The organism is Halosolutus halophilus (assembly GCF_022869805.1).
In the GTDB taxonomy this organism is placed as follows: Archaea; Halobacteriota; Halobacteria; order Halobacteriales; family Natrialbaceae; genus Halosolutus; species Halosolutus halophilus.
In genome coordinates this window covers 1356276-1412311 of the sequence record NZ_CP094974.1, presented here as the reverse complement: position 1 = coordinate 1412311, position 56036 = coordinate 1356276, and the positions used below count along the sequence as shown (strand labels likewise).

Below are 56036 nucleotides of genomic sequence, written 5' to 3'. Positions count from 1 at the left end.
GCAGGTCGGCAACGTCGTCCAGGACGTCGCCGCGCTGAACGCCCTGAAGAAACTGGGCACCGAGTACCTCCCCGACGAGGTCGTCGTCACGACCGTCTTCCACGAGTGGATGGGGGGCTTCCCGCCGGACGAGGCCCGCGCCAACGGCGTCATCAGCCTCGGCGGCATGACCGCCGCGATCGCCCGACCGGACAAGGTCATCACCAAATCGCCACAGGAGTTCCAGGGAGTGCCGACCAAGGAGGCCAACGCCGCCGGCCTGCGCACGACGCGGCAGGTCATCGACATGGCGATCGAGCAGGAGATCGACATCGACGGCATCGCGGAGGAACAGGACCTCATCGAGCGCGAGACGCGGTGTCTGATGGACACCATCTTCGAGCACGGCGACGGCGACGTCGTCCGGGGGACGATCGAGGCGTTCGACTCGGGCGCGCTCGACGTGCCCTTCGCCCCCAGCGACAGCGCGAAGGGGGCCGTCCTGCCGGCCCGCGACGACGACGGTCGCGTCCGCATCTTCGAGTGGGCCGACCTCGAGATGGACGACGACATCAAGGAGATCCACAAGGCGCGCCTCTCCCGGCGTGCGGACACGGAGGGCCGCGAACAGTCGTTCCGGATGGTGGCTGACGACGTCGACGCGATCAGCGACGGAAAACTCATCGGTCGACCACAGGGTGACGTCTAATGAAGATCGACTCAGTTCACGCGACGCCCGGCTACTCCGGGTTCTTCTTCGACGACCAGCGCGCGATCAAGCGGGGAGCCGAGCAGGACGGGTTCACCTACGAGGGCGATCCCGTCACCGACGGCTTCGACGAAATACGCCAGGCCGGCGAGACGCTCATCGTGGACGTCGAACTCGCCGACGGCACCGTGGCGCGGGGCGACTGCGCGGCGGTCCAGTACTCCGGTGCCGGCGGGCGCGACCCGCTCTTCCAGGCCGAGGAGTACGAACCCGTCGTCGAGGGGCCGGTCGCCGAGGCACTCGTCGGTCGCGACGCGACCGAGTTTCTCGAGAACGCCGAACTGCTCGAGGACCTCGAGGTCGACGTTCGAGGAAGCGAAGTTTCCTCGAGTCAACCAGAAGCGGATGCTTCTGGTGCTGGTGATCGACTCCACACCGCGATCCGGTACGGCGTCTCGCAGGCGTTGCTGGCCGCGGCCGCGGAAGCCCAGAACACCACGCGCACGGACGTCGTGGTCGACGCGCTCGGAACCGACCCCGCGACGGAACCGGTGCCGGTCTTCGGCCAGTCCGGCGACGATCGGTACACCAACGCCGAGAAGATGTTCGTCAAGGGCGTGCCCGTCCTGCCCCACGCGCTGATCAACAGCGTCGAGAAGATCGGCGAGAACGGCGAGACCCTGCTGGAGTACGTGGAGTGGCTAGTCGACCGCTCCCGGGAACTCGGTCCCGAGGGGTACGAGCCGCGATTCCACATCGACGTCTACGGGATGGTCGGCGAGATCTTCGGCGCACCGTACGATCGCGACGAGGTCGTCGACTACTTTGCCGCGCTGGAGGCGGCGGCCGCCCCGTATCCGATCCAGATCGAGGGGCCGATGGACGTCGGCAACCGCGACGACCAGGTCGATGCGATGGTCGAACTCCGCGAGGGACTCGCCGAGGCGGGCGTCGGCGTCGACATCGTCGCCGACGAGTGGTGTAACACCTTCGAGGACGTGCAGGCGTTCGTCGACGCTGGCGCGGCCGACCTCGTGCAGGTCAAGACGCCCGATCTGGGCGGCATCCACCGTAGCGGACAGGCCGTCCGCTACTGCGAGGGGACCGACACCCGGGCCTACCTCGGCGGCACCTGCAACGAGACGGAAACCTCCGCACGCGCCTGCGCCCACGTCGCGCTCGCGACGGACGCCGCGCAGGTGCTCGCAAAGCCCGGCATGGGCTTCGACGAGGGCTACATGATCGTCGAAAACGAGATGCGACGGACGATCGCCCGCCGCGAGCGGGAACAGACGACCGAGACCGACGAAATTACCGCAGATGACTGATTGGACAGATCCCGACACGTTCGCACAGGCGCTCGAACAGGTCGAGACGAAGGAGAAGGGTAACTGCTTCGAGGACTTCGAAGAGGGCGACCTCATCGAACACGACCCCGGCCTCACGCTCACCCGCTGGGGTAACGAGTCGTGGATGAGCCAGACCCTGAACCACGACCCCGCCTACTGGCGCACCGACGCCGCCGAGGACCGCGGCTTCGAAGAACCGCCGATCCACCCCGACTACCTCACCGCCGCGACGCTGGGCATCACCGTCGAGGACTTAAGCGAGAAGGGGGGTTACTTCCTCGGCCGCACCGGCGTCCGGTTCCCCGGGACGCCGGTCTACGCGGGCACCGAACTCCACGTCGAGAGCGAGGTCGTCGACACGGCCACCTCGAGTTCCCGGCCGGAGTACGGCATCGTCTCCTGGCGCACCCGCGGGACGGACGCCGAGACCGGCGAGGTACTCTGTTCCTACGAGCGCACCAACATGATCCCGCGTCGCGAACCGGTCGCGACGGACGGCAGCGGCGCGACGGCTGCCGAAGGGGACGGTGACGGTCCAAACCTCCCCGACGAGTTCGTCACCCCCAACGGCGGCTACTTCGAGGATTTCGTCGACGCGCTCGACCAGGCGGCGGATCGCGACGCCGCCGTCGCCTACCGTCACGAGCGCGGCCGCACCCAGGACGACGTGACCGTCGCCTCCCTGCCGCTGGCGACGCTCAACACGGCCAAACAGCACCACAACGTCGACGTGATGGCCGACTCGCCGTCGGGCGACATCGTCACCTACGGCGACGTCACCCGATCGACCGCGCTCGGCCACGCCCGATCGGACGAGCGGACGTGGCGCGAGGTCGGCTTCGACGACGAGTCGTTCCACACGTTCGTCGCCGTCGGCGACACCGTCTACGCGTTCACGCGCGTCCTCTCCGCCGAAGAAGACGCCGAGAGCGACCAGGCGGGCACCGTCAGGTTCGAGCACATCGCGTTCAACCAGGACGACGAACCCGTCTATTCGGGCACGCGAACCGCGGAGATTCGAAAGCGTTCTAACTAACACTATCGAACGTTATGAACGACTGTCGACAACTACCGATCCAGACACTCCAGACATGACCGAAGACATCCGACTCTGCCGAACCTTCCAGACCGCACCGGCCGCCGTTCCGAAAGACGACTCGGCGAAGTACCTCCGCTCCGGCCTCGAGGCCGAGGGGTTCCAGGCACCCGACTGGCTCGTCCCCGACATGGAGGACGGCACCGCCCCGAACATGAAGGCCGAGGGCCTGGAGAACACGATCGACCTCGTTCCCGAGTACGAGTTCCCCGGCGAGATCTGGCCTCGTGTCGAGTGGAGCTACGAGGACGACTCCTTCCGCGATCGCGGCCGCGAACAGATCGACCGGCTCGTCGCCGAGATCGGCGACGACATCGAGGGCGTCGTCGTCCCGAAGGTCGGCCGCGTCGAGGACGTGAAACGCGCCGCCGAAGCGGTCGCCGAGGCCGAGGCCGAACACGGCTACGCCGACGGCTCGATCCGCCTCTCGATCATCGTCGAGACCGGCCGCGCTCGATCGGACCTCCGCGAAATCTCGAAATTCGGCGAGAACTCACGGCTCACCGCGCTCGTCTTCGGCCCCGTCGACTACGCCGCGGAACTCGGCGCGCGCGACCTCGGCGACGGTCGCCCCCGCTGGGACGCCCTCCTCGAAGAACTCTCGAACGAGGCCAGCGCCGCCGACCTGCTCGCGATCGGCGGTCCGTTCGACGACCTGTTCAAAGAGCGCGCCGGCCTGACCTACTACAACGCCGACGCCTACGCGGATCAGGTCGAACACGAGGCTCACCTCGGACTCGACGGCTCCTGGTCGCTGTACCCCAAGCAGACGATCCAGGCTAACACGATCCACATGCCGAGCCACGAGGAACTCGAACGTGACGTGGGCAAGATCGAACGGTTCAACGAGGCCAAGGCGGAGGGTACCGGCGCGGTCACCCTCGACGGCCAGATGGTCGACGAGGCCACGTTCAAGGTCTTCCGCAACACGGTCCAGCAGGTCCGCGCGATCGACGAGACTCGACCCGAACAGACCGAAGACTACTACGACGAGGACTTGCTCGATCGCACTCGCGATCTCGAACTGTCCTATACGTGACATCCTCCTCGCCGTAAACGGCGAGGCTTCCCGTACCGCAGGTGGGATATTTGCTGGTCTACGACACGACTTGTTCTCTCGTCTTGAACGTCCCGCTCTCGCGGTCGAACAGGTGTGTCGAGGGCTGTGTCGTTCGAAAGGCGCGAAGCGCCTTTCGTGATGACGAGAGACCTTCGGTCTCTCGAACCACCACACAGCCGTTACTCCTATCCTCGCCGTGAGGACTCGAAGTTATCTTCTGGCGCATATTCTCCGTCCCGTCACAGTCCGGGTTCCCGACCAACCCACACGACGAGCAGACGTACAAGCCCCGTTCCACGCGGTTTGACTTCGTGTCGTCGCCACACGCCGAACACGTCTTCGACGTATCCCACTCGTTTTCTTCAGCACCTCAACGCCACGTATCTCGCCTTTGTACGCGAGGTACTGGTAGATGCGGTCGAACGCCCACGTGTGTAACTTCTTGTTTCCGGTCTTGCCCCAGTCGGACTCACGGACGTTTTCAGGCCAACTCATCGCCAGTGTTTTGCGGTAGCCGGGCGGATTCGCCTCGTCGTCCTCGTGTCGCAGGTCGAACCACGACTGGAAAGCGTCGGAAAGTTCTTCGATGACTTTCTGACTGGATTGTGCGTTCAGGTCTTTCTAGCACGCTTGGTTCTTCATGTACGCTTTCAGCGTTCCTTCATCGGGAATCTCGCCGGTCGCATCCCAGATGCGGGCGGTTGTCCAGCGTGCGACGTTCCAGATTTTCGAGGCGGAGTCGCCGAGCGAGTCAAGGGCATCGCAGACCTGTTGCTGGTTCCGGATGGAACCGACGTAGGTGCGAGTGACCTGAATCGCCATACATAGCCAATGTAGATATTTCTACTTGATGGTGTGGATTGGCGTGGACTATCCAGTCAGCATTCGTCGGTAGTTGCGTAATCGAGTGACGCGATTCACGCCCGCCCTTCAGCCTCGTGTCTCTCGGCTTCAGGACGGGATTCTCTCGCTGTCTAAAGATAGCGCGAGCGGTCGCATTTCTCCGACCGGTGTTAGACGTGAGCAACAGGAGCGAATACCCCGCTGCGCCGACGACGAACGCCCAGGAGTAGCGGGTACGCGATCGATCGTCGGTTGCCGATCGTGCGGCGGCGGTGGGGATGGGATTCGACCCGCGCCCAGACGTGCTCACTACGCTACGCGCGACTGGTCTGATTCAAATCCCAACGTGTCGTTTTCCGCTCACGTGCTCCTCGCTACGCTCGTCGCAGTTGTTCGCGGGAAAACGGTGGGGATGGGATTTGAACCCATGAGGCTTGACAGCCACCTGCTCTCAAGGCAGGCGCGTTAGGCCGCTCTGCCACCCCACCTCACGTCTCCCTTTTCCTCGCGGTCCAAAATGGTTATCGGTCTACTGCCGATCGAGTCCACCCTCACGACCGACGACAAGTCCTAGATCCTCGAGAACTGCAGCCGTGGCCGCGCCGCTCGGCCGATCGGCCCGTGCCCGCGCGTCGAGCATCGCGACCGTCGCACACAGGCCAGGCTCGGACGTGATCGTCGGAAGCATCGGCGCGAAGCCGAGTCCGAGTCCCGCGTCGGCGGTTCGATCGGCAAGCGTCGACAGCGCGGGCGGTTCGTAGGCGTCCGAGAAGTCGATCGGTTCGGCGAACCCGGCGAAGTACGTCCGGCCGCCGGAGGAGGGACCGAGGACCACGTCGTGGCGTCGCAACGACATCGCCGCGCCGTCGAGTTCCGTGCGGGCGACGAGCGGGACGGTCGGCTCCAGAACGCCGACGGTCTGGACCGCCTCGCGTTCGAGCAGGTGCGTGACCGTGTTGCCGATTCTGGCGGCGCGCGTCGAACCGATCTGGCGCTCGAAGCGGACGTCGTCAGTGTCGTCGAGAGCGAACTCCGCCAGTTCCCGGATCTCGCCCTCTGGATCGCCGGCGGCGTCCTCGTCGGGCAGCGTCTCCGCGTCGCGGTAGTTGACCAGCAGATCGCCCCCGCTCCCGGTTGCGGCGCGGAGCACGTCGGTTACCGCCGCTTCGTAGAGGGTAACCGCTTCGGACGCCGTGAGCGGCGTCCGATCGACGAGCGCGGACAGGACGAGTCCTTCCCGGGGCGGATCGACCGGGACGACGATGAGCATACTCCACTCTCGGACGGCGCAGGCCTTGAACGCGGCGCTTCCGGACGGCACAGCCGGTTCGATTCCCGCCGGAAGCGCACGAATTATGATGGTGGGGTCTCCACTGGCGGATATGGATCGCCAAACCAGTTCCGGACTGCTCGCGACGCTCACGGTCGCCTGTCTCGCGATCGTCGGCGTCTGGGGATTCGTCAGTAACTACCTGCTCGGATCGCCCGGCCAGTGGCTCGTCCCGACGGTCGCGACGCTCCTCATCACTGCCGTATTCGTCGGCGCGCTGGCCGTGACCGGTGCCCGATCGAAGCGGTGGCGCGAGAACCCGTACTGGTAGGCAGTCGGACCGACGGCTCCGTTTTTCCGATCGTCCGCGAGATCCTTATCGCTCCCGTCGCCCCTTCGTCTGGCGGTAGTCCGCGGCCATCAGGTCGACGAAGTGCTCGAGCCACGCCTGGGTCTGCGCGTCGGTCTGTTCGTGCGGTTCGACCATCGGGACGAGTTCGAACCCGCGACCGCGGACCGTCGTCGCGTGGACGTCCGGCAGGGAGAGGTCGTCGGCCGGCGTCGTCGTGTACTCGGTGCCGATCTCTTCGAGGGCGCGGTCGCCGACCGGGACCAGGATCTCCGGGTTGATCATGCGGATCTCGGCGTTGAGGTACGGCTCGCAGTTCGCGATTTCTTCGTCGGTCGGTCGCCGATCGGGATCGCGACAGCGGGTGCAGTTCGTCAGGTAGACGTTCTCGACGGCGGGCCGATCGGCGGGCGAGGTGGCGTCACAGAGCCCGAGTCGTTCGAGCATCCGGCGGAGGGTCGTTCCGCCGGGTCGGTCCCCGTCGCCGTCTGCCTCCCCGGCGTCTCGAAGGAAGGGAACGCCGACCGCGTCCGCGCGGGCCGTGGGGCGCTCGCCGACGAACAGGAAGTCCGCGCCGACGTCGCCGTAGCCGTGGACGACCTGCGTGCGCGTCTCACAGAGCGCCGGACAGTTTCGGCACGCCTCGTCCATCCCGTACGGGTTCGTCCGAGTCTGCTGGTTCGCGTCCACAGTCGATTCTCGAGGTAGAGACCCAAAAACGACGCGACTGACTGGCGATTTTCACACGACTCACGAAAGATACCGCCGTCGATCGGGGTTCGAGAATCCCGACGTGGTGCTGCGATTACTCCTGGGACTGCGCCGCGTCGATCCACTGGGTGGCGTTCGCTTCCGAGATTTCCGCAGCCTCGGCGACGATGCTCGCCTGCGCGTCGGCGAGGTCGTTGATCGTCTCGATGCCCGCCTCGGCGAGACGATCCGCGTAGACCTGACCGACGCCTGCGATCGACTGCAGGTTCTCTTCGACGGCTTCGGTCCCGCCTTCGGCTGCGGTTTCGATGGCGTCAGCGGTCTCGGCTGTGACGTCTTCGGTCGCCTCGGCCGCTTCGCCGACGAGGTCCTGGGCGCTTTCCTGGGTCGTTTCGGTGACCGTCTCGGCCCCCTGCTGGGTCGTCTGGACCATCTCTTCGGTTTGCTGCTGGACGGTTTCGGCGGCCTCCTCGGCCTGCCGGACGCCTTCGACGGTCTGCTGTTCGGTCTCCTGTTGCGCTTCGAGGAGCGACTCGGTGGACTCCGCGAGCAGTTCTTTCTGCTGTTCGGTGAGTTCGTCGACCGCTTCGTGCATCCCGATCTCGAACTCGTCCCAGGTCTCTTCGTGGGTCCGTTCGAACTCGTCGAACTGTTGGTCGACGGCCGATCGGACGTCGAATCCGTCTCCGTCGAGCGCCGACTCGAGGGCGTCGAACTGTGCGTGCAGCAGGTGCTGGAACAGTTCGACGGACTGCTCGAACCCCTCGTTCATCAGTTGCTGGGTTTGCTTCGCCCCGTCCTCGAACTGTTTGTCGACGGTCGACCGGACGTCGTGCGCATCTTCGTCGAGGGCCGACTCGACCGCCTCGAGGTGCGCGTCGAAGACCTTTCGGGCGAGTTCGGTCCCCTGGCGCTGTGCGCTTCGCTGGGCCGCGAACCCGTTCTGGAGGAACGTTTCGGCGATGTTCTCCTGGAACTGGAGGCTCTGCTCGAAGAGTTGCTGGCTCTGTTTGATCGACTGGCGCTGCATTTCGAACGTCGTTTCGATCGGTGTAGTTGCGTTGGTCATGGATATCGTTGGATGCAGTGCGAGGCGAGTACCTCGCTGCGTTTCTGTTCGGATGGAGTGGACACAGAGACATAAGTGACACCCTTGCAAGGTACTGAAAGACACTGAATGCCATTAGAAGCCGTCATGGGGTGTGCAGTCCGAGCCGGGGAATTCGATTCGCCACGCCGGTTCGCGAACGGACGCCGCGATAGCCGTTCGAGTCGCCGACCGATCGGCGAAAACCCGGCGGGGTCCGCTCGCACTCCGTCGGGCGGTCGTGCCGGAGTCGTCGCTCGACTCGCTCTCCAATCGACCGAACTGGAGTCGACACTCCCGGTGCTTCGAGTGGCGTCGACGAATCGTCGAAAAACGAGTCAGTACGAGCGCTCAGCGCTCGAGGCCGCCGCGTTCTTTGACCTCGAGGATGAGTTTGACGTTGCGGACGATCTCTTCGGGCGTGGTCTCCTCGTCCGCGTCGTAGAGGTCGCTCGTCCGGTAGAGAATATTCGCGAGCTGTTTGCTCTCGCTGGTCTCCCCGCGGACCTCGTCGGCGATCGTTCGGAGGCGGTCGACTCGTTCCGGATCCGGCTCGAAAGCCTCCTCGCGGTCGGAATTGCCAGCGGCGGTCATCGATCGGGGGAGGCGGCTTCGCTGCGCCTGGTCTGGGAGATGCCACGCCGGTGGACGATCCCGGTGTTGTTGGCGACGTTCTCGGTGATCGTCCGGAACGCGTCACCCGTTGCGGTCTCGTCGTCGAGGACGGTCGGTTTCCCGCCGTCGCCGCCCTCGCGAACGACCGGATCGAGCGGGATCGAGCCGAGGAACGGCAACTCGTGCTCGTCGGCGAACGCCTCCCCGCCGCCGGAGCCGAAGATGTCGTGCTCGCCGCCGCAGTCGGGGCAGACGAACGTCGACATGTTCTCGGCGATGCCGAGCACGACGGTATCGTGTTTGGCGAACATCTCCAGCCCCTTCCGGGCGTCGTCGAGCGCGACGTCCTGTGGCGTCGTGACGATCACCGCGCCGGTGACGGGCATCGTCTGGAGCATCGTCAGCTGTGTGTCGCCGGTTCCCGGCGGGAGGTCGACGACGAGGTAGTCGAGGTGGCCCCACTCGACGTCCTCGGTGAGTTGCGTGATGACCTTGTGGACCATCGGGCCGCGCCAGATGACCGGGTCGTCCTCGCCGGTGAGGAAGGCCATGCTCATCAGCTTCACGCCGTACTTCTCGGGCGGGACGAGCGTCTCGTCCTCGGTCGCCATCGGCGGTTCGTCGGCGTCGACCATCCGCGGGACGTTCGGTCCGTAGACGTCCGCGTCGAAGAGCCCGACGCGCGCGCCCAGTTGCGAGAGGCCCGCCGCGAGGTTCACCGAGACGGTCGACTTGCCGACGCCCCCTTTCCCGGAGGCGACGGCGATCACGTTCTTGACGTTCGGCAGTACCTGTTCCTCGCTTGCGAGGTCGTCCCGATCGGGGATGCTCGCGGAGAGGTCGACCTCGAGGCCCTCTTCGGCGAGCACTTCGCGGACCTCGCCGGCGAGATTCGTCTCCGTGGGCGAGTAGGGTGCCCCGAGCGCGAGGTCGACGTCGACCCGGTCGCCGTCGACGGTAACGTCGTTGACCAGCCCGAGCGAAACGATGTCGTCGCCGAGTTCCGGATCCTCGACCGAGCGGAGGCGGTCGCGAACGGCGGCTTCGTCCATACCGATAGCAGCGTCCCCCCATCGAAAAGGATTGTGTTCGCTCCGGGTTGCACTACGCGTCGAAGTCGAACCGCGGGCCGCCGTAGGTCGGCGGGTTCGGATCGAGTTCGACCCCCTGCTCGTAACGGACGAAGTTCAGGTAGAACGGCCGCCCACAGCCCTCGATCGGCTCCCCGTCGAGATCGGTGACGGGATCCTCGCCGCAGACGAACGAGATTCCGTCGGCCGACTCGAGGTCGGCGTCGTCCGGCCTCGCGTACTCCCAGCCCGGCTGGGAGACCTTCGTGACCGATCGGTCCGCGAGGTCTGGCGCGCGCTCGACGCTGACGACGGCCCCGCAGTGCGGACAGGTGTACCGGACAGTGACGGTCATCGGCGGCTCTAGGGTCGTCGTGGATGTAAGCCTGCGGGCTTCGGCTGCTTCGGCTTCGTCAATCGAGGCCGCGGGCGATCGGAACCCTGCGACGCTCGAACCGCCGCGTCGCTCGAAAAGCCACGGCGTGCACGGCGAGACGTGCCGAGCCGTTTACCCGTCGGCGCACCAACGAACCCTCATGACCGAGTTCGATCCCGAGACGTTCGAGGAGAAGTACGTCCATTACTTCGAGGAACTCGAAGAAGCCTACTCGAACGCCTACGACCAGCTACACGGCAGGTACGACTCGGAGGTGCTCCGCGCGATCGATCGACGGGTGTTGAGCGAGAGCGAACCCTATTACGAGGGAGACGGCGAGTTCCGGGTCGAACTCCCCGACGACCCCGCCGATCGCGTCCCGGCGATCGCCGATCACGATCAGTTCGACGTCGTTCTGGACGAGTTCGTCGATCGGATCGAACGCGAGTTGCAACGGATCTTCGGGTTCGAACGGTAAGGATCGGCCCGTTCGTTGGCGACGGGATTCCAGCGACGCTACCAGTCGGATTCCCGACGACATCGTTTTGATCGTCGCTCACTGAACGTCCGTATGGATACGGACGGCCTTCTCGAACTCGCCGGTCACTACCTCGTGGTGTTGATACTCGTGATGGTCACGCTCACGCTCCTGGACGTGGTCGTTGCCGACCCGAGTTTCTGGATCGAACTGGGTCTCGTCGTCGTCGTCGCGTTCGCGTATCGTCCGATCGTGCTCCGGCTCGGCGTCGCACCCGATCGGTGGGAACGCCAGCAGCGCCAGTAGCACCGCGTCACCCCTCGGCTGACACTACCCGGAACACCTTTGCCGCTGACGGGAATTCGTGCAGGTATGATCGACGAGACGGTCGAGGAGATCCAGGACATGCAGACCCACAGCTCCTCGGTAGTTGCGATCAACGCGACGCGCGCCCTCGAGGAACTGGTCGACCGCGAGTTCGCCACCGTCGAGGAGTTCGAGCGGGCGCTCGAGCGCAACGGCTCCGTACTCCGGCGAGCCAACCCCTCCCACGCGGCGTTGCAGAACGCCGTCCGGGCGGTCGTCGACGAGGTCACCGCGGCAGAGGCCGACACCGTCGAGGAGGCCAAGCGACTCACCAGCGAGTCGATCGATGCCGTGGTTTCGAAAGTCGAGTCGGGCAAGCGCCGGGCAGCCGAGAACGCCGTCCCCCATCTCGAGGACGGAGCGACGCTACTGACCCACGACTACTCCTCGACGGTGCTCGAGGCGCTCGAACAGGCGGTCGACGCAGGGAAGACCTTCGACGTCTACATCACGGAGGCCCGACCGCGGTACATCGGGCGCAAGACCGCCCGATCGCTCGCCGACCTCGAGGGCGTCGACCCGACGCTGATCACCGACAGCGCGAACGGGCTCTACCTCGCGAAGTGTGACCGGGTCGTCGTCGGGATGGACTGTATCGTCGACGACACCCTGTACAACCGCGTCGGAACGTTCCCCATCGCGGCGACCGCGGCCCAGCTAGACGTCCCCGTCACCGTCCTCGGCGCGGCGTCGAAACTCGTCAGCGAGGGGTTCGTCTTCGAGAACGAGTTCCGATCGGGCAGCGAGGTCATGCCGGAGCCAGCGGACGGGTTCGCGGTCGAGAATCCCGCCTACGACGCCACGCCGGTCTCGCTACTCGAGAGCGTCATCACGGACGAGGGACGACAGGAGTTCTGAAACCGAGGCTTGCGCACGAGAACGGACGCCTCGCGTTCGCCGGTAGAGCGGACGCCCCGCGTTCGTCTGTGGAGCGATCGTCCTAACAGGTACACGACGCCCTGACAGTCATCCTTCGTGTGACGACATCCTATCCCCCGTTCCGTCGTAGGGTGTGCTATGCGTCTGGTACAGGTATTCGTGCCACACGGCGATCTGGAACTCGTTCTCGAGACGGCAACGGCGATGGGCGTCGATTACGCCGTCTCCGAGCAAACGAGTCGCGGGGAGTTCGAGGCGCTCGTCTCGATCCCGGTCCCGCCGGCCGCCGTCGAGCCGTTTCTCTCGGAGCTTCGAGCCGCTGGCCTCCACGAGGACTCGTATACGGTCGTCACGGCCGCGGAAACGATCGTCTCGGACCGAACGGCGGATCTGACCGGCGAGTTCACTGGCACCAGGATCTCCCGGGAGGAACTTCAGGCGCGGGCGGCGGATCTCGCACCCGCTGCGTCGACCTACTTCGTGCTGCTCGTGGTGAGTACTGCCATCGCGACGGCCGGACTGTTGCTCGACTCCGCGGCGACGATCATCGGTGCGATGGTCGTCGCCCCGTTGATGGGGCCCGCACTCGCCGCGAGCGTCGGCGTCGTCGTGGACGACGACGAACTCGCGACGCGGGGTGTCGTCCTTCAGGTGGTCGGACTCGTGGTCGCAGTCGCGACCGCGGCAGGGATCGGCTGGGTGCTCAGGGGGACGGTGTTGCTCCCGCCGGGGTTCGACATCACGACGGTCCCCCAGATCACCGAGCGGACCACGCCGAGCGTCCTCGCGCTATTTCTCGCTCTCGGTTCCGGCGTGGCCGGCGTCGTCAGTCTCGTCCGTAACGTCGGATCGGTCCTCGTCGGCGTCGCCATCGCGGTGGCACTCGTGCCGCCCGCTGCCACCGCCGGACTCGGTATCGCCTGGGGCCACCCGACTGTCGTCGTCACCGCCGGTACGCTCGTGCTGGTCAACCTGCTCTCGATCAACCTCACCGCGCTGATCTTGCTGTGGCTCTCTGGCTATCGTCCGCACCGATCGGACCGAATCGACCACGTCTACGGCCGGTTGCGCTCGCGAGTCGTCGTGCTCCTCGTCGCGATCGCGGTGCTGTCGGTCGTTCTCGGCGGCGTCACCTACGGAACCTACCGGACGGCGGCGGTCGAACACGACGTCCAGACCGAACTCGAGGCGATGAACGACGACCCCGCCTTCGATGACCTTCGGTTTCGGGAAGTCGGCGTCGACTACGAACTCGTGGACGTTTTTACCGGCAGCCAACCGTCGGTGACTCTGGTCGTCGAACGCCCGCCCGGCGAGCAAGAACCCGACGATTTCGCCGATCGCGTGCGCGAGCGACTGGAATCGGCGACCGGCGTCGACCTCGAGGTCACCGTCGAACTGGTCGACACGCAGCGAAGCGGGTGAGAATCGGAAGACGGGTCACTCCCGTTCGCCGAACGATCGCGGCGCGCCTTCGACGGGACTCGCCCACTCGACGGCGTTGTCGAGCACCTGCTGGATCGCCTCGTCGTCGTAGATCGGGTAGGTCTCGTGGCCCGGTCGGAAGTAGAAGATCCGGCCCTTTCCGCGCCGGTAGCAGCAGCCGCTGCGGAACACCTCGCCGCCCTCGAACCAGCTCGTAAAGACCAGCCGATCGGGCTCGGGGACGTCGAACGGCTCGCCGTACATCTCCGTTTGCGGGAGTTCGATCGATTCGTCTACGCCGTCGGCGATCGGGTGGCCCGGATCGACGACCCACAGCCGTTCCGTACCGCCGTCCTCGCGCCACTGGAGGCTACAGGAGGTGCCCATGAGACGCTTGAAAATCTTCGCGTAGTGGCCCGAGTGGAGCACGAGCAGTCCCATTCCCTCGAGAACCCGCTCGTGGACCCGATCGACGATCTCGTCGCGGACCTCGTCGTGGGCCGTGTGACCCCACCAGCAGAGAACGTCGGTGTCGGAGAGCACGTCCTCGGTGAGTCCGTGCTCCGGGTCGTCGAGCGTCGCCGTCCGAACATCGTGGCCCCGTTCGCCGAGTGCGTCGGCGATCGTCTCGTGAATCCCGTCGGGGTAGACGGCTGCGGCGTCGTCGTCCTCGCGTTCGTGTCGGAACTCGTTCCAGATCGTGACTGCGACCATCGCCGTGTCGTCCGCGCCCGAGATGCTTCAGTCGGCCGGTTGCTCGTCACGACTGGTATGATAAAAATGAACGATTATGATGTTCACCACGCGACTGGATTGAGAAATAGTATCATTCTGGGTGAATGATAACAAGATTGTACAGATTAATCGGTCACAACTCTTATTTCGATCGCCGGCTGTCTACCTGTATGGACTTCTGGAATCGCACGCAAATGACACCGAAACGGCTCGTTTCTCACCACTCAGTCGCGGTTCTTCTCTCTCAATCCGGTGTTTCGCGATGATCGGTGCGGGCATCGGTGTCGGTGTCGTCGGACTCGGCGGGATGGGACACCTCCACGCACGGAGCGTTACGGACCTCGGCGCGGACGTCGTCGCCGGTGCCGACCTCGTCGGCGAACAGCGCGATCGGTTCGGCGACGAGTTCGGCGCGAAAACCTACGAGACCCACGAGAAACTCGTGGTCGACGACGCCGTCGACGCGGTCATCGTCACCACGCCGAACCGGTTTCACGAACCGATCGCCGTCGACGCGCTCGAGGCGGGCCGTCACGTGCTCGTCGAGAAGCCACTCGCGCACAACTTAGAGAGTGCAGAGCGGATCGCAGCGACGGCGGCGCGGACCGACGCCGTCTGCATGGTCGGATTCCACAACCGTCACGCCGCGTCGATGGCGATGTTCGAGGAACAGGACGCGCGCGGACGATTCGGCGACCTCACCCACGTCGAGGCGAACTACGTTCGACGGCGTGGAGTTCCAGGCCCGGGATCGTGGTTCACGGATCCCGACCTGTCCGGCGGCGGTGCGCTGCTGGACATCGGCGTCCACGCGCTCGACCTCGCACTCTACACGCTCGACTTTCCCGAGATCACCGAGGTCTCCGGCGTCACCCGGACGACCTTCGGCACCCGCGAGGACTACGCCGATCCCGACGGTTTCGGCGACAACTGGAACGCCGAAGCGGAGACCTACGAGGTCGACGACTCCGTCAGCGCCTTTATCCGTACGGCGGACGGGCAGACCATCTCGCTCGAGGCCGCGTGGGCGACCAACCGCGAGGAGAGCATGGACTTCCGGATCCGCGGCACCGAGGGCGGTGCGCAGTTCGACATCGGCGACACGGACGTGCGAATATTCGAGACCGGGACCGCCGGCTGTGACCACTACGCCGACGTCTCGCTCAGCGGTGACCCCTCTCTGACCGGGTACACCGAGCAGGACAAGCAGTTCCTCCGGGCCGTCGCCGCAGGTGTGGCCCCCGAGACCAACACGATCGAAGAAGCCCTCACCGTTCAGCGCGTGATCGACGCGATCTACCGATCGAGCGAAACCGGTCGATCGGTCTCGTTCTCGGAACTGCGCCAGGAAGACCGAACTCGAGTCAGACAGTAACGCCTTTTGCGAATCTCGACTGGCGCGTGACGACGCGGAGCCGTCGGTACGGTGTGGTTCGACCGGATCGCGTCGCCCCACCGATCGAACGTCGTCGCTGGTGGGATCGATCGACGAGCGGGAAGGGAAACGCCGATTAGATGACTTCGTCGAAGTCGTGGTGGCCGTGGATGTCGACGCCCTCGTCGGTGATCTCACAGAGGAAGACGCCGTTCCCGGAGCCGGTGTCGCGTTCGGCGGCGGACTTGATGCCGCGGGCGGCGACGGTCGTCGCCTCGTCGTTGGACATGTCCTCTTCGTAGGCCTGTTCGAGGTGACCGTAGGCGAGTTGCATCCCCGACCCGGTGACGGTGTAGTCGTCTTCCATGACGCCGCCGGCGGGGTCGATACTGTAGACGTGACTGCCCTCCGCGTCGACGCCGCCGAGGATCGGGTGGATGGCGAAGAACGGACCGCCGCGGGCGAAGTTCCCGGCGAGCGTCGCGAGCGCGTCCATGCTCATGTCCTCCCCGCGTCGGGACTCGTAGAGGTTGACCTCGGCGCGGAGACTGGAGATGAACGACTGCGCACCGCCGACGCTACCGACCATCGTCAGTGCGCCGGTCGGGTGGATCTGTTCGACCTTCTGGACGTTCTTGTTCGAGACGAACCGGCCGCCGAGGCTGGCGCGCATGTCCGTCGCGATGACGACGCCATCGGCGGTCGAGATGCCGATCGTCGTCGTACCGGTCTTGTTGACGTTGTCGAGATCGGCACGCGTGAGGTCGTTCCGCGGCATCGAGCCAACTTCGGGCTCGTACGGGTTCGGATCGTCGGCCAACTGGTCGACCGTCCGGGAGAAGTCCGAGTCGTGTCTAGGTGTACGCATTGACCGAAAGGTACGGCCGGCACGATATAAAACCCCGGCGGTCACCGCCGGGGTTTCCGCTTTCGCGTGAGACGATCGCATCGCTACTCACGGCGGGAGTAGCCGGCGGTCGCGACGGGTCGTCTATCGCGTACGCGTTGTCTGCGTGCGCGTCGCCGAGACCGGCCGCTGGGCGGTTCGAAAACGACAGAACGGGCGTGTGATCCTAGTCCATCTGTGGCTGTGCGGCTTCGTAGGCCTCACCGACGTTCTCGATGAGCCGGTGGAGTGGCAGTGTGAACCCGACCCGACGGGTGGCGATCGCGAGTGGCATTGCGACGATACCGATCACAATGCACAGCTGGTACAGTGCGAACAGGGTCGCGCGGTACACGCGGGATTTCATCAGCGTTCAGCCGTGGCTCAGACGAGGGCAATATATAAGCCTTCCTGAGTTCAGAGATACATAATGATTGTTAATACAGTATTGGGTCGACGCCCGCTTGCGATTCAACTCCAGTTGGTGAACGGGAAACTGCAGGTGGACTCGGACCGGAATTCGGTTATCCTGACTCGAATCGACCCGCTACTGTCTCGTAACTTATGGGCATTATTCGATTCACGTGCGCACTCCGCCCGCAGCCGGCAGCCTGGGACGATCGGTACATCGACCGGAACCGCAAAGCAGGAAACCCCTCGGACCAACCACGACGTATGGGCAACTATCTCGTCGCGATGGAAGCTGCGTGGCTGGTCCGTGACGTCGAGGAGATCGACGACGCGATCGGCGTCGCCGTCAGCGAGGCCGGCAAACGGCTCAACAGTGAAGACATGGACTACGTGGAGGTCGAAGTCGGTGCGACGGGCTGTCCCGCCTGTGGCGAACCCTTCGACTCCGCCTTTATCGCCGCCGACACCGCGCTCGTCGGACTGGGGCTGGAGATGGAGGTGTTCAACGCCGACAGCGAGGAACACGCCTCCCGGATCGCCAAGAGCGAGGTCGGCGGCGCGCTGCGGGACGTCCCGCTGTCGGTCGTCGAGGTCGTCGAGGCTCCCGACGACGAGTAACGGCGAGGGGGAATCCGGCACCCAAACAACTTTCTATAACCCGTGGTTATTGTGGTGTATGGAACTTCCCACGCCCGCGGACCTCCGCCAGCGCCGGACCGAACTCGGACTGACCCAGAGCGAACTCGCCGACAAGGCCGACGTCTCACAGCCGTTGATCGCCCGGATCGAGGGCGGTGACGTGGATCCACGGCTCTCGACGCTCCGGCGGATCGTCAACGCCCTGGAAAAGGCAGAGAGCGACGTCATCCGCGCCGACGACCTGATGAACGAGGCCGTCGTGAGCGTCTCGCCGGCCGATCCGGTCAGCGAGGCCGCCCAGAAGATGGAAGCGGAGGCTTACTCCCAGTTGGCGGTCATCCAGGACGGGATCCCCGTCGGCTCGATCAGCCAGAGCGACCTCGTTCACCTCGACTCCGAGGCGCGAGACGAATCCGTCGAGGAACACATGAGCGAGAGCTTCCCCACGGTCTCGAAGGACGCGACGCTCGACGAGATCAGCAACCTGCTCGAACACTACAAGGCCGTCATGATCACCGAAGCGGGCGAGACCGTCGGGATTATCACCGAAGCCGACATCGCAGCGCGACTCTCGTAGTCGACCGCCCTCCGATTGCACGCAGCCAGGAGACTGGCCTCTGGTTAGCCACCGATCGATCGAACCGTTCGCGATGTGGATCGAAATCCGCGACGACCGCGCCGGACGGCGGTGAGGAGACCGATCAGGGGTCGTGATCGGGGCGGGGTGCGTTCTCGTACTTGATCATCTTCTCGGGTTTATCGGAAATCGTCTCGTAGATGCGTTGGAGCGTCTCCTCCGTTGCGAGCAGGTTGTGCTTTTCGAGGAACTGCCGTCCCTCGTCGGTCAACCCGTAGAACTTCCACGGGTAGCCCTGCTGGCGTTGGTCGTCCGGGAGCGAAACCTCCTCGACGATGCCGGCGTCGACGAGTTTCTGGACGTGCTTGTAGACTGTCGCGTCGCTCACGCTCGGATTCAGTTGTTCGAGTTCGTACATCGACGGCAGTTGCTCGGGATGCTGGAGAATGTTGTTCACCAGCGCGAACCGCGTCTCCTGGGTCACGAAGTGCAGCAGTTCGCGGTTGGCCGCCCCCTGGGCAGACCCCACGTCGGTACTCATACGAACCCGTATGGAGTCCACCACCAAGTAGTTTACCCCAGAGTAAATTACCCCGAAGTAGTTTACCCTGAAGTAAACAGCTGTGATCGACGGAGATATCGAGGCGTTCGTCCGGGGCCGATCGGATTCGGAAACGGAATCGACTCGGTAACTTCTTTTTCCGGTTGGCGAGAATGATCGCGTATGCCACCCGACGAGGAGCCGGTCCCCGACGAGATCCTGACCAGTGTCAGCGATCGTCTCGAAGCGGAGGAACTCTCGCTCGCGGACAACGAGGCGATCCTCCACTCGCTTTCCGAACTGACTCCCGTCTTCGAGCACGATCGGTCGTACTTCGTGCTCGGAAACTACGATCGGGAGCCGATCCGACGGCTGAACCTCGTCGTCGATCGACTCAATCGGCGTTCGGACGCCTATGCCTTCCTGATGTCGGACGTTCGCGGCGGCTGGGACAACGGCATCCAGAAGTTCTGCCTGATCGCCGACCTCGTCACGCACATCGTCGGCGTCGCCGAGAAAGAACCCAGCGGGTTCCTCGTCGAACAGGGGATGCTCGTGGGCACGGAGGAGTACTTCGAGAAGAGCTACGTCCTCAAACGGGAGTATCCCGACGCCGACGAAGAATACTCGTACGGCTGGATGGAGGACGCTGTCTTCGACCTGCTCGAGTCAGAGGGACGACTGCACGAATGGCGGACCGAGGACGAGCTGGTCGAGACCGTCGAGAAGATTCCGTGAGGGTTCGTCCGTTCGGATCGGCTCCCGATCGGGGGCTGGGAGCACCAGCCACCGCGGACGGTCACCGGGCACCACTGGCGGTGTTTCGTTTCTGGCGGGCCACCGTGTCGACGACCCGCCGGCCGAGGACGAGAAGCGCGAGCGGGACCCCAGCGGCGAGTGTAAAGAGACCACCGGCGAACATGCCAAGATTGCTGGTATAGAGCGTGTGGAGGCTAACGCTCGCCAGCAGGACGGTGACGGCGCTCATAGCACCGACGACGATCGACCAGATATCGAGGCCATCCGTGACCGCGTCGACGAGTACGATGATACCGAGGGCGCCAGGAACGACCAGTTCCGGGCCGACCGGCACGCCGCCGAGCGTCGGTCCCGTTGGATACTCGACCGGGACGTTAGTCACCATTACTGCGGCGACGAGAAGGACGGCCAGTGCGAATGCGGTTTCGACGGCCAGGAGGGGCGATCTGTCGAACGCCGGCATGAATGTAACGTAACAGCACGATGTGAAAAACGTTCCCAACAGTACTCGAATGCGCGCCAGATCGGACAGACGATCGTGGCGCTATCGGGTCGCCTTGATCCCGACGAACGAGCCGTCGCCGTACCCGTCTTCGATCGGTTCGGGGCCGTCGATCTCGTCGAGCCAGTGGAAGATCGTCTGGACGAACTCGAAGTCGGTGAATCCCGCCTTCTCCAGGGCGTCGACGATCTCTTCCGTCGAGACGAACACCGCGTCCCTGTAGAACGGGTTCTGTTCTTTGTTCTCCTGGTAGATTCGGCCGACGGGGCTATTCTTGTCGATGTAGCCGATCACGAGGCGTCCGGAGGGGTCGAGGATCCGATCGGCCTCGGACAACGTTCGAGGAATGTCGTCGACGAAGCAGATCGTCGTCACGATCAGCGCGGTGTCGAACGCGTCGTCCTCGAACGGCAGGTGTTCGGCGACGCCCCTGACGACGTCGACGCCCCGCTCGCGGGCGTACCCGAGCATCGCCCCGGCCGGATCGATCCCGACGTCCATTCCGAGAGGAGCGGCAAACCGTGCACTTCCGACGCCGATCTCGATCCCCCGCCCGGCCGTCGGCAGCAGGCGACGCAGCGCCTCCAGTTCGGACCGGTACGCGTCTTCGTGGTCCTCGAACCAGCCTTCGTATCGATCGGTGTGTTCCTCGAACGGTGCTGCCTTCGGCATGACCGATCGTACGAGACGGAGCCATACGAACGTTCGGTAGGGTTCGATCAGTTGACGCCTCTCGAAAAGAGTTTGACGCCCAGCATCAACAGGACGTCGAGCAGGAGGACGGCGAATATAAGCCCGTATGCGACTGACATTCCACTCCCCGATCGAGAGTGTAACGCGAGTCGAAACGGTGGGACGATTTGCCGCTCGCGTCAGTCGTGGCCCGACACCGGCACCGGTTCGTACGGCTCTTCCAGGTAGGCCACGTCCGACGCCGACAGCGAGATGTCGAGCGCCTCGACGGCCTGCTCTAGGTGTTCGACGCTCGTGGTACCGACGATCGGCGCGTCGACCCAGTCCTTGTGCAACAGCCAGGCGAGCGCGATCTGTGCCATCGTGACGCCCTTGTCGGCGGCGATCGCCGCGACGCGCTCGTTGATCTCTCGACCGCCGCCCTCCCGGTAGGGGTGCTCGTACATGCGTTCCTCCGTCTCGCCGCGGGTCGTCGCGTCGATCTCCTCGTGCGGGCGCGTGAGATACCCCCGCGCCAGCGGCGACCACGGGAGGACCCCGACGCCTTCCTTCTGACAGAGCGGCAGCATCTCCCGCTCTTCTTCGCGATAGACGAGGTTGTAGTGGTTCTGCATCGTCTGGAAGCGATCGAGTCCCAGCCGATCGCTTGCGTGCAAGGCGTCGGCGAACTGGTGGGCCCACATCGACGACGCGCCGAGATAGCGGACGTGTCCCCGCCGAACGGCGTCGTCGAGCGCTCGCAGGGTCGTCTCGATCGGCGTGTCGTCGTCCCAGCGGTGGATCTGGTAGAGGTCGATCGTGTCCATTCCCAGCCGTTCGCGGCTGGCCGCCAGTTCCTGCTCGATCGCCTTCCGGGAGAGTCCGCCCGAGTTCGGGTCGTCCTCTCGCATCTGGAAGTAGCCCTTCGTGGCGACGACCGACTCCTCGCGGTGGCCCTCCAGCGCCTCGCCCAGGATGCGCTCCGATTCCCCCTTCGAGTACATGTTGGCGGTGTCGAAGAAATTGATCCCGAGGTCGATCGCCCGATCGATAATTTCTGCGCTCTCCTCCTCGTCCAGGACCCATTCCCGCCAGTCGCTCGAGCCGAAACTCATACAGCCGAGACAGAGTCGGCTGACTTCCATGCCGGTCTCTCCGAGTGTCGTGTACTCCATAGCAGCGCGTACACGCGACACCGGCAAAACAGTACGTGGCCCGGCAATCGAACCGCGATCCCGACAATTTTTAGTGAGCCGGGTCAGTATTGCCTGCTGACGTATGACGGACGAACACAACGATCGAGACGCGAACCGCAACGACGACAGTGGCATCGTCTCGCGAATCAAGAGCGTGTTCGACCGGGACTGAACGCGCCGGTCATCGGCCGGTTCAGTCACCCCCGTTTTTCGGCCGAACGAACCCGTCTAGCCGCGCCTCTCTCGATCGGTCCGGTCGATCCCGGACGTTCAAACGAGTCCCCTGACAAGCGAACCGAGCAGCGGCAGGCCGAACGCGGCGGCGACGACCAGGTAGACGACCGGTGTCATCCCCGGGACGACTCCCGCGGAGCCTCCGAGCGAGACGGTGAAGACGACGAGGACGAGCATCCCGAAGCCGATCGCGCCGAGGACCGCCCGCCGCAGGGTCGGCGAGACGAGTCCGACGAGTGCCCCTCCGAGGAGCAGGCCGAACCAGTGGAGCCACGAGGCGATCAGTCCGATCCCGACCGCGGCGACGAGTGCGACGGCGTGGGTCCGCGACGTCGTCCGAACGCGATCGAGCGCGTTCGCGGGCGCGGCGTCCGACGGCGGGCGATCGTCCGATCGGCCGTCCCCGTTCGATTCCGACCCGGAATCGGACGCGGACGTACTCACGACGATCCCTCCTCGAAGGCGACCGCCACGTCCGCGTCGTCGTCGATCGATCGGTCCATCGGTTTCTGGTCGTTGTCGAGCCACCGTCCGAACTGGTCGTCGTAGTGGGTCGAGAAGTAGTCCCCGGAGTTGCCGCCGGGGAGGATAGCCGTGGCGTCGCCGCCGGGTTCGACGACCATTCGCCAACTCGACCCGACCGCGGCGTCGACGCGGTAGTTCTTGACGGTAGCCGACGAGCCGTCCGCCGGGCGCTCCTCGTAGTTGAGGAAGGGTGCCTCGCCGCCGAACGGGTGCTGGACGGGCCCCGTCGTGTTCCAGTCGCCGTAGGTCTCCCAGCCCTCGTCGTCGATCTCGTCTATCGCCGCCTCGAGCGCCGCGACCATCGCGTCCGCCCGGGACCGATCGTCGAAGACGGCGCTGTCGTCGGAGAGCGTCGCGAGCACCCAGTCGCGCGGGTAGTAGGACTCGTCCAGTTCGGCGTCCTCGAAGACGGGTTCGAGAACGTAGTCCCGAAAACGGTCGATCCATCGCGCGAACAGGAGGGCCCCCTCGGAGTCGCGGTCCATCCGGTGGTCCCAGTCGTCGAGGGCCTCGGCGGCGTCGTCGATCCTATCAGAGATTTCCTCGCGTGCGTCGATCGCCGCCAGGAGGTCCGCCACGAGCTGGTCCGCTCGGCCGTCCCGGGTGTCGGACTGGACGTCACGGTGGAAGGCGAGATCCGTCGGCTCCCCGTTCTCGATCCGCTCGTCGAGCCGATCGTAGATCCGCGCGCCGCGGTAGGGCGAGGCGTAGGCGACGCCGACGTAGTGTTCCGGATCGTCGACGACGCGCTGGTTGGCCGTCGCGAGGACGTCCGGGTCGATCGCGTGGGGTTTCTCCTCGAAGGGGACGAATCCCTCCCACGAGGACTCGCCGAACGGCGTGAACCCCTCCCACTCGCCTTCGCCCGCGGAGCCGTCGAAGATGCGGTTCCCGGAGACGGCCTCGCCGTCGATCGTCCGGATCGGGAGCTTGCCCGTCGCGTAGTACAGCGTCCGCCCGTCGGCGTCCGCGTAGACGAGGTTCTGGGTCGGCAGGTCGAACTTCCGCGTCGACTCGAGCAGGTCCTCGAGGCCGCCGCTGCGCCCGAACTCGTAGATCGCCTCGGTCGTCCGGGTAGCGGTGTGGCCGGTCCAGGCGACGCCGACCGTCCGCTCTTCGCGTTCGAGCACCGGGCCGTGGACCGTCTTCCTGACGGTGAGCGTCCGATTCTCGCCGTCCGCGACGGCGATCTCTCGGTCTTCGGTCTCGAACTCGCGCCACTCGCCCCGGTAGCGGTAGCGCTCGCCCTCGTCGTCGATCTCGTAGCGGTAGCAGTCGAGTACGTCCGCGCCGACGTTGGTGAACGACCACGTTCCGCGCTCGTTGGCCCCGGTGATCACGAACGGAACGCCCGGAAACGTCGCCCCGCGGATCGACGTCTCGGGCGTCTCGACGTGCTGTTCGTACCACAGCGGCGGCGTCATCAGCGTCAGGTGCGGGTCGTACGCGACGATCGGCGTCCCGCCGTCGGTATGCTCGCCGGAGACGACCCAGCTGTTCGAGCCGACGCCGATCGGGGACTCGAACCCGGAGAGGTAGCCCGTCAAGCCGGCGCCGACCGATCGACGGTCGTCCCCGGTCTCGGTCCCGCCGGATACCCGTTCCGTCGCGGACTCGCTCCCTCCCCCGTTTTCGAGGCGATCCGCGTCGACTGCCTCTCGCAGGATCGGCGTCTCGTGGTCCAGCCGATCGGGATAGAGGTCGTCGGCGACGTCTTCGCCGAGTCGATCGGCGACCAGCGCCCGCCGGAGTTCGCCGAAGTCCCCGGTCAGGTCCCACGAGATCTGTTTCGCCATTAGCATCGAGTCGACCGGCGTCCACTCGCGCGGTTCGTAGTCGAGGAGTTCGAACTCGAGTGACAGCCGTTCGCGCTCCATCGCCGCGTTCACGCCGTCGGCGTAGGCCTCGACGAGCGGGCCCGCCGGCGTCTCGGCGACGGTCCCCCAGGTCGCCTCGGCCGCGCCCGCGAAGTCCATCGCGACGTGGAACTCGTCGTCGGACAGCGTGGCCTCACCCACGATTTCGGAGAGCTGGCCGCGCATGACCCGCCGCTGGAGATCCAGCTGGAAGGGTCGATCGAACGCCTGCACGTACCCGACCGCGAAGTACGCCGCCGATTCGTCGTCGGCCGCGACGTGCGGGACCCCGTACTCGTCGACGCGGACGGTCGCCTCACCGTACGGACTCTCGACGGTCTCCGAGAGGGACCGATCGGCCGCGTCCCAGGCGCGACCCGACAGCGGTGCGAACTGGGCGAGGAGCTCTCGCGCCGAGGAGAGGGTGAGTCCGCCGATGCCGGCGGCGAGCGCGCCCGCGAGCACGCCGCGACGTGTGGTATCGGATGGCACTACAGTACCGATTCGGCGCGCCGCCCTTAATGGCCACGTTGTCAACGGTTTTCGGCGCGAGAGCGGTTTATTCGACCGTCGTGGCGACGCCCGACCCTGGCCGGTTCGCAGCGACTCCGACTCGACCGGCGCGACGCTCTTTCCGACCGCACGGAACGCCCCGACCCCGAACAGCCCGTAGCGACCGAGCAGCAGCCAGTTCGTCGGCATCGCGTAGCCGATCGCGAACTCGGCGATCGTGCTCGCCGGGTGTTCGGGCAGGAGTCGGTGATGAGTGACGACCCCGACGATGCCGACGGAGTAGAACGCACCACGAAGGGCGGCCGTTCGCCGTCGGGTGACGGCACGAACTAACCTTCTGTTAGCTGGTTCGAAACCGAACTGCTATAGTGATCGAGGACCAACGGAGAGACACCGATGCCTCCAGCCCAGACCGACGCCGACACTCGCGAGCGGAACGCCGAGGCCTGTCCGGTGATCGAGTCGCTCGAACAGATCGGCTCCCAGTGGCGACTCGCCGTCCTCCACACTCTGCTGGAGGGCGAACAGCGGTTCAACGAACTCAAACGATCGACCGGTGCGAACGCCCGCACGCTCTCACGCGTGCTGGACGATCTCGGCGAGATGGGGTTCGTCGAACGCCGCATCGAGGAGGACTCGCCGATCGCGACCTACTACAGTCTCACCGAGAAGGGCGAATCGCTCGAACCCGTCTTCGGCGAGATCGAGTGCTGGGCGTCCGAGTGGCTCGACGAAACGGAGACTGCAGCCCCCGAGAAGTAGCTGGGCGTGCGATTTCGGGTGCGGATCCAGATCACCCGGACTGCGTGGGGCTGGTCGTCGTGGATCGGCTCCTGCGCTCGGTCGGTACAGGGGAACCGACGATCGGCAATCGCTCTACGAACAGCCGAATGTCGGCCGCGAGTTCGCTGTCCCGTTCGACGGGTACGTGATCGAACCACTCGACGTCTCGAACGACCTCGGTAGGATTGTCGGTGACGGGCGGGACCTCCCTCTCGTCGCTGGTAACGCCGACGCCGACGCCGACGCCGACGGCGACGTGGCTGTCGACGGTACCGCGCACGGCTTCGAACTCCGCTTTATCGGCGATCCGTGTCTCCTCGTGGACCGCGACGTCCGCACGGGTACGCAGACGTTCCGGATCGAACGGCGACGATGGCGCAGTCGTGGGACCTGGCCGCTCAGTACGGCACGACGTACAGCGCCACCGCCAGGAACGGGATCAGCGCGAGCAACATCGTGATCGCGTAGCCGAACATTTCCCGGGCACGGATGTTCGTGATCGCGAGCAGCGGGATCGCCCAGAACGGGTTCAGCAGGTTCGTGTGCGCGTCGCCGACGGCGTAGGCCATCGTGGCGTGGCCGATCGGGATCCCGAGATCCTGGGCGGCCTCGAGGACCGACGGCCCGAGGACGATCCACTCACCTCCGCCGGAGGGGACGAAGAGGTTGACGACCGCCGCGGTGAGCCAGGCGATCACGGGAAACGTCCCCGTCGTCGAGACCGCGAGCAGCCCTTCGGCCATCGTCTCCGCCAGTCCGGAGCCGGTCATCATCCCCTGGATCCCGGCGAAGAAGGGAAAGAGGAGAACGATCCCCGCAGCGGCTTCCGCGGCTTCGCCGAACCGCTCGCGGTAGACCGCCGGCTGGGTGTAGATCGCGAGGCCGACGAACAGGAACGCGAAGTTCAGCACGTTCAGGTTCAGCGCGTCGAGCCCCTGCGACCAGAACTGCCAGCCGACCACAGCGACGCCCGTCAGGGCGATGATCCCGCCGAGCACTCGGCTGTCGTCGATCATATCGGCCGGAGCGGGCCCCTCGTCGCGGTCGGCCTCGGGTTCGGGCGTCGGTTCGTCGATCACCTCCTCGTCGCTGGCCCCCTCGTCGGTGCCGCCGTCCGGCGTCGCCTCGAACAGTTCCTCCTCGGCGACGTACTCGGTGATCTCCGCCGATCGCTCCGGCGAGGGCGTCAGCAGGTACAGCACGATCGCGGCGAAGGCGATCGACAGTGCGGTGAGCGTGAGCGCGTACGTGCTGAAGATCGTCGCGGACGTCCCGACGGGCCCGTCGACGATGCCGAGTTCGACGAACTCGTTCTCGGGGGTCGCGAGCAGCAGCGGCGCCGACCCGGACAGGCCCCAGTGCCAGGTCAACCCCAGCCCCATGTAGCCGGCCACGCAGAGCAACGGGTAGTGGACGTCGACGCCTTTCCGGAAGGCCGCTTTGCCCATCTCTCGGGCGAAGATCGCCCCGACGACGAGGCTGAGTCCCCAGTGGACCCACGCCAGCACCATCGAGACGACTCCGACGAGCACGACCGCCTGGTGGCGACTGCTGGGGATCGCCGCCAGCCGCTGGAGGGCGTCGTTGACGCGAGGATGGTACGCGATCACGAACCCCGTCATGATGATCAGGACCATCTGCATCGCGAAGGTCAGGAAGGCCCAGAAGCCGTCGTACCAGTGGAGTACCATGTCCGACGGTCCCTGTCCCTCGACGATCATCCCGACCGCGAACACCGCGTACGTCAGGATGATCGCGAACAGGAACGGGCTCGGCATCCACCGCTCCACCACGTCCGCGATCCGTTCCCCCGCGCGTTCGATGACGTTGCCACCTGCCGCCGCCGGTTCTGTCGACGACATGTGCCAATCGCCACCAATGGGTATATTAAAGGTTATGTGACAATGTGACGTCCGATCGGACAGAATGCCCGACGACGACGCGTGGGAGCCGTCCCCACGCCGGCCCGATCGGGCCGACGGAGCGGACGGATCGACCGGCCGCGTCTATCGCGGCTGGTACGTCGTCGCGGGGAGCTTCGTCGGTGCGTTCGTCGTCTTCGGGCTCTCCTACGCCTTCGGCGTCTTCCTGGGTCCGATGCAGCGGGAACTCGGGTTGTCCCGATCGAGCGTGTCGTTCGTCTTCTCACTCCAGACGGTCGTGATCTACGTCGCCGCGGCCGCGCTGGGCGTACTCGCGGACCGGTTCGGCGTACGGCGGTTCCTGCTCGTCGGCGCGGTCGCGCTCGCGATCGGCGGCGCGTGGACCAGCCGGGCGGCCGGCTACGCCGAACTGCTGGTCGCCTACGGGATCGTCACGGCGATCGGTCTCGGCTCGATTTACGTCGTCTCCTACGCGACGGTACCCCGGTGGTTCGAGCGGCGCCGTGGCCTCGCGACCGGCCTCGCCACGGCCGGCCTCGGGATCGGAATGGTCGCCACGGCACCCACCGCCAGCACCCTCGTCGGGGCCGTCGGCTGGCGCACGGCCATCCTGGTCCTCGTCGGTGGAGCCGCACTCCTCGTCGCCCTCGTCACGCCCCTGTTCGCCGACGATCCGGCCTCGACGGGCGTCGATCCCGGGTCCGAGTTCTACGGCAACGTCCCGGATCCCGACCCGCCGGACTGGGCGACCTACCGTCGGGACGTGACCGCCGTCGCGACGTCCCGGACCTTCCTGCTCGTGTTCGCGGGCTGGGTGTTCGTCTTCGGGACGCTCTACGTCGTGCTCGTCCACGTCGTCCCCCACGCCGACGACGTCGGCCTCGGCGAACGGACGGGCGCGCTCGCGCTCGCCATCGTCGGCGTCGCGACCGCCACCGCCCGGATCGGTGTCGGCGGCCTCGCCGGCCGGGTCGGCCGAATACGCACGTTCGTCGGCTGTTCGCTCGGGATGGGTGCGACGACGATGGTCCTCCCGCTCGTCGATTCGGCGGCGGGCCTGTACGCCTTCGCGATCGTCTTCGGAGTCGCCTACGGGGGCAACGGCGCGCTGTTGTCGCCGCTGACGGCCGACCTGTTCGGCACGGCGAACGCGAACGCGATCTTCGGCCTGGTCTCGCTGTCGTTCGCCGTCTCGGGACTGATCGCGCCCTGGGCTGCCGGACTCACGTACGACCTCGCGGGGACGTACACGCCCGCGTTCGTGGGCGCCGGGGTCGCCGGCGTCGTCGGTGCCGGACTGATCGCGATCGCGGGACAGGACGCCTGACACCGACGATGCGACGACTGAGGACGGACGTGGTGACCGAAAATCGACGGATCGACGAGGGAGCTGACGGATCGGCGAGCGGGATCAGTCCTCGGTCTCGAGTTCGACGAGTTCGAGCGAGCGATCGAGGTGGCAGACGTCGTGTGGGGGTTCGCCGAGGTTCTTCCGGATTCGGTACTCCTCGTCGAACGCGAGGCCGTCGGGTTCGCAGTACTCGTGGCTGGGACACTCGACGTACGGACACGGGCCGGGGAGACTCGTCTTGCTGCCGGCGAAAGCCCCCTTCGAGGCGATGTTCGCTTTCACGGAGACCGGTTCGACCTCGACCGCCCGGACGCCCCCGTCGTGCATGGCACACTCGAGGGTCTGGGCGTTCTCGCGGACGGCGGTGACGCGGTACTTGGTGCCGGTATCCAGATTGAGACACTGGCTCCGGTACGGACAGCCGGCACAGGCGTCCGCCTCGCCGTGATAGACGAACTCGGTTCCCGGGTCGGCCAGCCGGGAGCCGATGAGCGTAACGGTCGACATAGGAATCGATTCGCACCGCGTTCGGTTAAGCCTCACGTCGAGTCGCGTCTCCGCTCGATCGCCGCGCCGAGTCGACTACTCCCCGATCGACGCTCCGGGACCGATCGCGGATCGGGAATCGGGGACAACGGTGACGAGCGGGATCTGCTGACGTGTCCCGTCGAGACCGAGCCCTACGAATCGGGATCGTCGGGTCCCCCGGTCAACTCGTCGAGCCGATCGAAGTACCGTTCCCGCGGGACCTGGTACAGGTCGCGGTAGTCGATCTCGCCGGCGTCGAACTGCCGTGCGAGGTCGATCGCACAGGCGACGGCGTCGGATCGGTCGTCGAACCGGTGCTGGTCGGGGAGGGAAACGTCGGGTTCCAGGTAGAGGGTGACGAACCAGTCGTTCGCCGTCGTCCGACTGGTGGGGTTGGTTCCGGGTCTCCGGGTTCGCTTACCGTGGGTGACGTACAGCGTCGGCAGGCAGGCCGGGGGAAACTCCTCGGCGTCGAAGACGTCCGGCCGGTAGGCGAGGACCGCCCGACCGTCGTCTTCCTCGCTCCAGATGGTCCAGCTATCGGGAAGCGCGTCGAACGCCGTCATGGGTGTCGGTACGGGCGACGGGTCTAAAGCACCGTCGTCCGATCGCCGGTGGCGACCGGCCGGCGATCGTCTGGGTCGTCCCGTCGCGACGATCGGTGCCGACTCTCTGACGTGCGACGTAGGAAAACTGCGGTCGAGCGCGCGCGAGGTGACCCGGCCGCTGCAGGCCGATCGTTTTTGTAGTTTCGCCCCTAACGCGGGGCGTGATACCAATTGACAATATATGGTTCTGGCAACAATTTCCTGGAATGAAGTTCTGGTAAATACCTTTTGGGGCCAAGGTTAAGTACTTGGATTACTCACTCATTAAATACTATCGGTATCCGACCGCCGGACCGATCAACTCCGCGCCCGTCCCCGGCGCACGTCGTGAACGACCGGCAGTTCGACGCCGACACGACGTAATGGTAAGCGCTCACATATGGCACGACAGATCGCCGCCCGAACGGGTTCGCGCTCTCCGAGAGCCGCCGTAAGGAGTCAAGTGAGCGCGTGGTATACGCGTCGTGACGCGCCGTGGTGGACCGACGGTTCGGCCACGCGACGATGTAGACGGTCGATCGACGTCTACTCCACACCTGACCCATCGACGCAGGTGCCGATCGAAGACGGGGGACCACCAAACTGGCAATGATACCATGACCGGTGACATCGAGACGCTCGAGAAGCTTAGTACGGATTACAAGGAATCGATGCCCGCGGACCTGCGGGAGACCAAGTCGTTCGACTGGTACCTCGAAGCGGTGTACGAGGACCCGAAGATCGCCCGCAACGCCCACCAGCGCGTCGCGGACATGTTCGACTACTACGGGACGACCTACGACGAGACGGAAGGAATGGTCGAGTACCAACTCGCCAGCGAGGATCCGCTGAACGACGGTGAGAACACCTTCTACGGGAAGGTGATCCACCAGTCGATCCACGAGTTCGTCAACAAGGTCAAGTCGGGTGCCCGCAGGCTCGGTCCCGAACGGCGGATCAAACTCCTGCTCGGCCCGGTCGGATCGGGGAAGTCCCACTTCGACAAACAGGTGCGGCGCTACTTCGAGGACTACACGCTCCGCGACGAGGGGCGGATGTACACGTTCAAGTGGACCAACCTCTGTGACGTCATCAAGGACCAGGATCCGGCCGACGACACCGTCCGATCGCCGATGAACCAGGATCCGCTCGTCCTGCTTCCGCTGGAACAGCGCCAGCAGGTCATCGACGACCTAAACGAGAACCTCGACGCACCGTACACGATTCAGAACGAGCAGGCGCTCGATCCCGAAAGCGAGTTCTACATGGACAGGCTGCTGGCCCACTACGACGACGACCTCCAGCAGGTCCTCGAGAACCACGTCGAGATCATTCGATTCGTCGCCGACGAGAACAAGCGCCAGGGCCTGGAGACCTTCGAACCCAAGGACAAGAAGAACCAGGACGAGACCGAACTCACCGGCGACGTCAACTACTCGAAGATCGCCATCTACGGGGAGTCCGACCCGCGCGCGTTCGACTACTCGGGTGCCTTCTGTAACGCCAACCGCGGGATCTTCTCGGGCGAGGAGCTACTCAAACTCCAGCGGGAGTTCCTCTACGACTTCCTGCACGCGACCCAGGAGCAGACGATCAAGCCGAAGAACAACCCTCGCATCGACATCGACCAGGTGATCGTCGGCCGGACCAACATGCCCGAGTACAAGGACAAGAAGGGCGACGAGAAGATGGAGGCCTTCAACGACCGCACCAAGCGGATCGACTTCCCCTACGTCTTGAGCTACGAGGACGAGGCCAACATCTACCAGAAGATGCTCAACAACGCCGACGTCCCCGACATCAACGTCGAGCCCCACACGCTCGAGATGGCGGGCCTGTTCGGCGTGCTCACGCGGATCGAGGAACCCGACACCGAAACCGTGGACCTGCTCTCGAAGGCCAAGGCCTACAACGGCGAGATCGACGAGGGCGACGACATCGACCCCAAGAAGCTTCGCGACGAGGCCGCCGCGAAGGCCGAGATCGGGGAAGGGATGGTCGGCATCTCGCCCCGCTTCATCGGCGACGAGATCGCCGAGGCGATCATGGATTCGAAACACCGCCAGCGCGGGTTCCTCTCGCCGCTGACGGTGTTCAACTTCTTCGAGGAGAACCTCGAACACCACGGCTCCATCCCCGAAGACAACTTCGAGACCTACTACCGTTACCTCGAGACGGTCCGGGAGGAGTACAGGGAACGCGCCATCGAGGACGTCCGCCACGCGCTGGCCTACGACATCGACGAGATCCAGCGCCAGGGCGAGAAGTACATGGACCACGTCATGGCCTACATCGACGACGACACGATCGAGGACGAACTCACGGGTCGCGAGCAGGAACCCGACGAGACGTTCCTGCGGAGCGTCGAGGAGAAACTCGACATCCCCGAGGATCGCAAGGAATCGTTCCGCCAGGAGGTCTCGAACTGGGTCTCGCGGCGCGCACGCGAGGGCGAGGCGTTCAACCCCCAGGACAACGAGCGCCTGCGCCGCGCCCTGGAGCGCAAACTCTGGGAGGACAAGAAGCACAACATCAACTTCTCGGCGCTGGTCTCGGCCAACGAGTTCGACGACGACGAACGCTCCTCGTGGATCGACGCCCTGATGGAACAGGGCTACTCCGAGGCGGGCGCGAAAGAGGTCCTCGAGTTCGCGGGTGCCGAGGTCGCCAAGGCCGAGATGGAAGACTAACATGACCGGCAACGACTACGTCACCGAGGCCGATCGCACGTTAGAAGAGACGTACGAGGAGCCGATGAGCCTCGCGGCGTACGTCGATCGCATCTTCGAGAACCCGACGATCGCCTCCCACGCCTCGAAGTACCTGCTGGAGGCGATCGAGGCCGCCGGCACCCGCGCGGTCGTCGAGGAGGGCGAAGAGAAGGAGCGCTACCGGTTCTTCGACGATCCGTACAACGACGGCGAACACGCCATCCTCGGCAACACCGAGGTGTTGAACGGGTTCGTCGACGACCTCCGATCGATCGCCGCGGGTCGGGCGAAAGACGAGAAGATCATCTGGTTCGAGGGGCCGACCGCGACGGGCAAATCGGAACTCAAGCGCTGTCTCGTCAACGGCCTGCGGGAGTACTCGAAGACGCCCGACGGCCGGCGCTACACCGTCGAGTGGAACGTGACGACCGCCGAGGCCGACGACAGGGGACTGAGCTACGGCGGCGACCCCACGGCTGGGGACGAACAGCACTGGTACGAGAGTCCGGTCCAGGCCCACCCGCTGTCGGTGTTCCCGGAGAGCGTTCGCGAACGGATCCTCGACGACCTCAACGACGAACTCGACGACCACGTTCCGGTCCAGGTGGACGCGGCCCTCGACCCGTTCTCGCGGGAAGCCTACGACTTCCTCGAGGAGCGATACCGTCGCGAGGGCAAGCAGGAACTGTTCTCGGCGATCAGCGACGACAAGCACCTCCGGGTGAAAAACTACGTCGTCGACGTCGGTCAGGGCGTCGGCGTCCTCCACTCGGAGGACGACGGCCCGCCCAAGGAACGGCTCGTCGGGTCGTGGATGCACGGCATGCTCCAGGAACTGGACTCGCGGGGCCGGAAGAACCCTCAGGCGTTCAGCTACGACGGCGTGCTGTCGCAGGGCAACGGCGTCCTCACGATCGTCGAGGACGCCGCCCAGCACGCCGACCTCCTCCAGAAGCTGCTGAACGTCCCCGACGAACAGTCCGTCAAGCTGGACAAGGGGATCGGGATGGACGTCGACAGTCAGTTGCTGATCATCTCCAACCCCGACCTCGAGGCGCAACTCAACCAGCACGCCGATCGCAACGGTATGGATCCCCTGAAGGCGCTCAAGCGCCGGCTGGACAAACACCAGTTCGGCTACCTGACCAACCTCTCGCTGGAGTGTGAACTCATTCGGCGCGAACTCACGAACGAGACGGAGGTCTGGACCGCGGAGAGCTACGACGAACTGGCCGATCGCATCCGCGAGCCGGTGACGGTGACGGTGAAAGATCAGGAGGGCGAGGCCAGGGACCAGGAGTTCGCGCCCCACGCGATCGAGGCGGCCGCACTGTACGCCGTCGCCACTCGACTCGACGAGGAGGACCTGCCGAACGGGCTGGACCTCGTCGACAAGGCCCTGATCTACGACCAGGGATTCCTCCAGGAAGGCGACACTCGCCGGGAGAAAGACGAGTTCGACTTCGCCGACGACGGCCACGACGGCGAACACGGCGTCCCCGTCACCTACACGCGGGACACCCTGGCGGAACTGCTCCGGACGGACCAGGACCGCCACCACCCCGACCTGCCGGTCGAGGACGTGGTCATGCCTCGCGACGTGCTGAACGGGATGGCCGAAGGGATGGCCGACGCCCCGGTCTTCTCGACCGGCGAGCGAACGGAGTTCGAGAACCGCGTGGTGCCGGTGAAGAACTACATCTTCGACCAGCAGGAGTCGGACGTCATCGAGGCGATCATGCACGAGAAACGGGTCGACGAGGAGACCGTCGAGGAGTACGTCGAACACACCTACGCGTGGGAGACCGACGAGCCGCTGTACAACGACCGCGGCGAACGGGTCGAGCCGGATCCGCTGAAGATGAAGCTGTTCGAGATCGAACACCTCGGCCGGTTCTCCGAGGACGACTACGACGGGAACCTCCCGCGCGAGAGCGTGCGGAACTTCCGGCGCGAGAAGGTGATCACGTCGCTGAATCGCCACGCGTGGGAACACCGCGACGAGGACTTCTCGGTGCAGGACGTCGACCTGACGGCGATTCCGGTCATCAAGACCGTCCTCGAGAGCCATGACTGGGACGACGTCGAACGCACGTTCGAGGACTTCGACCCGCGCCAGTGGGACGACCCCCCGAGCGGGACCCAGACCGCGACCGTCAAGGAAGACACGATCGAGACGATGGTCGACCTCTTCGATTACTCGAAGGCGTCGGCCGAACTGACCAGCAGACACGTCATGGGACAGGTGTCATACAGATGGGACTGAGAGACGACCTCGAACGATTCCGTGAAGTCGGCGAGGAGCGCCGCGAGGACCTCGCCGATTTCATCCAGTACGGCGACCTCGGACGCAGCAAACCCGGCGAGATCAACATCCCGGTCAAGATCGTCTCGCTCCCGGAGTTCGAGTACGATCAGCGCGACCAGGGTGGCGTCGGTCAGGGCGACGGCGACACCCCCGACGTCGGCCAGCCGGTCGGACAGCCCCAGCCACAGCCCGGCGACGACGACGGCGACGGCGACGAACCCGGCGAGGACGGCGGCGAGCACGAGTACTACGAGATGGACCCCGAAGAGTTCGCCCAGGAACTCGACGAGGAACTCGGCCTCGACCTCGACCCGAAGGGCAAGAAGGTCATCGAGGAGAAGGAGGGTCCCTTTACGGACCTCACCCGAACCGGCCCCGACAGCACGCTCGACTTCGAGCGGATGTTCAAGGAGGGGCTCAAACGCAAACTCGCGATGGACTTCGACGAGGAGTTCCTGGAAGAGGTCTGCAAGGTCGAGGGATTCGGACCCCGAGACGTCTTCGAGTGGGCCCGCGGCGAGAACATTCCGGTCTCGATGGCCTGGATCGAGGAGGCCTACGACGAGGTTCCCGAGGACGAGCGCGACGCGTGGGCCTCGATCGAGGAACTCGAGGAGAACGTCGAGCGCCAGACCGTCCAGCAGCAGATCCGCCGGGAGGGGATCAAACACGTCCCCTTCCGCCGGGAGGACGAACGCTACCGCTACCCGGAGATCATCGAGGAGAAAGAGAAGAACGTCGTCGTCGTCAACATCCGCGACGTCTCGGGTTCGATGCGCGAGAAGAAGCGCGAACTCGTCGAGCGGACGTTCACGCCGCTGGACTGGTACCTCCAGGGCAAGTACGACAACGCCGAGTTCGTCTACATCGCCCACGACGCCGACGCGTGGCAGGTCGAACGCGACGAGTTCTTCGGCATCCGCAGCGGTGGCGGGACGAAGATTTCGAGCGCATACGAACTCGCCGAACAACTGCTGGAGGAGTACCCCTGGAACGACTGGAACCGGTACGTCTTCGCGGCGGGCGACTCCGAGAACTCGAGCAACGACACCGAGGAACGGGTCATTCCGCTGATGGAGGAGATTCCGGCCAACCTCCACGCCTACGTGGAAACCCAGCCGAGCGGCAACGCGATCAACGCCACCCACGCCGAGGAACTGGAACGGTACTTCGGCACCGACTCCGACGACGTCGCAGTGGCCTACGTCAACGGCAAAGCGGACGTGACCGACGCGATCTACGAGATCCTCTCGACGGAGGGTGAAGAAGATGAGTAATTCGGATAGATTCCGCAAACAGGCGATCGCGACCGATCTCGAGGAACCGGTGACGGAGGCCAGGAACCTGGCCCAGAAGCTCGGCCTCGAACCGTACCCGGTCAAGTACTGGATCGTCGACTACGACGAGATGAACGAACTCATCGCCTACGGCGGGTTCCAGTCGCGGTACCCGCACTGGCGGTGGGGAATGCAGTACGACAAACAGCAAAAGCAGGGCCAGTACAGCGGCGGCAAGGCCTTCGAGATCGTCAACAACGACAACCCGGCCCACGCCTTCCTCCAGGAGTCGAACACGCTAGCCGACCAGAAGGCCGTCATCACCCACGTCGAGGCCCACTCCGACTTCTTCTCGAACAACGAGTGGTTCGGCCTGTTCACGCGCGGCCAGGCCGACGAGGCGCAGGTCAACGCCGCGGCCATGCTCGAACGCCACGCCCGCGCGATCGACGAGTACATGTCCGATCCCGAGATCGATCGAGCCGAGGTCGAGAAGTGGGTCGATCACTGTCTCTCGCTGGAGGACAACATCGACCAGCACCGGGTGTTCGAGCGACGACTCGACATCGACGGGCCGGTCGAGAAGATCGACGAGGACCTCGCGGAGAAACTGGACGAACTCGACCTCTCCGACGAGATCAAGGGCGAAGTGTTCGACGACGAGTGGGTCGAGAAACTCGAGGCCGAGGACGGCCCGGTGAACTTCCCGGAAGAGCCCCAGAAGGACGTCCTCGCGTTCGTCCGCGAGTACGGCAAACAGTACGACGAGGAGGCCGGCCGCGGGGTCGAGATGGAGCCGTGGCAGCGCGACATCCTCGACATGATGCGGGCGGAAGCGTACTACTTCGCCGCCCAGAAGATGACGAAGGTCATGAACGAGGGATGGGCGGCCTACTGGGAGTCGCTGATGATGGCCGACGAGGCCTTCGCCGGCGACGACGAGTTCCTCAACTACGCCGATCACATGGCGAAGGTGCTCGCCTCGCCCGGACTCAATCCCTACAGCCTCGGCTTCGAACTCTGGGAGTACGTCGAGAACACGACGAACCGACGGGAAGTGCTGGAGCGACTGCTCCGCGTCGAGGGAATTTCGTGGCGGAATTTGACGGACGTCGTCGACTTCGACGAGGTACTCGAGACGCTCGAACCGCCGAAGGCGCTCGATACGATCGGTCCGGAGACCCTCGACGAACTCGAGGACGTCCCGGAACGGTGGATCGACCACGACGCGCTCGAGCGTGCCCGTGCGGGCGAGATCGACGTCGAGAAATACCCCTGGAAGGTGCTCACCTACGAGGGGCTGGCCCGCCGCCACTACTCGCTGGTCAAGCGCCAGCACCGGGGCTTCCTCGGGCGGATCAACCAGAACGAACTCGAGCGGATCGGCCGGTACCTGTTCGACGACGCGCGGTACTCCTCGGTTCAGGAGGCGCTGGACGATGTGGAGTTCGCCGCCGGCTGGGACCGGATGTTCGACGTGCGCGAGAGTCACAACGACGTCACCTTCCTCGACGAATTCCTCACGGAGGAGTTCATCACGGAGAACGACTACTTCACGTACGAACACTCCGAGGCGACCGGCCAGTTCCACGTGGCCAGCGACGCCGCCGACGACGTGAAGAAGAAGCTCCTCCTCCAGTTCACCAACTTCGGGAAGCCGACGATCGCGGTCTACGACGGCAACTACAACAACGCCAACGAACTCCTGCTGGGCCACCAGTACAACGGCGTCATGCTCGACCTGGGACAGGCCCGGGAGACGCTCAAACGGATCTTCGAGCTGTGGGGGCGGCCGGTGAACCTGCTGACGATCGTCAAGGAGGTCGACGACCACGACATCGAGGTCGCCAAGCGTCGCAATCGCGAGCCGGAGCCGGAAGAGCGCGGCAAGTTGCTCCGGTACGACGGCGACGAGGTCACGATGGAGGACGTCCCCTGGGAGGAGGTCGAACACCTCGCCGCCGACGACGTCGACTACGACACGAAACCCGACGAGTGGCTCGCCTGAGAGCAGCCACTGATTTGCGTCTGTCGATGGTACAGTTCGACGACGGATTCGCTCGAAATCACCGGGCGACTGATTGCCGGCGTCTTGGTCATCCCGATAAACGCTTACTTCGTCGCCATCGAACTCGGCCTGACGCGTGCCCGACGGTACCAGAAATCGGAGTTCGATACGCCGGGGCTTCGACGGGCGTGGGAGATGACCGACGATCTCGAACTGTACCTGACGACCTGCCAGATCTGGATCTCCGGGACCAGCATCGCGCCGGGAATCGTCGCCGAGCCGGGATTGGCGGCCATCTTCGAGCCGATTTTCGAAATTCGTTTCTCGCCGCCGTCGGCGGGGGTGAACCGCCCGGGGTCGAGTCCGGGGCACTCGCCCGCTCAGACCGTAAAATCCGATCGCGCCTGTCCGAACAAAACTGTCGGAGAACTTTTACTGCCTATCGAACATGAAGCGAGTGCAATGGATGGAGATGGGGGCGAGGCCGTCGAGGGGAGTCGCGACGCGGACGCGTTCGACCTGCCGTCGGTGCTCGCACAACTCGACGACCGCGACCCGACCAGTCAACGGCGAGCCGTCCGGCGGATTCGAGAGACGATCGACGAGGAGCCGTCGCTCTGTCTCCCGACCGTGCCGAAACTCCGGGCGTTACTCGGTCGGCCGTCGATCGAGTTCCACGACGCGATCGCACTCACCCTGGCCGAACTCGCCGAAGAATCGGCCGCCGACGTCGCACCGTCGGTCGACGAAATCGTCTCGTTCGCCGTCGACAACGGGACGGACCCGGCGACGCGGGAGTTGCTGCGCTGTCTCGAGGCCGTCGCGACGGAGCGACCGGAGGCCGTCGTCGATCACGCTGACGCGATCGTCGACGTGCTCGAGGAGCGTCAGGGGTACGATCGCTGGGGACTGCGCCTACTCGCGACCCTGTCGATCGAACACCCGGCGGCGGTCGAACCTGCAGTCCCGCTCCTGACGGACGCACTCGCGACGGAGCCGGAGGCGAACGGGGTGTCTGCCCTGTCCGCCCTCGGACGGCTCGCCCGATCGGATGCGGGCACGCCGTCACTCGAGTTCGTCGACGACGCCGTAGCGCTGATCGATCACGAGGACGGGACGCTCAGGAACAACGCGATCGGCTGTCTCGGCGACGTCGCCCACCACAACCCGTCGGCGGTCGAGGACGCGTGTCCGCAGATTGCGACGGCACTCGAGAGCGACGATCCGAACACGCGCGCGAACGCCGCCGTCACGATCGCCCGCGTGGCCGCCGGAGTCGAATCGGCCGTCGAGCCAGCACGAGAGCAACTGTTCGCGTTGCTCGACGACGACCACGCACACGTCCGGGCGAACGCGTGTCTCGCGCTCGGCCACGGCGGCGTCGACGAGGCGGCCGATCGACTCGCGACCGTCGAACGCGACGATCCGGACCCGAACGTCCGCGAGCGGGCCTCGTGGGCCGTCGATCGGCTGGTATAGTGGCTTCTCCGGTGGCGGAGTCGGGTTCGACTCGCCCGTCAAAAACGTCATAACCGTGCCAGTGGATAGCTCGGGCATGAGCGACGGACCGATTACGCTCCAGCGGGCCGACGAGAGTACGCTTCCGTACGTCGAAACCCTGCTGACGGAGAACGACCTACCGTCGGCGGACGTGCGATCGAAACCCGAGTGTTTCTACGTCGGGTACGACGGCGACGATCCGATCGGCGTCGGTGGCATCGAACCGTACGGGATCGACGGACTGCTCCGATCGCTCGTCGTCGAACGGTCGGCCCGCGGAAACGGACTCGGAACGGCGCTCTACGAGGCGCTGGAGGCCACTGCCAGGGGCGACGGGATCGACGCACTGTACCTGCTCACGACGACCGCCCCCGAGTTCTTCGCGACCCACGGGTACGTGGAGATCGATCGCACCGACGCGCCCGCCGCGATCCGGGGGACGACCGAGTTCGACGAACTCTGTCCCGCGTCGGCCACCTGTATGCGGAAGTCGCTGTAGTCGCGGGTCGCACAAAGGGCTTCGTTCTGCGCGTCCATATCCCGACCATGACACGGACGACGTTCACCGTCGAGACCGACGATCGACTCACCACCGTCGACGTGACCGATCGGATCGCCGCGGCCGTCCCCGACGACCTCGGGTCCGGGACGTGTACGGCGTTCGTCCGGCACACGACGGCGGGGCTCGTCGTCCAGGAAGACGAACCCCGACTGCGCGGCGACATCGAATCGTTCCTCCGGGACCTGGTACCGGACGAAGGCCACGCGCACGACGAACTCGACGGGAACGCGGATTCCCACCTCCGGGCGATGCTCGTCGGTCTGGACGTGACGATTCTGATCGAGAACGGCCGGCCCGCACTCGGGACGTGGCAGTCGGTGCTGTTCGTCGAGTGCGACGGCCCGCGCACGCGCACGGTATCGGTAACGACGGTCGAAGACGAGGATAAGCGACGGTGACGAGGGACGGGATACTTGACGACGGTCGGAGATAGCGGGTAGTCGCCGATCGCACCGGACTGGTCTCCGGAACCGACTCCGACGACGGCGACAGTCGGATCGGTGCCGGATCGAAATCGACCTGGGAAAACCGTTATTACCATAGCCAACCTATTTCTAGACGAATAAAAGTCGGAAATAAAATCGGTAGCTTCTTTGGCGTGTCGCCGATAGTCGTTGAGACGGCGCGCTTACCGCCGAAAGCCGGGGCTGCGTTACGACCCACCCCACTGCGACACCCTACCGATGACATCGAACCAACCTGACGCGACGTCAGACAGCACTACCGTCGAACCGATCGTCGACCCCGCATCGCTTCGCGACCGCGACGACGTTCCGTTTCACGAGGACACCGATACCGTCGATCGCGCCGCGCTCGACGAACTGGCGGCCCTCGAAGACCTTGTCGTCGTTGGCGTCACGAACGAACGCGGAGCGGCGCTGCTTCGGAAACTGACGCCGGACTGTGCCTGGAAACTGCCCCTCGTCCACGTCGAGCCCGGGGACGCGTACGACGACGCCGCCCGACGGGCGGTCGAAACGGTCGTCGGACTCGACGTCGAACTCGACGCGATCGAAGGCGTGTGGCGATTCGAAGCCCGTCTCGAGGGCGGCGAACGCACGGCGACGCGACACTTCGTCGTGTTCAGTGCGACGCCCGCGAACGGGACGGACGTGGCCGATCTCGCCACGTCGGACTCCGGGGAAGACGTCCCCGCGGACGTCGGCTGGTTCGACGAACTACCGGACGACGCTGAACGGGCACCGGGTACCGAGCTGTTCTTCGACTGAATCCTGGGCCGGACTGTCCCACTATTCGAACGACTGTACGCGGATCGGCCGATCGGCCGAGACGCAGTCGACGCCCCGGAGGTCGAGCAGTTTGGCCAGGTGCCAGCGCTCGATCGACCACGCGTGAATCTCGAGACCGACCGACTTCGCCCGCGGGACGAGTCCAGTCGTCAGACAGCGCCAATAGCTCGCCCCGATGACGTCGCAGTTTAGTTCGACGGCCGTCGTTACGGGGTCGCCGAGTCGACGGCTGACCAGCAGGCCGATCGGCTGGCTCGAATCGAGGTCCCGGATCGATCGCAGTTCGGGTTCCAGAAAGGAGGTGGTGACGACCCGGTTGTCGACGTCGTCGATCGCGTCGAGGACGTCCGCGGCGACGCCTCGATCCTTGATTTCGAGATTGACCTCGACGCTCGGCGGCACCGCCGCGAGCATCTCCGCGAGCGTGGGGACTCGTTCGGGCGATTCGAGAACGGACACCGACTGCAGATCCGCGAGGTCGGTGTCCGCGACGGTACCGACCTCGTCGGTGACCCGATCGATCGTCTCGTCGTGGATGACGACGAGTTCACCCGAGCCACAGCGTCGAACGTCGAACTCGATGGCGTCGGCGTACTCGGCAGCGAATTCGACGGCAGCGATCGTATTCTCGGGCGCCGTCGCAGCGAACCCGCGATGAGCGATCAGGCGCATTCGGTTGCGGTAACGGTCGCGATCGGTATCAGTGTCCCGTCCCAACGGGCGACGCCCCTCGAACCCGTCGCCGGTCCAAATCACTTAGCAAGTAGCCTTAACCCGAATGGATTCCTACCGAAACGCAACGAATCTATGCAACATGTTCGCCGAGTTTCCTTCCACCGACGATTCGAGCCATGACCGCCGCGTCTCCGACGCCCGTTGACTCGATCGACATCCTCCTCGTCGAAGACAATCCCGGCGACGTTCGACTCACCGAAGAGGCGTTCGACGCCGTCTCGACCGAGGTCACGCTCACCGTCACGATAGACGGAGACGAGGCGCTCGAAACCCTCGCCCAGCGACGCGAGGACCCGCCGACTCCGCTGCCCGACCTCGTTCTCCTGGACCTGAACCTGCCCCGGATGGGCGGGTTCGAGTTCCTGGACACGATCCGGGACGACCCGGAACTCTCGAACCTCCCCGTGCTCGTGTTGACGAGTTCCGAGGCGACCGAGGACGTCCGGGAGAGCTACCAGAAGTGTGCGAACGCCTACCTCACCAAACCGACCGATCCAGAGGAGTTCGTCACGATCGCGCGGGCCGTCGAAAAATTCTGGTTCGAACGGGCCACCCTCCCGCCGACGTCCCCGTAATTCCGCCGATCGAACGCCGATGGCTGCACTCCCCCACTCAGCCCCGCCATTGATCTACCGGGGCGACGACACCGTCACGTATGGCAGCAACGACAGCGTTCGACGTCGACTTCGATGGTACCGTCGCCGTAATCACCGGTGCGAGCGGGGCACTGGGCAGCGCGACCGTCGATCGATTCCGGGCGGCGGGCGCGACGGTCTGTGCCGTCGACGTCGTCGAACCCGACGCGGAGGACAGCCTGCTCGAACCCGACGACGCGGGTCACTTCTACGAGGCGGACCTGACCGACGAGGACGACGTCGCGGAACTCGTCTCGGACGTCGTCGACGACCACGATCGGATCGACCACCTGTTGAACATCGCTGGCACCTGGCGCGGCGGCGCCCCGATCGAGGAGACCGACGTCGACGAGTTCGATCTGCTCGTCGACGTGAACCTGAAGACGGCGTTTCTGGCCTCGAAACACGCACTGCCACACCTACAGGAGACGGACGGCTCGATCGTCAGCGTCAGCGCCCGATCGTCGCTCGAGGGCGGCGAGGGCGACGGGCCGTACCGGATCACCAAGGCCGGGATTCGCCTGTTGACGGAGACGCTGGCCGAGGAGAACAGGGGACGCGTCCGTGCCAACTGCGTCATGCCGAGCGTGATCGACACCCCGATGAACCGGGAAATGATGCCCGACGCGGACCACGACTCGTGGGTCGAACCCCGCGAAATCGCCGACGTCGTGGCGTTTCTTTGTAGCGACGGCGCCGCGGTAACCAGCGGGGCGGCCGTGCCGGTCTACGGCGAAGCGTGAATCGCCTCCGGCGGCTTCGAACGGACGGCGGCGCTCCTCGGTCCGCTTCCGTTCCCGGGTATGAGTTCCCTCGCCGCTCCGAAATCGCGGGAGTGAACTGATCGGAGGCGGTCGGTACCGCTTGTTGCTCCGTCGCGCCGGGGCGGCGGACCATCCGGTCTCGAGCAGGTGCACGTCGACCCGCCGAATCGACCGTACTCGCGTCGACCCTAATCATCTCAGTGCGACAACATCCGTGTCCCCGAATTGCGTGAATTATATCTTCCCCCAGCGTAACAGTCCAACCGGATATGTGCACAGTTGACGTGCGTCAGTGCCCGCGGTGGTGGGGCGTATGACCGTACGACCGGAAAGACCGATCGAGAACGCTGTCGATCGGTACAGATACGGGGGAACACGAGTCGCGTTCGCGCGCTCGACCGACCGGTCGAGCCGGCGGAACGAACGCACGAGCAAAACGGCGACCACGAACGAGGTATTCCGATGGGGGTAGCAGAGACGTACGACCGTGGGCGGCGGATAGCCGTCGAACAGCCGCTGCTGATCGTCCTCATCTTCGTCGGCGTCCTGTTACTCGTCGACTTGGTCCGCCAGCTCGCGACCGGCGACCTCACCGTCGCCCGCCTGATCACGCTCACCTGGGACGGCCTCATGCGAGGGCTGGTCATCGGCCTCGCCGGGATCGGTCTCTCGATGACGTACAGCATCTTGAACTTCGCTAACTTCGCACACGGCGACTACATCACCGCCGGCGCGTTCTCCGGATGGGCGGTGACCTACATCATCGCCGGCGGCTTCGGCTCGGAAACCGACATCGGCGCGCTCGCCATGGTCGGCGCCGGCGGCTCCGTGTTCGGCGGTGCGCTCGGAATCAACGTCGCCGAAACTCCGGTGGCCGTGATCGCGGGCATACTCGTCGCTGGCGGGGTCACGATCGCGCTCGCGCTCGCGATCGATCGGTACGGCTTCAAGCCGATCCGAGACGCCGGCGGCATTCCGCTGCTCATCACGAGCATCGGCATCGCGTTCGCGCTCAGATACGTCATGCTGTTCGTCTTCGGGTCGGATACGCGAGGGACGACGGCGATCGGCTCGATACCGAACGTTCGACCGGAGATCGGCGGCGGAACGGTCCAGTTCACCGCGCACGACCTGGCCCTCATCATCGTGGCGGGAGGGTTGATGCTCGGCGTACACCTCCTGCTCCAGCGGACGAAACTCGGCAAGGCGATGCGGGCGATGGCCGATAACGAGTCGCTCGCGCGGATCTCCGGGATCCCCACCGAGCGAGTCATCCGCTCGACGTGGATCATCGGCGGCGGGCTCTCCGGCGTCGCGGGATACATGTTCGTCCTCTGGAAGGGGACGATCGCGTTCAACGACGGCTGGTTGCTGTTGCTGCTCATCTTCGCGGCCGTGATCCTGGGCGGTATCGGCTCCATTTACGGCTCCATCCTCGGCGGCCTGGTCATCGGGGTGACCGCCTCTACCGCGGTGATCTGGATTCCGTCTGGATTCGCCCGCGCGGCGGCCTTCGCCGTGATGATACTGGTTCTGGTCGTTCGTCCGCAAGGGCTCTTCTCGGGGAGGACGACAGCATGACCGACGCAGATACCGATTCCGGCGCGGAAGAACCCGGCTACGGCCAGAGCGACGCCCAGAATCCCGCCAGCCTGTTCGGCTACGAATTCCCGAACGATGCGACCATGCTACTGGCGCTGTTGCTCGGGATCTACGCGCTGTACCTGATCGGCGGTCTTATCATCGGATTCCCCTTCCGCGGACTCATGAACCAGCTCGGACAGCTCACGTTCTGGATCGCCGTCTTCGGCATGGCGGCGCTCGCCCTGAACCTCCAGTGGGGGTACACGGGACTGTTCAACATCGGGATCGTCGCGTTCATGGCGACCGGCGTCTACGTGACCGCGATACTCTCGAAGCCCGTCTACGGGTCCGGCACCAGCGCCGCCGAAGTCGGCGGGCTGGGTCTCCCCCTGTGGATCGGCATCCTCGGGGGGATGCTCGCCGCGGCGCTTTTGGGCCTGATCGCAGCCCTTCCCGCGTTGCGTCTGCGTGCGGACTACCTCGCGATCGTGACCATCGCGCTGTCGGAGATCGTTCGCTTCTCCCTGCTCTCGGATACGCTCAGCGGCGGGGACCCGGAAAATGACATCGCCGGCTACAGGATCGGCCTGGGCGGCGGCGACGGGATCATCCTCGATTACGGCGATCCGCTGGAGCGGTTTATCAGCGCCCTCAGTTGGCCGCTCGATCTCGTCTTGGGCACCGACGACGTCCTCTGGGAGGAGGTGTACCTCGGCGTAATCGTCGACAGCATCGGCCTCGTGATCAGCCCGAATCCGAAACCGGTCGTGGACAACTTCGTCTACGCCGCCCTGTTGCTCGTCATAATGGGCGGATTCTACGCCCTCCTCGTTCGAACGGGGAACTCGCCGTTCGGTCGGGTCCTCAAGGCGATTCGCGAGGACGAAGACGTCACGAACGCCCTGGGGAAGAACACGAACCGGTTCAAGATCAAGTCGTTCATGGTCGGCTGCGCGCTGATGGGACTCGTGGGTATCCTCTGGTTCGGCACCCAGGGGTCGGTCACGCCGAACACGTTCCGGCCGCGCATCACCTTCTACGTCTGGATCGCCCTCATCATCGGGGGCTCCGGTTCGAACACCGGGAGCGTCCTCGGCGGCGCCATCTTCGCGGCGTTCCTCTACCAGGGGCCGCGCTACTTCAAGAACATCGTCGAAAGCGCCCTCGGCGATCCCAGCGCACCGTCCAGCTTCGGTCCGGCGGTCGGGCAGTTCCCGGACGTCGTCCCATTCCTGTTGTACACGCTCGACAGCCTCCGACAGCTGCAGCTGGTGATCATGGGACTCGTGCTCATCTGGCTCATGCACAACCGGACCGAGGGAGTGTTGGGCCACAGAAAGGAGATCGCGGCGAGCGTCCCGCTATCCAGGCCGGAACGCAGTCCCTCCGGTGCGGTGGCCGCTGACGGGGGTGAGCGCGATGAGTGAGTCCGATTCCTCCGAGTCGGTTTCGTCGACCGAACCTCCGGCCGCCGAGGAGCGATCGGGGGAGACCGCTGCCGACGACGCCGGATCGACGACCGCGCGCGGCGTGCCGCTGCGGGTGGAGAACCTCCGCAAGGAGTTCGGCGGCATCACCGCCGTCGACGGGGTGAGCTTCGAGATCGAACGGGGAACGATGACCGGTCTCATCGGGCCGAACGGCGCCGGGAAGTCGACGACCTTCAACTGCATCACCGGCGTCCACAAACCGGACGCCGGCACCGTTCGGTTCGAAGGGGCCGACATCACCGGACTGGAACCGTACCAGATCGCGAACCGCGGGCTGGTGCGCACGTTCCAGATCGCGCGGGAACTCGAGGAGATGACCGTCCTCGAAAACATGATGGTCGCCCCGAAACAACAGCGCGGGGAGGCGCTCTGGCGATCGGTTCTCCCCTACGCCCGCGAGGACGTCAAGGAACAGGAACGCGAGTTGCTCGAACGAGCGTGGGAAACGCTCGAGTTCTTCGACATCGACCACCTGGCCAACGAGTACGCCGGGAACCTCTCGGGCGGACAGCGGAAACTGCTCGAACTCGCGCGCGCGCTGTTGACGGATCCGCAGATGCTGTTGCTCGACGAGCCGTTCGCGGGGGTCAACCCGTCGCTGGAAGAGCGACTCCTCGAGCACATCCACGAACTGCGCCAGGATGGCTACACGTTCCTCATCGTCGAACACGACATGGACCTCATCATGGAGAACTGCAAGACGGTCATCGTAATGCATCAGGGACGAATTCTCACCGAAGGGACGCCGAACGAGGTGCGCACCGACGAAGACGTTATCGAGGCCTACCTGGGAGGTGACGTATGAGCGACGAACCGATCGACGCCGCGGACGACGCCGCCGGGCGCGCGCTGGCCGACGGTGCCGGAGCGACGAGCGCGGCCGCCGAGGTCGACCGCCGGGAGGACAGCCTGCTGGCGGTGCGCGACCTGGACGCCGGATACGGCGATCTGCAGATCCTCACCGGGGTCGACCTCGACGTCGACCCCGGCGAGTACGTCACGATCGTCGGTCCGAACGGAGCCGGAAAGTCGACCGTCATGAAGTCCATCTTCGGGTTGACGAACGTGATGGGCGGGTCCGTCGCCTTCGACGGCGAGGACATCACCGGGCGGAACCCCGAGGACATCATCCACCTCGGACTCGGCTACGTTCCCCAGAGCGACAACGTGTTCTCCACGCTGTCGGTTCGCGACAACCTGGAGATGGGCGCGTACATCCTCGACGATCTGCCCCAAGAGCGCCTCGACGAGGTGTTCCGGCGGTTTCCGATTCTGGAAGAGCGCCAGTCGCAGAAGGCCCGCAACCTCTCCGGCGGGCAACAACAGATGCTCGCGATGGGACGGGCGCTGATGCTCGAACCCGATCTGCTGTTGCTGGACGAACCGTCCGCGGGGCTCGCGCCGGATCTCGTCGCCGAGATGTTCGACAAGGTCGACGAGATCAACGCGACGGGAACGGCGATCCTGATGGTCGAACAGAACGCGAAGGAGGCCCTGCGGCGGTGCGATCGCGGCTACGTCCTCGTCGACGGTAAGAACCGCTACGAGGACGCCGGAAGGACGCTGCTCAACGATCCGCAGGTGCGTCAAGACTTCCTCGGCGGCTGACCGGACGAACCCGCTTTTTTCGCTCTCAGTATTGCCGTCGTTCGTCGATCGTCCCGGCCCCCATCGGATAGCGCAGTGGCCGACGGCGGAACGGCGTCGAGCAGTTACGTGGTGACTGAGCCGACAACGAGCGCAAAAAATCGGGCGATCGGTCGGGTCGTCTAGATCTCGCCGTTGACCTGCATGGCCGGCAACTTGGCCGCCTGGATCATCGGACCACCGGTCGACGCCAGCGATCCGGTTTCGGGAAGCAGGATACCGACTCTGATCGTCCGATCGAAGCCACCGGCCCCTTCGTCGGCCATATCGCCGGCGCCCTCGGGATTGTCGCTCTCGAAGGTCTGCGTCGTGACTTGGGAGGTGCTGCCGTCGGCGAACTCCCACAGCGCGTACGTCGCGGAGGCGGGATCTCCGTTTTCGTCGAAGTTCACCGCGCTGGACGCTCCGTTGTAGAAGATGTCCTCTCCGTTGGCCGCCGCCTCGACGCCCTCGACGAAGTTGTCGGGTCCGACTTCCGTCCCTTCGGGATTGGCCACGCGGCGCATCTGATCGCGGATAGCCGACCCGTTGTTCTCGCCGGCAGCGGCGTTGGCGAGGATCTGGACGGCCACCGAGTCGTACGACTGGGAGGTGAACACGCCGGGCGACTCACCGTAGGCCTCTTCGAACAGCGACGTGAAGGCGTCCTGGTTCGGACCGCCCGCCGCCGGCGCGGTCCCGAGCACGTTGCTCATGTCGGCCCCGACCTGTCCGGGGATGTCCGGGTCGCGCAGACCGTCGGGAATGAGAACGTTCTGGTCCTGACCGGCGGCGCTGTAGAAGTCGCGGAACAGCTGAATCCCGTCTTCCGGGTAGCCGATCACGACGAGCGTATCCGGGTCGTCCGAAAGCGCCTCGTTGACGACCGAGGAGTATGAGGACGCCCCCTGGTTGAACGCCACTTGCGTTTGCATCTCCCCGCCGACGTCGCCCTCGAAGACCTCCGTAAACCGTTCGGAGAGCTGCTGGCCGTAGTCGTTGTTGACGTACAGCGACGCCGCCGACGAGGCACCCTGTTCCTCCGATGCGACCTCGGCCATCACCTGTCCCTGCAGGTGGTCCGAGGGCGCAGTTCTGAAGATGTAATCGTCGTCCTCCAGGTTCGTCACCGACAGCGCGGTACTGGACGGCGAGCACCCCACAACCTCGTTGGGAATGAGCACCTCCTGACAAACCGGCACGTTCACGCCGGACGACGCCGATCCGCAGATGGACGGGAAGCCCGCGTTGACGAGCGAGTTCGCGGCGCTAACTCCGCTCTGGGAGTTGGTTTCGGTGTCTTCGACCTGCGTTTCGACCGTGAGGCCGATTTCGCTCCCACCGCCGTCTTCGGTTTCGTTACCGTCGCCATTGCCGCCGATACAACCCGCGACGCTGATCATTCCTGCTGCACCAGCACCCTTCAGAACGCTTCGTCTGTTGACGTGTCGCGCCATACCATAGCAAGGAGACTCGGACTATTTAGTAATTGCGTGAAATACCAGCATCCTCACGTGATAACCTACCTATATATGAGTAAATTCATATTATTCTCCTGAAGGATCGGCGCGCGGGCCGGTCGGTTCGATCGGCCGACGCGATCCGATCGAAATACGCACTGCGACGCCTCGTATTCCGTTTTTGAGCCGAACGTACCCGCCGTCGATCGGCACGTTGCAGAACGCTTTTTGTACACGTCGCCGTTGTGTCGGCCGATGACACGGCACGGAGGACTCCGGACATGACCATGGAGAATCGCATCGAGGAGTTAGAGGAGTTTCGAGCGGAGGCGCTCAAAGGCGGCGGCGAGGATCGCATCGAGCGCCAGCACGAGAAGGGGAAGATGACCGCCCGCGAGCGGATCGACTACTTCCTCGACGACGGCACCTTCACCGAGTTCGATCAACTCCGCACTCACCAGACGAGCCAGTTCGGGATGGAGGAGAAGAAGATCCCGGGCGACGGCGTCGTCACGGGCTACGGCGAGGTCAACGGGCGAACCGTCTTCGTCTTCGCCCACGACTTCACCGTCTTCGGCGGCTCGCTCGGCGAGGTCTTCGCCGAGAAGATCTGCAAGGTCATGGACATGGCGATGGAGGTCGGCGCGCCGATCGTCGGCCTCAACGACTCCGCGGGCGCGCGCATTCAGGAGGGCGTCAAGAGCCTCGCGGGCTTCACCGAAATCTTCCGGCGCAACCAGAAAGCCAGCGGCGTCGTCCCCCAGATCTCGGCGATCATGGGCCCCTGCGCCGGCGGCGCCGTCTACTCGCCGTCGATCACCGACTTCATCTTCATGGTGAAGGACACGAGCCACATGTACATCACCGGGCCGGGCGTCACCAAGACCGTCACCGGCGAGGAGGTCACCCACGAAGAACTCGGCGGCGCGATGACCCACGCCGACAAGACCGGCGTCGCACAGTTCGCCTGCGACGACGAGGAACAGGCGCTCGACGACATCAAGCGCCTGCTCTCGTATCTCCCCCAGAACAACGTCGAGGACCCGCCGCGCGTCGAGCCGTGGGACGACCCCGATCGGCGCGACGAGGCCTTAGAGAGTATCGTCCCCCCGAGTCCGCAGAAGCCCTACGACATGACCAACGTCATCGACTCGGTGGTCGACGAGGGGTCGTTCTTCGAGGTCGCCGAGAACTTCTCGAAGAACATCGTCGTCGGCTTCGGTCGCCTCGACGGCCGATCGGTCGGGATCGTCGCCAACCAGCCGCGGGTCAACGCCGGCACGCTCACCGTCGACGCCTCGATGAAGGGGTCGCGGTTCGTCCGCTTCTGCGATTCCTTTAACATCCCGATCGTCACGTTCGTCGACGTGCCCGGCTACATGCCCGGAACCGACCAGGAACACCGCGGGATCATCCGCCACGGAGCGAAGCTACTCTACGCGTACGCGGAAGCGACGGTGCCGCTGCTGACGGTCATCACGCGCAAGGCCTACGGCGGGGCCTACTGCGTGATGGCCTCGAAGAACCTCGGTGCGGACGTCAACTACGCGTGGCCGACCGCCGAAATCGCCGTCATGGGGCCACAGGGCGCGGTCAACATCCTCTACCGGCAGGAACTCGAGGAAGCGGACGACCCCGACGAACTGCGCGACGAACTCATCGAGGAGTACCGCGAGGAGTTCGCCAACCCGTACACTGCGACGGACAAAGGGTTCCTCGACGACGTGATCCTTCCGACCGAGACCAGGCCGCGACTGATCGACGACCTCGAGATGCTCGAGACGAAACGCGAAGCGAACCCGGACAAGAAACACGGCAACATCCCGCTGTAACCCGTTCCAATGGCTCACAAGAACCAGGCGAACGCGGCCGAGACCCACCACTCCACAGTGGACGTCGACGCCGGCGGAGCCCACTCCGGCGAGACGCCCGGAACGGTCCTGCTCCCGTCCGACGTCGAGATCGACATTCCGGACACCGCAGACGAGGCGGAGGCGGCAGCGATCGCCGCGGCGGTCGGAGCCCACCTCCACGATCACGCGCTCGCGGCCGCTGCAGCGGCAGCGGGCGCGGAGGAGACCTGGGACGACAGGCGCTGGGCGTTCGCCGGTCGGGTCCAGGCACAACAACAGCGGACCGTCCGGGTTCCGCGTGACGCACCGACGAACCCGTGGAGCGCAGCGGGTCGAACCGATCGCTTCTAACTCCGCTGTTGTCGCCGCGTTTCGTTTCCGTCTCGACTCTCGCGTTCCGGTCTCGATCGGCGTGACCCACCCTGCCAGACCGTGAGACTACGAACGGAACCCGCGACGAAACGCGAACGTCAATCGACTGTAACGCTGTGGTTAACGAACTACTTGCGAAAAAGTAAGGTAGTCACCCCGTGACGGTTTTAGCAGGAATGTTCAGGAAGGTTCTCGTGGCGAATCGCGGGGAGATCGCCGTCCGCGTGATGCGGGCGTGCGAGGAGTTGAACGTCGGAACAGTCGCGATCTACTCCGAGGCGGACAAGGACTCGGGGCACGTCCGGTACGCCGACGAGGCCTACAACGTCGGCCCGGCCCGCGCGGCCGACTCGTACCTCGATCACGAGGCCGTCATCGAGGCCGCGCGCAAGGCCGACGCCGACGCCATCCACCCGGGCTACGGCTTCCTCGCGGAGAACGCCGAGTTCGCGAGCAAGGTCGAGGACGCCGAGGGGATCACCTGGATCGGCCCCTCCGCCGACGCGATGGAGTCGCTGGGCGAGAAGACGAAGGCCCGGACGATCATGAGCGAGGCCGACGTCCCGATCGTTCCGGGGACCACGGATCCCGTCACCGAACCCGAGGAAGTCAAAACGTTCGGCGAGGAACACGGCTACCCGATCGCCATCAAGGCCGAAGGCGGTGGCGGCGGCCGCGGGATGAAGGTCGTCTGGGACGAGAGCGAGGTCGAGGACCAACTCGAGAGCGCCAAACGCGAGGGCGAAGCCTACTTCGACAACGACTCGGTCTACCTCGAGCGCTACCTCGAGCAGCCCCGTCACATCGAGGTCCAGATCCTGGCCGACCAGCACGGCAACGTGCGCCACCTCGGCGAGCGCGACTGTTCGCTCCAGCGCCGCCACCAGAAGGTCATCGAGGAAGGCCCCTCCGCAGCGCTGACCGACGAACTGCGCGAGAAAATCGGCGAAGCCGCGCGACAGGGCGTCGCCGCGGCCGACTACACCAACGCGGGGACCGTCGAGTTCCTCGTCGAGGAAGAACCCGGCCGCGACGGCCCGCTGGGCCCCGAGACGAACTTCTACTTCCTCGAGGTCAACACGCGAATTCAGGTCGAACACACGGTCACCGAGGAAATCACGGGCATCGACATCGTCAAGCGCCAGATCCGGATCGCCGCCGGCGAGGAGATCGACTTCGAACAGGACGAGGTCGAGATCGACGGCCACGCCATGGAGTTCCGAATCAACGCCGAGAACGCGGCCAACGACTTCGCGCCCGCGACCGGCGGCACGCTCGAGACCTACGACCCGCCGGGCGGGATCGGCGTCCGTCTCGACGACGCGCTGCGTCAGGGAGACGAACTCGTCACCGACTACGACTCGATGATCGCGAAGCTGATCGTCTGGGGCGAGGATCGCGACGAGTGCATCGAACGATCGCTCCGTGCCCTCCGGGAGTACGACATCGAGGGGATTCCGACGGTCATCCCGTTCCACCGGCTCATGCTGACCGACGAGGAGTTCGTCCGGAGTACGCACACGACGAAGTATCTCGACGAGGAACTCGACCAGAGTCGCATCGAGGAAGCCCAGGAACAGTGGGGCGGCGACACCGGCGACGGCGCCGGCGAGGACGAGGAGTCCGTCGAGCGCGAGTTCACGGTCGAAGTCAACGGCAAGCGGTTCGAGGTCGAACTCGAGGAACACGGCGCGCCGGCGATCCCGACCGGTGGCGACGGCGGCACTTCCCAGGCAGCCAGTCCGCCCCAGCCGACCGGCAGCTCCAGCGGGAGTGGCAGTGCTGCGGTCGAGGGCGACGGCGAGACCGTCGACGCCGAGATGCAGGGGACGATCCTCGACATCGAGGTCGAGGTCGGCGACGAGGTCGCAGCGGGTGACGTCCTCGTCGTGCTCGAGGCGATGAAGATGGAGAACGACATCGTCGCCTCTCGCGGCGGCACCGTCTCGGACATCGCCGTCGACGAGGGCGAGAGCGTCGACATGGGCGACACGCTGGTCGTCCTCGAGTAAACGCTACGACCGAACCGACCGCTTCCGAACGCGATTTCGACGTCGATCGAGATCCGGGGAGCGTGCGAACCGGTTCGGCCAAACGACGACGTGGGTCCACCCACATCGATCGAATGCACGCGACGCGATCGGAGCGTGATGCTCACCCTGCGGCTTCGATCGCCGCGTGCGACGATCGGCCCACGAACCGGCTGTCGGAGGTCCGCCGTGCCGGGCAGGGCCGTCACCGGTGGCACGGGATCCGCGTCTCGAAGCCCACGCGGTGGTGACGTTCAGTCCGCCGGTACGGATCCGGCCACCGTCGCTCTTCATGTCGCGTCGGAATCGAACGAGAGCGTGCGTCCTCAGTCGTCAGCCGGCGTGCCGGCTGCCGTCCCCTCGTCCCACGGGAGCGGCCCGTCGTATCCCTCGGGAACGAACGGACAGAGCGGATCGCTTGCAAGGGGATCACCGGTGTGGGCGAACGCCCGGGATCGACTGCCGCCGCAGACGTGTCGGTACGGGCAGGCGCCGCACTTCCCCGTGAGCCGATCGCGATCGCGGAGCGATTCGAACAGCTCGGAGTCCCGGTAGAGTTCGTGAACGGGTCGATCGCGGACGTTGCCGGCCGATTCCGGCAGGAAGCCGGACGGGTAGACCTCGCCCGTGTGGCTCACGAAGGCGAAGCCGTCGCCCGCGACGATCCCGGTCCGGCGGGAGACGCCCTCGTTCCGTGCCGGTGCGTCTCCGTCCCCGTCGGCCGCCGCGGTCCGACGCTGGAGCGACACGCGACGATAGTGGGGTGCCTCCGTGGTCTTGACGCCAAAGGGCGACGTCTCGCTGACCTCGTCGAGCCACACCATCACGGCGTCGGCCTCGTCGGGATCGATCGGCTCCAGCACCCGTCCGCGGCCGACGGGAACGAGGAAGAAGACGCTCCACATGACGGCCCCGATCTCGGTCAGCAAGTCGCGAATCGCGGGGAGTTCGCCGACGGTTTGTCGGCAAACGGTCGTGTTGACCTGGACCGGAAGCCCCGCCTCGCGAGCGTCCTCGACCGCCCGGATCGTCTCCGCGAAGCTTCCCTCCTCGCCCCTGAACGCGTCGTGGGTCTCGGGGGAGGCTCCGTCGAGACTGACTGCCATCCGTTTCAGTCCGGCGTCGGCGAGCGCGTCGATCCGATCGGCGGAGAGCGAGTGGGTCCCGCTGGGCGTGATCGTCATCCGGTGGCCGAGGTCGTCCCCGTAGGCGACCAGTTCCGTCGCGTCGTCGCGGACGAGCGGGTCGCCACCGGAGAGGACGATCAGCTGACCGTCGCCGAAGTCGGTCGCCTGCTCCAGGAGTTCCTTTCCTTCCGCAGTCGAAAGCTCGTCGGGGTGGCGGTTCGGTTTCGCGTCGGCTCGGCAGTGGTCGCAGGCGAGCGCACAGGCCTGCGTGAGCTCCCAGATGAGGACGAACGGACGATCGGACGTGTCGAACTGACGGGGGCGCATCGGTAGTGACTCCGGCGTATTCATCCAAAGCCGCCGCCGTTCTTCCCGCGGGTCGGGAAGACGGGCAAATATGTTCGGTCGACGAGCCGGGTGTTCCCACGCGCTGGGAGTTTGGGGAACGTCCTTCGCTCCCGTTTCGAACTCCTACGTATGGTCGAGAAGGCACAGCGATCGCGGGTCGAGAGCGCCGATCGCGGGAACC

At 65.2% G+C, this 56036-nt stretch carries 54 protein-coding genes, 1 tRNA gene and 3 pseudogenes (2 of these 58 cut by a window edge); 34 read left to right on the top strand and 24 right to left on the bottom strand.

Annotated elements, in window-relative coordinates:
* The 4 genes in view from MUG98_RS06870 to citE are tightly spaced (at most 55 nt apart) and all read left to right on the top strand, a layout consistent with a single transcriptional unit that may run on beyond the window.
* Nucleotides 1–688: the 3' portion of a methylaspartate mutase subunit E gene (locus MUG98_RS06870; RefSeq protein WP_265111397.1), read on the top strand. The gene continues 746 nt to the left of window position 1, outside the view; 688 of the gene's 1434 nt are visible here — the last part of the coding sequence; the start codon falls outside the window, past its left edge; it ends in the stop codon at nt 686–688.
* Nucleotides 688–2016 (top strand): methylaspartate ammonia-lyase, encoded by a 1329-nt coding sequence (locus tag MUG98_RS06865; protein ID WP_265111396.1) that lies wholly within the window; start codon nt 688–690, stop codon nt 2014–2016. Before MUG98_RS06870 ends, MUG98_RS06865 begins: the two co-directional genes overlap by 1 nt.
* Nucleotides 2009–3073, top strand: coding sequence for a 2-methylfumaryl-CoA hydratase (gene mch, locus MUG98_RS06860; protein ID WP_265111395.1), 1065 nt, complete (start codon nt 2009–2011; stop codon nt 3071–3073). The genes MUG98_RS06865 and mch overlap by 8 nt, the downstream gene beginning before the upstream one ends.
* 55 nt (nt 3074–3128) lie before the next feature.
* A complete protein-coding gene (gene citE / locus MUG98_RS06855; RefSeq protein ID WP_265111394.1) occupies nt 3129–4172 on the top strand; it encodes an L-malyl-CoA/beta-methylmalyl-CoA lyase in 1044 nt (347 codons plus the stop codon).
* Nucleotides 4173–4230: 58 nt separating this feature from the next.
* Here citE and MUG98_RS06850 read toward each other — a convergent pair.
* From MUG98_RS06850 to MUG98_RS06840, 3 genes and pseudogenes are all read right to left on the bottom strand, one after another.
* Nucleotides 4231–5015, bottom strand: a pseudogene (locus MUG98_RS06850) (zinc ribbon domain-containing protein).
* 425 nt (nt 5016–5440) lie between these two features.
* Nucleotides 5441–5524 (bottom strand) — tRNA-Ser (locus MUG98_RS06845).
* 41 nt (nt 5525–5565) lie between these two features.
* Nucleotides 5566–6306: a hypothetical protein gene (locus MUG98_RS06840; RefSeq protein WP_265111393.1), complete on the bottom strand. Its 741-nt coding sequence runs from the start codon at nt 6304–6306 to the stop codon at nt 5566–5568.
* Between the two features lie 112 nt (nt 6307–6418).
* Here MUG98_RS06840 and MUG98_RS06835 point away from each other — a divergent pair, with 112 nt between their 5' ends.
* Nucleotides 6419–6637 (top strand): hypothetical protein, encoded by a 219-nt coding sequence (locus MUG98_RS06835; RefSeq protein WP_265111392.1) that lies wholly within the window; start codon nt 6419–6421, stop codon nt 6635–6637.
* 45 nt (nt 6638–6682) lie between these two features.
* On the opposite strand, the gene MUG98_RS06830 is transcribed toward MUG98_RS06835, so the two are convergent.
* From MUG98_RS06830 to MUG98_RS06810, 5 genes are all read right to left on the bottom strand, one after another.
* Entirely contained in the window at nt 6683–7345 is a 663-nt protein-coding gene (locus MUG98_RS06830) for a uracil-DNA glycosylase (protein WP_265111391.1), read from the bottom strand.
* A 115-nt stretch (nt 7346–7460) separates the two neighbouring features.
* The gene (locus MUG98_RS06825; RefSeq protein WP_265111390.1) at nt 7461–8435 is read right to left on the bottom strand and encodes a helix-hairpin-helix domain-containing protein; all 975 of its coding nucleotides are present in this window, start codon (nt 8433–8435) and stop codon (nt 7461–7463) included.
* Between the two features lie 369 nt (nt 8436–8804).
* Nucleotides 8805–9047 carry a DUF7976 family protein gene (locus MUG98_RS06820; protein WP_265111389.1) on the bottom strand — a complete coding sequence of 81 codons (243 nt, stop codon included), beginning with the start codon at nt 9045–9047 and terminating at the stop codon, nt 8805–8807.
* Nucleotides 9044–10120 (bottom strand): Mrp/NBP35 family ATP-binding protein, encoded by a 1077-nt coding sequence (locus MUG98_RS06815; RefSeq protein WP_265111388.1) that lies wholly within the window; start codon nt 10118–10120, stop codon nt 9044–9046. The genes MUG98_RS06820 and MUG98_RS06815 overlap by 4 nt, the downstream gene beginning before the upstream one ends.
* Before the next feature lie 52 nt (nt 10121–10172).
* The gene (locus MUG98_RS06810) at nt 10173–10493 is read right to left on the bottom strand and encodes a DUF7969 family protein (protein ID WP_265111387.1); all 321 of its coding nucleotides are present in this window, start codon (nt 10491–10493) and stop codon (nt 10173–10175) included.
* A 181-nt stretch (nt 10494–10674) separates the two neighbouring features.
* Here MUG98_RS06810 and MUG98_RS06805 point away from each other — a divergent pair, with 181 nt between their 5' ends.
* From MUG98_RS06805 to MUG98_RS06790, 4 genes are all read left to right on the top strand, one after another.
* Entirely contained in the window at nt 10675–10992 is a 318-nt protein-coding gene (locus MUG98_RS06805) for a DUF5783 family protein (protein WP_265111386.1), read from the top strand.
* A gap of 93 nt (nt 10993–11085) precedes the next feature.
* A complete protein-coding gene (locus MUG98_RS06800) occupies nt 11086–11298 on the top strand; it encodes a hypothetical protein (protein ID WP_265111385.1) in 213 nt (70 codons plus the stop codon).
* A 66-nt stretch (nt 11299–11364) separates the two neighbouring features.
* Complete coding sequence (locus MUG98_RS06795; protein ID WP_265111384.1) at nt 11365–12216, top strand: eIF2B alpha/beta/delta subunit family protein; 852 nt, start codon at nt 11365–11367, stop codon at nt 12214–12216.
* A 159-nt stretch (nt 12217–12375) separates the two neighbouring features.
* Nucleotides 12376–13662, top strand: a complete 1287-nt coding sequence (locus MUG98_RS06790; protein WP_265111383.1) for a TIGR00341 family protein — start codon at nt 12376–12378, stop codon at nt 13660–13662.
* Nucleotides 13663–13677: 15 nt separating this feature from the next.
* Here MUG98_RS06790 and MUG98_RS06785 read toward each other — a convergent pair whose 3' ends face one another.
* Complete coding sequence (locus MUG98_RS06785; protein WP_265111382.1) at nt 13678–14376, bottom strand: ThuA domain-containing protein; 699 nt, start codon at nt 14374–14376, stop codon at nt 13678–13680.
* 283 nt (nt 14377–14659) lie between these two features.
* Here MUG98_RS06785 and MUG98_RS06780 point away from each other — a divergent pair, with 283 nt between their 5' ends.
* Complete coding sequence (locus MUG98_RS06780) at nt 14660–15772, top strand: Gfo/Idh/MocA family protein (protein WP_265111381.1); 1113 nt, start codon at nt 14660–14662, stop codon at nt 15770–15772.
* Between the two features lie 136 nt (nt 15773–15908).
* On the opposite strand, the gene psmB is transcribed toward MUG98_RS06780, so the two are convergent.
* Together psmB and MUG98_RS06770 are read right to left on the bottom strand one after the other, a co-directional pair.
* Nucleotides 15909–16640, bottom strand: coding sequence for an archaeal proteasome endopeptidase complex subunit beta (psmB, locus tag MUG98_RS06775; RefSeq protein WP_265111380.1), 732 nt, complete (start codon nt 16638–16640; stop codon nt 15909–15911).
* Nucleotides 16641–16845: 205 nt separating this feature from the next.
* Nucleotides 16846–17025 carry a hypothetical protein gene (locus tag MUG98_RS06770; protein WP_265111379.1) on the bottom strand — a complete coding sequence of 60 codons (180 nt, stop codon included), beginning with the start codon at nt 17023–17025 and terminating at the stop codon, nt 16846–16848.
* Nucleotides 17026–17333: 308 nt separating this feature from the next.
* On the opposite strand from MUG98_RS06770, the gene MUG98_RS06765 reads away from it, so the two are divergent.
* Nucleotides 17334–17687, top strand: coding sequence for a DUF555 domain-containing protein (locus tag MUG98_RS06765; protein ID WP_265111378.1), 354 nt, complete (start codon nt 17334–17336; stop codon nt 17685–17687).
* A 58-nt stretch (nt 17688–17745) separates the two neighbouring features.
* Nucleotides 17746–18285, top strand: coding sequence for a CBS domain-containing protein (locus MUG98_RS06760; RefSeq protein WP_265111377.1), 540 nt, complete (start codon nt 17746–17748; stop codon nt 18283–18285).
* 124 nt (nt 18286–18409) lie between these two features.
* Here MUG98_RS06760 and MUG98_RS06755 read toward each other — a convergent pair whose 3' ends face one another.
* Nucleotides 18410–18826 (bottom strand): helix-turn-helix domain-containing protein, encoded by a 417-nt coding sequence (locus tag MUG98_RS06755; protein ID WP_265111376.1) that lies wholly within the window; start codon nt 18824–18826, stop codon nt 18410–18412.
* Nucleotides 18827–19009: 183 nt separating this feature from the next.
* Between MUG98_RS06755 and MUG98_RS06750 the strand changes: the two genes are divergently transcribed.
* Entirely contained in the window at nt 19010–19564 is a 555-nt protein-coding gene (locus tag MUG98_RS06750; RefSeq protein ID WP_265111375.1) for a DUF8170 family protein, read from the top strand.
* Nucleotides 19565–19625: 61 nt separating this feature from the next.
* Here MUG98_RS06750 and MUG98_RS06745 read toward each other — a convergent pair whose 3' ends face one another.
* The 5 genes from MUG98_RS06745 to MUG98_RS06725 all read right to left on the bottom strand — a co-directional run bounded on the left by MUG98_RS06745 (nt 19626) and on the right by MUG98_RS06725 (nt 25062).
* Nucleotides 19626–20048 carry a hypothetical protein gene (locus MUG98_RS06745; RefSeq protein ID WP_265111374.1) on the bottom strand — a complete coding sequence of 141 codons (423 nt, stop codon included), beginning with the start codon at nt 20046–20048 and terminating at the stop codon, nt 19626–19628.
* Nucleotides 20049–20129: 81 nt separating this feature from the next.
* Complete coding sequence (locus MUG98_RS06740; protein WP_265111373.1) at nt 20130–20759, bottom strand: class I SAM-dependent methyltransferase; 630 nt, start codon at nt 20757–20759, stop codon at nt 20130–20132.
* 200 nt (nt 20760–20959) lie between these two features.
* Nucleotides 20960–21934 carry an aldo/keto reductase gene (locus tag MUG98_RS06735; RefSeq protein WP_265111372.1) on the bottom strand — a complete coding sequence of 325 codons (975 nt, stop codon included), beginning with the start codon at nt 21932–21934 and terminating at the stop codon, nt 20960–20962.
* A 291-nt stretch (nt 21935–22225) separates the two neighbouring features.
* Nucleotides 22226–22633: a hypothetical protein gene (locus MUG98_RS06730; RefSeq protein WP_265111371.1), complete on the bottom strand. Its 408-nt coding sequence runs from the start codon at nt 22631–22633 to the stop codon at nt 22226–22228.
* Nucleotides 22630–25062: a penicillin acylase family protein gene (locus tag MUG98_RS06725; RefSeq protein WP_265111370.1), complete on the bottom strand. Its 2433-nt coding sequence runs from the start codon at nt 25060–25062 to the stop codon at nt 22630–22632. Before MUG98_RS06725 ends, MUG98_RS06730 begins: the two co-directional genes overlap by 4 nt.
* A 417-nt stretch (nt 25063–25479) precedes the next feature.
* Here MUG98_RS06725 and MUG98_RS06720 point away from each other — a divergent pair, with 417 nt between their 5' ends.
* Nucleotides 25480–25845: a winged helix-turn-helix transcriptional regulator gene (locus tag MUG98_RS06720; RefSeq protein WP_265111369.1), complete on the top strand. Its 366-nt coding sequence runs from the start codon at nt 25480–25482 to the stop codon at nt 25843–25845.
* Nucleotides 25846–25876: 31 nt separating this feature from the next.
* Here the strand turns inward: MUG98_RS06720 and MUG98_RS06715 are convergent, their stop codons facing one another.
* Together MUG98_RS06715 and MUG98_RS06710 are read right to left on the bottom strand one after the other, a co-directional pair.
* Nucleotides 25877–26146 carry a hypothetical protein gene (locus tag MUG98_RS06715; RefSeq protein ID WP_265111368.1) on the bottom strand — a complete coding sequence of 90 codons (270 nt, stop codon included), beginning with the start codon at nt 26144–26146 and terminating at the stop codon, nt 25877–25879.
* A 118-nt stretch (nt 26147–26264) separates the two neighbouring features.
* Nucleotides 26265–27728: a short-chain fatty acid transporter gene (locus MUG98_RS06710; RefSeq protein WP_265111367.1), complete on the bottom strand. Its 1464-nt coding sequence runs from the start codon at nt 27726–27728 to the stop codon at nt 26265–26267.
* A gap of 64 nt (nt 27729–27792) precedes the next feature.
* Between MUG98_RS06710 and MUG98_RS06705 the strand changes: the two genes are divergently transcribed.
* Nucleotides 27793–29076 (top strand): MFS transporter, encoded by a 1284-nt coding sequence (locus MUG98_RS06705; protein WP_265111366.1) that lies wholly within the window; start codon nt 27793–27795, stop codon nt 29074–29076.
* Between the two features lie 84 nt (nt 29077–29160).
* On the opposite strand, the gene MUG98_RS06700 is transcribed toward MUG98_RS06705, so the two are convergent.
* Together MUG98_RS06700 and MUG98_RS06695 are read right to left on the bottom strand one after the other, a co-directional pair.
* Complete coding sequence (locus MUG98_RS06700; protein WP_265111365.1) at nt 29161–29607, bottom strand: UPF0179 family protein; 447 nt, start codon at nt 29605–29607, stop codon at nt 29161–29163.
* 173 nt (nt 29608–29780) lie between these two features.
* Nucleotides 29781–30194 carry a DUF5820 family protein gene (locus MUG98_RS06695; protein ID WP_265111364.1) on the bottom strand — a complete coding sequence of 138 codons (414 nt, stop codon included), beginning with the start codon at nt 30192–30194 and terminating at the stop codon, nt 29781–29783.
* A 638-nt stretch (nt 30195–30832) separates the two neighbouring features.
* Here MUG98_RS06695 and MUG98_RS06690 point away from each other — a divergent pair.
* From MUG98_RS06690 to MUG98_RS06650, 9 genes and pseudogenes are all read left to right on the top strand, one after another.
* Entirely contained in the window at nt 30833–32905 is a 2073-nt protein-coding gene (locus tag MUG98_RS06690) for a PrkA family serine protein kinase (RefSeq protein ID WP_265111363.1), read from the top strand.
* 1 nt (nt 32906) lies between these two features.
* Nucleotides 32907–35192 (top strand): PrkA family serine protein kinase, encoded by a 2286-nt coding sequence (locus tag MUG98_RS06685; protein WP_265111362.1) that lies wholly within the window; start codon nt 32907–32909, stop codon nt 35190–35192.
* A complete protein-coding gene (locus MUG98_RS06680) occupies nt 35183–36511 on the top strand; it encodes a YeaH/YhbH family protein (RefSeq protein WP_265111361.1) in 1329 nt (442 codons plus the stop codon). The genes MUG98_RS06685 and MUG98_RS06680 overlap by 10 nt, the downstream gene beginning before the upstream one ends.
* Nucleotides 36504–38519: a SpoVR family protein gene (locus tag MUG98_RS06675; RefSeq protein ID WP_265111360.1), complete on the top strand. Its 2016-nt coding sequence runs from the start codon at nt 36504–36506 to the stop codon at nt 38517–38519. The genes MUG98_RS06680 and MUG98_RS06675 overlap by 8 nt, the downstream gene beginning before the upstream one ends.
* A 12-nt stretch (nt 38520–38531) precedes the next feature.
* Nucleotides 38532–38834: pseudogene (locus MUG98_RS06670) on the top strand (DUF21 domain-containing protein); the annotation flags it as partial.
* Between the two features lie 147 nt (nt 38835–38981).
* Nucleotides 38982–39998, top strand: coding sequence for a HEAT repeat domain-containing protein (locus MUG98_RS06665; protein WP_265111359.1), 1017 nt, complete (start codon nt 38982–38984; stop codon nt 39996–39998).
* A 76-nt stretch (nt 39999–40074) separates the two neighbouring features.
* Nucleotides 40075–40518: an arsenic resistance N-acetyltransferase ArsN2 gene (gene arsN2 / locus MUG98_RS06660; RefSeq protein ID WP_265111358.1), complete on the top strand. Its 444-nt coding sequence runs from the start codon at nt 40075–40077 to the stop codon at nt 40516–40518.
* Between the two features lie 47 nt (nt 40519–40565).
* Nucleotides 40566–40979 (top strand): secondary thiamine-phosphate synthase enzyme YjbQ, encoded by a 414-nt coding sequence (locus MUG98_RS06655; protein ID WP_265111357.1) that lies wholly within the window; start codon nt 40566–40568, stop codon nt 40977–40979.
* 285 nt (nt 40980–41264) lie between these two features.
* Nucleotides 41265–41810, top strand: a complete 546-nt coding sequence (locus MUG98_RS06650) for an NUDIX hydrolase (protein WP_265111356.1) — start codon at nt 41265–41267, stop codon at nt 41808–41810.
* 21 nt (nt 41811–41831) lie between these two features.
* Here the strand turns inward: MUG98_RS06650 and MUG98_RS06645 are convergent, their stop codons facing one another.
* On the bottom strand, nt 41832–42503 hold the full coding sequence (locus MUG98_RS06645) for a glycerophosphodiester phosphodiesterase (protein ID WP_265111355.1): 672 nt from the start codon (nt 42501–42503) through the stop codon (nt 41832–41834).
* A 179-nt stretch (nt 42504–42682) separates the two neighbouring features.
* Between MUG98_RS06645 and MUG98_RS06640 the strand changes: the two genes are divergently transcribed.
* From MUG98_RS06640 to MUG98_RS06615, 6 genes are all read left to right on the top strand, one after another.
* Nucleotides 42683–43141 (top strand): response regulator, encoded by a 459-nt coding sequence (locus tag MUG98_RS06640; RefSeq protein ID WP_265111354.1) that lies wholly within the window; start codon nt 42683–42685, stop codon nt 43139–43141.
* Nucleotides 43142–43221: 80 nt separating this feature from the next.
* Complete coding sequence (locus MUG98_RS06635) at nt 43222–43944, top strand: SDR family oxidoreductase (protein ID WP_265111353.1); 723 nt, start codon at nt 43222–43224, stop codon at nt 43942–43944.
* A gap of 483 nt (nt 43945–44427) precedes the next feature.
* Complete coding sequence (locus MUG98_RS06630) at nt 44428–45546, top strand: branched-chain amino acid ABC transporter permease (protein WP_265111352.1); 1119 nt, start codon at nt 44428–44430, stop codon at nt 45544–45546.
* A gap of 104 nt (nt 45547–45650) precedes the next feature.
* Nucleotides 45651–46976: a branched-chain amino acid ABC transporter permease gene (locus tag MUG98_RS06625; protein ID WP_345779796.1), complete on the top strand. Its 1326-nt coding sequence runs from the start codon at nt 45651–45653 to the stop codon at nt 46974–46976.
* Nucleotides 46969–47844 carry an ABC transporter ATP-binding protein gene (locus MUG98_RS06620; protein ID WP_265111350.1) on the top strand — a complete coding sequence of 292 codons (876 nt, stop codon included), beginning with the start codon at nt 46969–46971 and terminating at the stop codon, nt 47842–47844. Before MUG98_RS06625 ends, MUG98_RS06620 begins: the two co-directional genes overlap by 8 nt.
* Nucleotides 47841–48647, top strand: coding sequence for an ABC transporter ATP-binding protein (locus MUG98_RS06615; protein WP_345779792.1), 807 nt, complete (start codon nt 47841–47843; stop codon nt 48645–48647). Before MUG98_RS06620 ends, MUG98_RS06615 begins: the two co-directional genes overlap by 4 nt.
* A gap of 173 nt (nt 48648–48820) precedes the next feature.
* Here the strand turns inward: MUG98_RS06615 and MUG98_RS06610 are convergent.
* Nucleotides 48821–50068 (bottom strand): annotated as a pseudogene (locus MUG98_RS06610) (ABC transporter substrate-binding protein); the annotation flags it as partial.
* 344 nt (nt 50069–50412) lie between these two features.
* On the opposite strand from MUG98_RS06610, the gene MUG98_RS06605 reads away from it, so the two are divergent.
* The 3 genes from MUG98_RS06605 (at nt 50413) to MUG98_RS06595 (ending at nt 54362) form a co-directional block, all read left to right on the top strand.
* Nucleotides 50413–51957 carry an acyl-CoA carboxylase subunit beta gene (locus MUG98_RS06605; protein WP_265112424.1) on the top strand — a complete coding sequence of 515 codons (1545 nt, stop codon included), beginning with the start codon at nt 50413–50415 and terminating at the stop codon, nt 51955–51957.
* A gap of 9 nt (nt 51958–51966) precedes the next feature.
* Nucleotides 51967–52329 (top strand): DUF8022 family protein, encoded by a 363-nt coding sequence (locus MUG98_RS06600; protein WP_265111348.1) that lies wholly within the window; start codon nt 51967–51969, stop codon nt 52327–52329.
* Nucleotides 52330–52526: 197 nt separating this feature from the next.
* Complete coding sequence (locus MUG98_RS06595; protein WP_265111347.1) at nt 52527–54362, top strand: acetyl-CoA carboxylase biotin carboxylase subunit; 1836 nt, start codon at nt 52527–52529, stop codon at nt 54360–54362.
* Nucleotides 54363–54706: 344 nt separating this feature from the next.
* Here the strand turns inward: MUG98_RS06595 and MUG98_RS06590 are convergent, their stop codons facing one another.
* A complete protein-coding gene (locus MUG98_RS06590) occupies nt 54707–55834 on the bottom strand; it encodes a TIGR04053 family radical SAM/SPASM domain-containing protein (protein WP_265111346.1) in 1128 nt (375 codons plus the stop codon).
* Nucleotides 55835–55984: 150 nt separating this feature from the next.
* Here MUG98_RS06590 and MUG98_RS06585 point away from each other — a divergent pair, with 150 nt between their 5' ends.
* Nucleotides 55985–56036, top strand: partial view of an Htur_1727 family rSAM-partnered candidate RiPP gene (locus MUG98_RS06585; RefSeq protein ID WP_265111345.1) — the 5' end (the start) only. Its footprint extends 296 nt past the window's final position; only the first 52 of its 348 coding nucleotides appear in the window; it begins with the start codon at nt 55985–55987; the stop codon falls past the right edge of the window.

What these genes read in the sequence shown, in the direction of transcription:
- MUG98_RS06865 (WP_265111396.1), top strand. Translation starts at nt 688, where the DNA reads ATGAAGATCGACTCAGTTCACGCGACGCCCGGCTACTCCGGGTTCTTC.
- mch (WP_265111395.1), top strand. Translation starts at nt 2,009, where the DNA reads ATGACTGATTGGACAGATCCCGACACGTTCGCACAGGCGCTCGAACAG.
- citE (WP_265111394.1), top strand. Translation starts at nt 3,129, where the DNA reads ATGACCGAAGACATCCGACTCTGCCGAACCTTCCAGACCGCACCGGCC.
- MUG98_RS06840 (WP_265111393.1), bottom strand. Translation starts at nt 6,306, where the DNA reads ATGCTCATCGTCGTCCCGGTCGATCCGCCCCGGGAAGGACTCGTCCTG.
- MUG98_RS06835 (WP_265111392.1), top strand. Translation starts at nt 6,419, where the DNA reads ATGGATCGCCAAACCAGTTCCGGACTGCTCGCGACGCTCACGGTCGCC.
- MUG98_RS06825 (WP_265111390.1), bottom strand. Translation starts at nt 8,435, where the DNA reads ATGACCAACGCAACTACACCGATCGAAACGACGTTCGAAATGCAGCGC.
- MUG98_RS06820 (WP_265111389.1), bottom strand. Translation starts at nt 9,047, where the DNA reads ATGACCGCCGCTGGCAATTCCGACCGCGAGGAGGCTTTCGAGCCGGAT.
- MUG98_RS06815 (WP_265111388.1), bottom strand. Translation starts at nt 10,120, where the DNA reads ATGGACGAAGCCGCCGTTCGCGACCGCCTCCGCTCGGTCGAGGATCCG.
- MUG98_RS06810 (WP_265111387.1), bottom strand. Translation starts at nt 10,493, where the DNA reads ATGACCGTCACTGTCCGGTACACCTGTCCGCACTGCGGGGCCGTCGTC.
- MUG98_RS06805 (WP_265111386.1), top strand. Translation starts at nt 10,675, where the DNA reads ATGACCGAGTTCGATCCCGAGACGTTCGAGGAGAAGTACGTCCATTAC.
- MUG98_RS06800 (WP_265111385.1), top strand. Translation starts at nt 11,086, where the DNA reads ATGGATACGGACGGCCTTCTCGAACTCGCCGGTCACTACCTCGTGGTG.
- MUG98_RS06795 (WP_265111384.1), top strand. Translation starts at nt 11,365, where the DNA reads ATGATCGACGAGACGGTCGAGGAGATCCAGGACATGCAGACCCACAGC.
- MUG98_RS06790 (WP_265111383.1), top strand. Translation starts at nt 12,376, where the DNA reads ATGCGTCTGGTACAGGTATTCGTGCCACACGGCGATCTGGAACTCGTT.
- MUG98_RS06785 (WP_265111382.1), bottom strand. Translation starts at nt 14,376, where the DNA reads ATGGTCGCAGTCACGATCTGGAACGAGTTCCGACACGAACGCGAGGAC.
- MUG98_RS06780 (WP_265111381.1), top strand. Translation starts at nt 14,660, where the DNA reads ATGATCGGTGCGGGCATCGGTGTCGGTGTCGTCGGACTCGGCGGGATG.
- psmB (WP_265111380.1), bottom strand. Translation starts at nt 16,640, where the DNA reads ATGCGTACACCTAGACACGACTCGGACTTCTCCCGGACGGTCGACCAG.
- MUG98_RS06770 (WP_265111379.1), bottom strand. Translation starts at nt 17,025, where the DNA reads ATGAAATCCCGCGTGTACCGCGCGACCCTGTTCGCACTGTACCAGCTG.
- MUG98_RS06765 (WP_265111378.1), top strand. Translation starts at nt 17,334, where the DNA reads ATGGGCAACTATCTCGTCGCGATGGAAGCTGCGTGGCTGGTCCGTGAC.
- MUG98_RS06760 (WP_265111377.1), top strand. Translation starts at nt 17,746, where the DNA reads ATGGAACTTCCCACGCCCGCGGACCTCCGCCAGCGCCGGACCGAACTC.
- MUG98_RS06755 (WP_265111376.1), bottom strand. Translation starts at nt 18,826, where the DNA reads ATGAGTACCGACGTGGGGTCTGCCCAGGGGGCGGCCAACCGCGAACTG.
- MUG98_RS06750 (WP_265111375.1), top strand. Translation starts at nt 19,010, where the DNA reads ATGCCACCCGACGAGGAGCCGGTCCCCGACGAGATCCTGACCAGTGTC.
- MUG98_RS06745 (WP_265111374.1), bottom strand. Translation starts at nt 20,048, where the DNA reads ATGCCGGCGTTCGACAGATCGCCCCTCCTGGCCGTCGAAACCGCATTC.
- MUG98_RS06740 (WP_265111373.1), bottom strand. Translation starts at nt 20,759, where the DNA reads ATGCCGAAGGCAGCACCGTTCGAGGAACACACCGATCGATACGAAGGC.
- MUG98_RS06735 (WP_265111372.1), bottom strand. Translation starts at nt 21,934, where the DNA reads ATGGAGTACACGACACTCGGAGAGACCGGCATGGAAGTCAGCCGACTC.
- MUG98_RS06720 (WP_265111369.1), top strand. Translation starts at nt 25,480, where the DNA reads ATGCCTCCAGCCCAGACCGACGCCGACACTCGCGAGCGGAACGCCGAG.
- MUG98_RS06710 (WP_265111367.1), bottom strand. Translation starts at nt 27,728, where the DNA reads ATGTCGTCGACAGAACCGGCGGCGGCAGGTGGCAACGTCATCGAACGC.
- MUG98_RS06705 (WP_265111366.1), top strand. Translation starts at nt 27,793, where the DNA reads ATGCCCGACGACGACGCGTGGGAGCCGTCCCCACGCCGGCCCGATCGG.
- MUG98_RS06700 (WP_265111365.1), bottom strand. Translation starts at nt 29,607, where the DNA reads ATGTCGACCGTTACGCTCATCGGCTCCCGGCTGGCCGACCCGGGAACC.
- MUG98_RS06695 (WP_265111364.1), bottom strand. Translation starts at nt 30,194, where the DNA reads ATGACGGCGTTCGACGCGCTTCCCGATAGCTGGACCATCTGGAGCGAG.
- MUG98_RS06690 (WP_265111363.1), top strand. Translation starts at nt 30,833, where the DNA reads ATGACCGGTGACATCGAGACGCTCGAGAAGCTTAGTACGGATTACAAG.
- MUG98_RS06685 (WP_265111362.1), top strand. Translation starts at nt 32,907, where the DNA reads ATGACCGGCAACGACTACGTCACCGAGGCCGATCGCACGTTAGAAGAG.
- MUG98_RS06680 (WP_265111361.1), top strand. Translation starts at nt 35,183, where the DNA reads ATGGGACTGAGAGACGACCTCGAACGATTCCGTGAAGTCGGCGAGGAG.
- MUG98_RS06675 (WP_265111360.1), top strand. Translation starts at nt 36,504, where the DNA reads ATGAGTAATTCGGATAGATTCCGCAAACAGGCGATCGCGACCGATCTC.
- MUG98_RS06665 (WP_265111359.1), top strand. Translation starts at nt 38,982, where the DNA reads ATGGATGGAGATGGGGGCGAGGCCGTCGAGGGGAGTCGCGACGCGGAC.
- arsN2 (WP_265111358.1), top strand. Translation starts at nt 40,075, where the DNA reads ATGAGCGACGGACCGATTACGCTCCAGCGGGCCGACGAGAGTACGCTT.
- MUG98_RS06655 (WP_265111357.1), top strand. Translation starts at nt 40,566, where the DNA reads ATGACACGGACGACGTTCACCGTCGAGACCGACGATCGACTCACCACC.
- MUG98_RS06650 (WP_265111356.1), top strand. Translation starts at nt 41,265, where the DNA reads ATGACATCGAACCAACCTGACGCGACGTCAGACAGCACTACCGTCGAA.
- MUG98_RS06645 (WP_265111355.1), bottom strand. Translation starts at nt 42,503, where the DNA reads ATGCGCCTGATCGCTCATCGCGGGTTCGCTGCGACGGCGCCCGAGAAT.
- MUG98_RS06640 (WP_265111354.1), top strand. Translation starts at nt 42,683, where the DNA reads ATGACCGCCGCGTCTCCGACGCCCGTTGACTCGATCGACATCCTCCTC.
- MUG98_RS06635 (WP_265111353.1), top strand. Translation starts at nt 43,222, where the DNA reads ATGGCAGCAACGACAGCGTTCGACGTCGACTTCGATGGTACCGTCGCC.
- MUG98_RS06630 (WP_265111352.1), top strand. Translation starts at nt 44,428, where the DNA reads ATGGGGGTAGCAGAGACGTACGACCGTGGGCGGCGGATAGCCGTCGAA.
- MUG98_RS06625 (WP_345779796.1), top strand. Translation starts at nt 45,651, where the DNA reads ATGCTACTGGCGCTGTTGCTCGGGATCTACGCGCTGTACCTGATCGGC.
- MUG98_RS06620 (WP_265111350.1), top strand. Translation starts at nt 46,969, where the DNA reads ATGAGTGAGTCCGATTCCTCCGAGTCGGTTTCGTCGACCGAACCTCCG.
- MUG98_RS06615 (WP_345779792.1), top strand. Translation starts at nt 47,841, where the DNA reads ATGAGCGACGAACCGATCGACGCCGCGGACGACGCCGCCGGGCGCGCG.
- MUG98_RS06605 (WP_265112424.1), top strand. Translation starts at nt 50,413, where the DNA reads ATGGAGAATCGCATCGAGGAGTTAGAGGAGTTTCGAGCGGAGGCGCTC.
- MUG98_RS06600 (WP_265111348.1), top strand. Translation starts at nt 51,967, where the DNA reads ATGGCTCACAAGAACCAGGCGAACGCGGCCGAGACCCACCACTCCACA.
- MUG98_RS06595 (WP_265111347.1), top strand. Translation starts at nt 52,527, where the DNA reads ATGTTCAGGAAGGTTCTCGTGGCGAATCGCGGGGAGATCGCCGTCCGC.
- MUG98_RS06590 (WP_265111346.1), bottom strand. Translation starts at nt 55,834, where the DNA reads ATGCGCCCCCGTCAGTTCGACACGTCCGATCGTCCGTTCGTCCTCATC.